Origin of the sequence: Actinospineispora spinosispora DSM 44797, assembly GCF_000429025.1 — a bacterium.
Lineage (GTDB): Bacteria > Actinomycetota > Actinomycetes > Mycobacteriales > Pseudonocardiaceae > Pseudonocardia > Pseudonocardia spinosispora.
On sequence record NZ_AUBB01000035.1, the window covers coordinates 1 to 57,671 of the forward strand.

Annotated in this window: 53 protein-coding genes and 1 pseudogene (1 of these 54 running past the window's edge); 18 read left to right on the plus strand and 36 right to left on the minus strand. The window is 69.8% G+C overall.

Annotated elements, in window-relative coordinates:
* Positions 1–328: 328 nt before the first annotated feature.
* The 4 genes from G406_RS0117055 to G406_RS0117070 are packed head-to-tail and all read right to left on the minus strand — an operon-like array spanning position 329 to position 3,899.
* Positions 329–1,312: an SMP-30/gluconolactonase/LRE family protein gene (locus G406_RS0117055; RefSeq protein WP_028934765.1), complete on the minus strand. Its 984-nt coding sequence runs from the start codon at positions 1,310–1,312 to the stop codon at positions 329–331.
* On the minus strand, positions 1,309–1,995 hold the full coding sequence (locus G406_RS0117060; RefSeq protein WP_028934766.1) for a demethylmenaquinone methyltransferase: 687 nt from the start codon (positions 1,993–1,995) through the stop codon (positions 1,309–1,311). Before G406_RS0117060 ends, G406_RS0117055 begins: the two co-directional genes overlap by 4 nt.
* Before the next feature lie 17 nt (positions 1,996–2,012).
* A complete protein-coding gene (locus tag G406_RS0117065) occupies positions 2,013–2,927 on the minus strand; it encodes an SDR family oxidoreductase (protein ID WP_028934767.1) in 915 nt (304 codons plus the stop codon).
* Between the two features lie 12 nt (positions 2,928–2,939).
* Complete coding sequence (locus G406_RS0117070) at positions 2,940–3,899, minus strand: amidohydrolase family protein (RefSeq protein ID WP_028934768.1); 960 nt, start codon at positions 3,897–3,899, stop codon at positions 2,940–2,942.
* A gap of 75 nt (positions 3,900–3,974) precedes the next feature.
* Here G406_RS0117070 and G406_RS0117075 point away from each other — a divergent pair, with 75 nt between their 5' ends.
* Together G406_RS0117075 and G406_RS0117080 are read left to right on the plus strand one after the other, a co-directional pair.
* Positions 3,975–5,093 carry an epoxide hydrolase family protein gene (locus G406_RS0117075; RefSeq protein WP_028934769.1) on the plus strand — a complete coding sequence of 373 codons (1,119 nt, stop codon included), beginning with the start codon at positions 3,975–3,977 and terminating at the stop codon, positions 5,091–5,093.
* A 357-nt stretch (positions 5,094–5,450) separates the two neighbouring features.
* Positions 5,451–6,605: an epoxide hydrolase family protein gene (locus G406_RS0117080; protein WP_245607141.1), complete on the plus strand. Its 1,155-nt coding sequence runs from the start codon at positions 5,451–5,453 to the stop codon at positions 6,603–6,605.
* Here the strand turns inward: G406_RS0117080 and G406_RS0117085 are convergent.
* From G406_RS0117085 to G406_RS0117100, 3 genes are all read right to left on the minus strand, one after another.
* The gene (locus G406_RS0117085) at positions 6,577–6,942 is read right to left on the minus strand and encodes a hypothetical protein (RefSeq protein WP_156934953.1); all 366 of its coding nucleotides are present in this window, start codon (positions 6,940–6,942) and stop codon (positions 6,577–6,579) included. The genes G406_RS0117080 and G406_RS0117085 overlap by 29 nt on opposite strands.
* A gap of 290 nt (positions 6,943–7,232) precedes the next feature.
* Positions 7,233–7,586 carry a hypothetical protein gene (locus G406_RS0117090; RefSeq protein ID WP_211241179.1) on the minus strand — a complete coding sequence of 118 codons (354 nt, stop codon included), beginning with the start codon at positions 7,584–7,586 and terminating at the stop codon, positions 7,233–7,235.
* A gap of 627 nt (positions 7,587–8,213) precedes the next feature.
* Positions 8,214–9,821 carry a hypothetical protein gene (locus tag G406_RS0117100; protein WP_028934774.1) on the minus strand — a complete coding sequence of 536 codons (1,608 nt, stop codon included), beginning with the start codon at positions 9,819–9,821 and terminating at the stop codon, positions 8,214–8,216.
* Positions 9,822–10,113: 292 nt separating this feature from the next.
* On the opposite strand from G406_RS0117100, the gene G406_RS0117105 reads away from it, so the two are divergent.
* The gene (locus G406_RS0117105) at positions 10,114–10,371 is read left to right on the plus strand and encodes a hypothetical protein (protein ID WP_028934775.1); all 258 of its coding nucleotides are present in this window, start codon (positions 10,114–10,116) and stop codon (positions 10,369–10,371) included.
* Between the two features lie 285 nt (positions 10,372–10,656).
* Here the strand turns inward: G406_RS0117105 and G406_RS0117110 are convergent, their stop codons facing one another.
* Positions 10,657–11,781: a glycosyltransferase gene (locus G406_RS0117110; protein WP_028934776.1), complete on the minus strand. Its 1,125-nt coding sequence runs from the start codon at positions 11,779–11,781 to the stop codon at positions 10,657–10,659.
* A complete protein-coding gene (locus tag G406_RS0117115) occupies positions 11,781–12,893 on the minus strand; it encodes a glycosyltransferase family 4 protein (RefSeq protein ID WP_281172458.1) in 1,113 nt (370 codons plus the stop codon). Before G406_RS0117115 ends, G406_RS0117110 begins: the two co-directional genes overlap by 1 nt.
* A gap of 215 nt (positions 12,894–13,108) precedes the next feature.
* Here G406_RS0117115 and G406_RS0117120 point away from each other — a divergent pair, with 215 nt between their 5' ends.
* On the plus strand, positions 13,109–13,915 hold the full coding sequence (locus tag G406_RS0117120) for an inositol monophosphatase family protein (protein WP_028934778.1): 807 nt from the start codon (positions 13,109–13,111) through the stop codon (positions 13,913–13,915).
* Between the two features lie 316 nt (positions 13,916–14,231).
* Here G406_RS0117120 and G406_RS0117125 read toward each other — a convergent pair whose 3' ends face one another.
* On the minus strand, positions 14,232–14,762 hold the full coding sequence (locus G406_RS0117125; RefSeq protein WP_051342234.1) for a DUF3592 domain-containing protein: 531 nt from the start codon (positions 14,760–14,762) through the stop codon (positions 14,232–14,234).
* Between the two features lie 149 nt (positions 14,763–14,911).
* On the opposite strand from G406_RS0117125, the gene G406_RS0117130 reads away from it, so the two are divergent.
* On the plus strand, positions 14,912–16,147 hold the full coding sequence (locus G406_RS0117130; RefSeq protein ID WP_028934780.1) for an isochorismate synthase: 1,236 nt from the start codon (positions 14,912–14,914) through the stop codon (positions 16,145–16,147).
* A gap of 685 nt (positions 16,148–16,832) precedes the next feature.
* Here G406_RS0117130 and menD read toward each other — a convergent pair.
* The 3 genes from menD to G406_RS0117145 all read right to left on the minus strand — a co-directional run bounded on the left by menD (position 16,833) and on the right by G406_RS0117145 (position 19,972).
* On the minus strand, positions 16,833–18,527 hold the full coding sequence (menD, locus tag G406_RS0117135) for a 2-succinyl-5-enolpyruvyl-6-hydroxy-3-cyclohexene-1-carboxylic-acid synthase (RefSeq protein ID WP_028934781.1): 1,695 nt from the start codon (positions 18,525–18,527) through the stop codon (positions 16,833–16,835).
* A complete protein-coding gene (locus tag G406_RS0117140) occupies positions 18,524–19,066 on the minus strand; it encodes a YbaK/EbsC family protein (RefSeq protein WP_028934782.1) in 543 nt (180 codons plus the stop codon). The genes menD and G406_RS0117140 overlap by 4 nt, the downstream gene beginning before the upstream one ends.
* A gap of 75 nt (positions 19,067–19,141) precedes the next feature.
* Complete coding sequence (locus G406_RS0117145; protein WP_037077120.1) at positions 19,142–19,972, minus strand: aldo/keto reductase; 831 nt, start codon at positions 19,970–19,972, stop codon at positions 19,142–19,144.
* Between the two features lie 179 nt (positions 19,973–20,151).
* Between G406_RS0117145 and G406_RS0117150 the strand changes: the two genes are divergently transcribed.
* Together G406_RS0117150 and G406_RS0117155 are read left to right on the plus strand one after the other, a co-directional pair.
* Positions 20,152–20,868 (plus strand): GAF and ANTAR domain-containing protein, encoded by a 717-nt coding sequence (locus G406_RS0117150; RefSeq protein ID WP_037077123.1) that lies wholly within the window; start codon positions 20,152–20,154, stop codon positions 20,866–20,868.
* A gap of 29 nt (positions 20,869–20,897) precedes the next feature.
* Positions 20,898–21,653: a GAF and ANTAR domain-containing protein gene (locus G406_RS0117155; RefSeq protein WP_028934785.1), complete on the plus strand. Its 756-nt coding sequence runs from the start codon at positions 20,898–20,900 to the stop codon at positions 21,651–21,653.
* Here G406_RS0117155 and G406_RS0117160 read toward each other — a convergent pair.
* On the minus strand, positions 21,644–22,171 hold the full coding sequence (locus G406_RS0117160; RefSeq protein WP_028934786.1) for a DinB family protein: 528 nt from the start codon (positions 22,169–22,171) through the stop codon (positions 21,644–21,646). The two genes, G406_RS0117155 and G406_RS0117160, sit on opposite strands and share 10 nt — an antisense overlap.
* Before the next feature lie 26 nt (positions 22,172–22,197).
* Here G406_RS0117160 and G406_RS0117165 point away from each other — a divergent pair, with 26 nt between their 5' ends.
* Positions 22,198–23,841, plus strand: coding sequence for an ABC-F family ATP-binding cassette domain-containing protein (locus G406_RS0117165; RefSeq protein WP_028934787.1), 1,644 nt, complete (start codon positions 22,198–22,200; stop codon positions 23,839–23,841).
* Positions 23,842–24,064: 223 nt separating this feature from the next.
* On the opposite strand, the gene G406_RS55215 is transcribed toward G406_RS0117165, so the two are convergent.
* Both G406_RS55215 and G406_RS0117175 read right to left on the minus strand, forming a co-directional pair.
* Positions 24,065–25,468: an ABC transporter permease gene (locus tag G406_RS55215; protein ID WP_064742953.1), complete on the minus strand. Its 1,404-nt coding sequence runs from the start codon at positions 25,466–25,468 to the stop codon at positions 24,065–24,067.
* Positions 25,465–26,181 (minus strand): ABC transporter ATP-binding protein, encoded by a 717-nt coding sequence (locus G406_RS0117175; protein WP_028934788.1) that lies wholly within the window; start codon positions 26,179–26,181, stop codon positions 25,465–25,467. Before G406_RS0117175 ends, G406_RS55215 begins: the two co-directional genes overlap by 4 nt.
* A gap of 176 nt (positions 26,182–26,357) precedes the next feature.
* Between G406_RS0117175 and G406_RS0117180 the strand changes: the two genes are divergently transcribed.
* A complete protein-coding gene (locus G406_RS0117180) occupies positions 26,358–26,936 on the plus strand; it encodes a Uma2 family endonuclease (RefSeq protein ID WP_028934789.1) in 579 nt (192 codons plus the stop codon).
* A gap of 87 nt (positions 26,937–27,023) precedes the next feature.
* On the opposite strand, the gene G406_RS0117185 is transcribed toward G406_RS0117180, so the two are convergent.
* The 5 genes from G406_RS0117185 to G406_RS0117205 form a co-directional block, all read right to left on the minus strand.
* Positions 27,024–29,909 (minus strand): FAD-binding and (Fe-S)-binding domain-containing protein, encoded by a 2,886-nt coding sequence (locus G406_RS0117185; RefSeq protein ID WP_028934790.1) that lies wholly within the window; start codon positions 29,907–29,909, stop codon positions 27,024–27,026.
* A gap of 60 nt (positions 29,910–29,969) precedes the next feature.
* Positions 29,970–30,482, minus strand: a complete 513-nt coding sequence (locus G406_RS47530; RefSeq protein WP_051342238.1) for an FmdB family zinc ribbon protein — start codon at positions 30,480–30,482, stop codon at positions 29,970–29,972.
* A 4-nt stretch (positions 30,483–30,486) separates the two neighbouring features.
* Positions 30,487–31,776, minus strand: coding sequence for a hydroxyacid-oxoacid transhydrogenase (locus tag G406_RS0117195; RefSeq protein WP_028934791.1), 1,290 nt, complete (start codon positions 31,774–31,776; stop codon positions 30,487–30,489).
* Positions 31,773–32,585 carry an N-acyl homoserine lactonase family protein gene (locus G406_RS0117200; protein WP_028934792.1) on the minus strand — a complete coding sequence of 271 codons (813 nt, stop codon included), beginning with the start codon at positions 32,583–32,585 and terminating at the stop codon, positions 31,773–31,775. The genes G406_RS0117195 and G406_RS0117200 overlap by 4 nt, the downstream gene beginning before the upstream one ends.
* Positions 32,586–32,666: 81 nt before the next feature.
* The gene (locus G406_RS0117205) at positions 32,667–33,365 is read right to left on the minus strand and encodes a GntR family transcriptional regulator (RefSeq protein ID WP_028934793.1); all 699 of its coding nucleotides are present in this window, start codon (positions 33,363–33,365) and stop codon (positions 32,667–32,669) included.
* Between the two features lie 418 nt (positions 33,366–33,783).
* Here G406_RS0117205 and G406_RS54100 point away from each other — a divergent pair, with 418 nt between their 5' ends.
* From G406_RS54100 to G406_RS0117230, 4 genes are all read left to right on the plus strand, one after another.
* A complete protein-coding gene (locus G406_RS54100; protein WP_051342239.1) occupies positions 33,784–36,090 on the plus strand; it encodes a thermonuclease family protein in 2,307 nt (768 codons plus the stop codon).
* A gap of 249 nt (positions 36,091–36,339) precedes the next feature.
* The gene (locus tag G406_RS59385) at positions 36,340–36,474 is read left to right on the plus strand and encodes a hypothetical protein (RefSeq protein ID WP_281172460.1); all 135 of its coding nucleotides are present in this window, start codon (positions 36,340–36,342) and stop codon (positions 36,472–36,474) included.
* A 35-nt stretch (positions 36,475–36,509) separates the two neighbouring features.
* A complete protein-coding gene (locus tag G406_RS0117225) occupies positions 36,510–37,415 on the plus strand; it encodes a 1,4-dihydroxy-2-naphthoyl-CoA synthase (RefSeq protein ID WP_028934795.1) in 906 nt (301 codons plus the stop codon).
* 282 nt (positions 37,416–37,697) lie between these two features.
* Complete coding sequence (locus G406_RS0117230; RefSeq protein ID WP_028934796.1) at positions 37,698–38,222, plus strand: hypothetical protein; 525 nt, start codon at positions 37,698–37,700, stop codon at positions 38,220–38,222.
* Here the strand turns inward: G406_RS0117230 and G406_RS0117235 are convergent.
* Positions 38,208–39,383 carry an FAD-dependent monooxygenase gene (locus G406_RS0117235; RefSeq protein ID WP_028934797.1) on the minus strand — a complete coding sequence of 392 codons (1,176 nt, stop codon included), beginning with the start codon at positions 39,381–39,383 and terminating at the stop codon, positions 38,208–38,210. The two genes, G406_RS0117230 and G406_RS0117235, sit on opposite strands and share 15 nt — an antisense overlap.
* Positions 39,384–39,487: 104 nt before the next feature.
* On the opposite strand from G406_RS0117235, the gene menE reads away from it, so the two are divergent.
* The 4 genes from menE (at position 39,488) to G406_RS0117260 (ending at position 43,099) form a co-directional block, all read left to right on the plus strand.
* Complete coding sequence (menE, locus tag G406_RS0117240; protein ID WP_037077143.1) at positions 39,488–40,639, plus strand: o-succinylbenzoate--CoA ligase; 1,152 nt, start codon at positions 39,488–39,490, stop codon at positions 40,637–40,639.
* Positions 40,640–40,649: 10 nt separating this feature from the next.
* On the plus strand, positions 40,650–40,787 hold the full coding sequence (locus G406_RS56945; protein WP_156934955.1) for a hypothetical protein: 138 nt from the start codon (positions 40,650–40,652) through the stop codon (positions 40,785–40,787).
* Between the two features lie 112 nt (positions 40,788–40,899).
* Positions 40,900–42,198, plus strand: a complete 1,299-nt coding sequence (locus G406_RS47550) for a hypothetical protein (RefSeq protein ID WP_156934956.1) — start codon at positions 40,900–40,902, stop codon at positions 42,196–42,198.
* 22 nt (positions 42,199–42,220) lie between these two features.
* Positions 42,221–43,099 (plus strand): 1,4-dihydroxy-2-naphthoate polyprenyltransferase, encoded by an 879-nt coding sequence (locus G406_RS0117260; RefSeq protein ID WP_028934799.1) that lies wholly within the window; start codon positions 42,221–42,223, stop codon positions 43,097–43,099.
* 57 nt (positions 43,100–43,156) lie between these two features.
* Here G406_RS0117260 and G406_RS59545 read toward each other — a convergent pair.
* Positions 43,157–43,462: pseudogene (locus G406_RS59545) on the minus strand (DUF4229 domain-containing protein); the annotation flags it as partial.
* A gap of 32 nt (positions 43,463–43,494) precedes the next feature.
* On the opposite strand from G406_RS59545, the gene G406_RS0117270 reads away from it, so the two are divergent.
* Entirely contained in the window at positions 43,495–43,695 is a 201-nt protein-coding gene (locus G406_RS0117270; RefSeq protein ID WP_028934801.1) for a hypothetical protein, read from the plus strand.
* A gap of 700 nt (positions 43,696–44,395) precedes the next feature.
* On the opposite strand, the gene G406_RS58890 is transcribed toward G406_RS0117270, so the two are convergent.
* From G406_RS58890 to G406_RS0117335, 13 genes are all read right to left on the minus strand, one after another.
* Positions 44,396–45,775: a MinD/ParA family ATP-binding protein gene (locus tag G406_RS58890; RefSeq protein WP_245607142.1), complete on the minus strand. Its 1,380-nt coding sequence runs from the start codon at positions 45,773–45,775 to the stop codon at positions 44,396–44,398.
* Between the two features lie 99 nt (positions 45,776–45,874).
* Entirely contained in the window at positions 45,875–46,837 is a 963-nt protein-coding gene (ccsB, locus tag G406_RS0117280) for a c-type cytochrome biogenesis protein CcsB (RefSeq protein ID WP_028934802.1), read from the minus strand.
* Between the two features lie 18 nt (positions 46,838–46,855).
* Complete coding sequence (resB, locus tag G406_RS0117285) at positions 46,856–48,484, minus strand: cytochrome c biogenesis protein ResB (RefSeq protein WP_028934803.1); 1,629 nt, start codon at positions 48,482–48,484, stop codon at positions 46,856–46,858.
* A complete protein-coding gene (locus G406_RS0117290) occupies positions 48,484–49,260 on the minus strand; it encodes a cytochrome c biogenesis CcdA family protein (protein ID WP_028934804.1) in 777 nt (258 codons plus the stop codon). The genes resB and G406_RS0117290 overlap by 1 nt, the downstream gene beginning before the upstream one ends.
* Positions 49,261–49,432: 172 nt before the next feature.
* Positions 49,433–50,017: a TlpA family protein disulfide reductase gene (locus tag G406_RS0117295; protein WP_028934805.1), complete on the minus strand. Its 585-nt coding sequence runs from the start codon at positions 50,015–50,017 to the stop codon at positions 49,433–49,435.
* Complete coding sequence (locus tag G406_RS0117300) at positions 50,014–50,643, minus strand: histidine phosphatase family protein (RefSeq protein WP_028934806.1); 630 nt, start codon at positions 50,641–50,643, stop codon at positions 50,014–50,016. Before G406_RS0117300 ends, G406_RS0117295 begins: the two co-directional genes overlap by 4 nt.
* Positions 50,640–51,956 carry a glutamate-1-semialdehyde 2,1-aminomutase gene (hemL, locus tag G406_RS0117305; protein ID WP_084216141.1) on the minus strand — a complete coding sequence of 439 codons (1,317 nt, stop codon included), beginning with the start codon at positions 51,954–51,956 and terminating at the stop codon, positions 50,640–50,642. The genes G406_RS0117300 and hemL overlap by 4 nt, the downstream gene beginning before the upstream one ends.
* A 55-nt stretch (positions 51,957–52,011) precedes the next feature.
* Positions 52,012–52,563: a hypothetical protein gene (locus G406_RS0117310; protein ID WP_028934808.1), complete on the minus strand. Its 552-nt coding sequence runs from the start codon at positions 52,561–52,563 to the stop codon at positions 52,012–52,014.
* Positions 52,564–52,606: 43 nt separating this feature from the next.
* Positions 52,607–53,011 carry a hypothetical protein gene (locus tag G406_RS0117315; protein ID WP_156934957.1) on the minus strand — a complete coding sequence of 135 codons (405 nt, stop codon included), beginning with the start codon at positions 53,009–53,011 and terminating at the stop codon, positions 52,607–52,609.
* Between the two features lie 117 nt (positions 53,012–53,128).
* Complete coding sequence (hemB, locus tag G406_RS0117320) at positions 53,129–54,103, minus strand: porphobilinogen synthase (protein ID WP_028934810.1); 975 nt, start codon at positions 54,101–54,103, stop codon at positions 53,129–53,131.
* Between the two features lie 147 nt (positions 54,104–54,250).
* Complete coding sequence (locus G406_RS0117325) at positions 54,251–55,789, minus strand: bifunctional uroporphyrinogen-III C-methyltransferase/uroporphyrinogen-III synthase (RefSeq protein WP_028934811.1); 1,539 nt, start codon at positions 55,787–55,789, stop codon at positions 54,251–54,253.
* Positions 55,786–56,691, minus strand: a complete 906-nt coding sequence (gene hemC / locus G406_RS0117330) for a hydroxymethylbilane synthase (protein ID WP_051342251.1) — start codon at positions 56,689–56,691, stop codon at positions 55,786–55,788. The genes G406_RS0117325 and hemC overlap by 4 nt, the downstream gene beginning before the upstream one ends.
* A 76-nt stretch (positions 56,692–56,767) precedes the next feature.
* On the minus strand, positions 56,768–57,671 hold the 3' portion of the coding sequence (locus G406_RS0117335) for a glutamyl-tRNA reductase (RefSeq protein WP_037077127.1). Its footprint extends 458 nt past the window's final position; the window shows 904 of its 1,362 coding nt (coding positions 459–1,362); its start codon lies off the right edge, out of view — the gene reads right to left on this strand; its stop codon occupies positions 56,768–56,770.

The following is a 57,671-nucleotide window of genomic DNA, read 5'->3' on the forward strand; positions in this document are numbered from 1 at the left end:
GGCGTGACAAAAGCGACCACAGAGACTCCTGGGACTACGCGCAGCGCGCGAGGGCGCAGCCCAATGCGCAAAGAAGCGCCATCGGCCCGCCACCACCTACGACATGCACGCACACCACCCCCATCCCCGCGATCCTGGCTAAGCACTTGGCGTGGCCGCCCGCTGTCAACCCTGAAACCTCGCCCCCGAACTACGCGCAACCACGAACCCGCGCGAGGCCGGCGAAGCCGGGGGTTGAGAGCGGGCGGCCACGCCAAGCACACTGAAAGCCAGCGGGGATGCACACTGACGAGCCAGCGGGGACGACGCCGAGAACGCAGAGGACGACCTACCCCGGCCGAGGCACCGAAACCAACGTGTACCGGGTGGTAGCCGTCGGCTCCACATCAAACCGAGCGTTCGGCAGATAAAGCCGAGACCCCACAGCAGCGATCGTGGTCGGCTTGTCGAACCGAGCGTCCTTGACCCGGGTGACCAACGACCCCCGAACCCCCGAAGGATCCAGTCGGAGCACGGTCAGAGTGTTCGGATCGTTTTGCGCAACGTAAAGCGTGGACCCGTCCAGCAACAGCCCGTCCCCATCCTCCAAGGACACAGGCAGCTGAACCTGCGTGGTACGCCCGTCAGGAACAGAGACCCGGAACAGCTTCCCGGTGTTGGACTGCACGATGTACAGCGAAGAGCCGTCGGAAGCGATGCCGTTGGCGTTGATGCCGTCGGAGACGGCGAAGTCACCGCCCAGCTTCACCACCTGAACGTCCCGCGCAGTCGGCACGGACCCGTCGGCGGGCAACGCGATCCGGTACAGGACAGCGTTCCGCGAGTCGGTCAACCACCACGCGTCAGAGGTCAGCACCCCGTCGTTGATCAGGGTGTTGTCCTCCGTCGGCCGAGCGACCAGAGCGAAGTCGGCGAGCTGCTTCCCGGAACGGCTGTCGACGATCCGGGCGTGACCGCTGTCCGCGCCGGCCACGTACAACCGCCCCCGGTCGTCGAGCTTCATCCCTTGCGCGGGCGTTCCGCTCGCCGGAACCAGCGGCGTCGTGGCGCCGGTCGCCAGATCGACGCGGATGATCGCGCCGGTCTCCCGGTTACCGAGGTAGGCGGTGTCACCAGCCGGGGAGACCGCGATGCCCTCGGGCGAGAACCCGGGCGGCAGGGTGATGGTGTCCGGCGCGGAGTCCGGGAGCGGAACGGCGGTGGGTGACGCGGGCGCGGTGCTGGTCGGCGCGGGTGGAGCGGCCGGTGGTTGCGCAGGTGCCGAGCAGCCCGCCAGGAACACCAGAGCCAACGCCAAGCCCGCGCGCCTCATGCCTTACGCGCCCGGTGCAGCGCCACGATCCCGCCGGTCAGGTTCCGCCACGCCACGTCCGACCAGCCGGCCTCGGCCAGCTTCGCCGCGAGTCCTGCCTGGTCGGGCCAGGCTCGGATCGACTCGGCGAGATAGACGTAGGCCTCGGGGTTGCTGCTGACCTTCGTGGCGATCGCGGGCAGCGCCCGCATCAGGTAGTTGTTGTAGACCGTGGCGAACGGCGCCCAGGTCGGGGTGGAGAACTCGCAGATCACCATGCGTCCGCCGGGCTTCGTCACCCGCGCCATCTCGGCCAGGCCCGCGACCGTGTCGACGAGGTTGCGCAACCCGAACGAGATCGTCACCGCGTCGAAGCTCGCGTCGGCGAACGGCAGGTGCAGCGCGTCGGCCGCGGCCATCGGAACGTTGCGGTGCAGCCCGTTGCGCAGCATGCCGAGCGAGAAGTCGGCGGCGAGGCACCACGCCCCGTCCTTCGCCAGCTCGACGGTCGACACGCCGGTGCCGGCCGCGAGGTCGAGCACCCGCTCACCGGCGGTCGGCGCCAGTGCGCGCCGGGTGGCGATGCGCCACAGCTTGTCCTGCCCGCCGGACAGCAGCGTGTTGGTCAGGTCGTAGCGCTGGGCGACCGCATCGAACATGCGCGCGACGTCACGGGGGTCCTTGTCCAAACCGGCTCGAGACACCCACCGAGGCTACGGGGTCACAGGTTGGCCCAGCTGTCGGGCCGGGTTCCGTCGACGTCGGTGAAGCCGTAGGCGCGGGCCAGGTCGGCGCTGGTCACCGACGCCTGGTTCCAGCGGGCGCGGTCGGGGTCGGCGGCCACCGCGGCAACGGCGCGGCCCACGTAACGGGGCGACTCGGACGCGGCGAAACCCGGGGGCGCAGCCGGGTAGCCGTCGATGGAGCCGGTCAGTGCGTCGCGCCAGTTCTGCTCGGACACGCCGAAGTTGTCCAGCATCATCTCCGAACGCAGCCAGCCGGGCGTCAGCGCGAACGCCGTCGCGCCGCGGGGCGCCAGCTCGTGGCCCTGGGAGTAGCCGAGCCGGTTCACCGCGGTCTTGGCCAGGTCGTAGAACACGGAGATGCGGTAGTTCTCCGCGTTGAACGCGTTCGTGCCGTCGGTGACCTCGACGAGCAGCCCGCCGGGCCGGTCCACGAGCAGCGGCAGCAGGTGGTGCGAGGTGATCAGGTGGGTGTCGATCGCGAGCCGCAGGATGCGCAGGCCGGCGTCGAGGTCGTGATCCCAGATCGGGGTGTTCCAGTCGGCCGGCCCGCCCTTGAGCTTCTCGGCGCCCCAGATGTCGTTGACCAGCACGTCGATGTGCCCGTGGTCGCGCCGGATGCGTTGCGCCAACGCGTACACCTGGCCGGATTCGAGGTGGTCGACCTGCTCGGCGATGCCGGTACCACCGAGGCTGGTGACCAGCTCGGCGGTCTCCTCGATCGTCTCGGCGCGGTCGTAGTCGGAGTTGCCCGCCCCGGTTCGGCTGCTGCGGCCGGTGCAGATGACCGTGGCCCCGGCTTCGCCGAGCGCTGCGGCGATCCCCCGGCCCGCGCCTCGGGTTGCTCCGGCGACCACGGCGACTCGCCCACGCAGGGCCTCAGGATCGACCATCGGCCGAGTCTGTCAGCTCGACGTCCCGCGCAGAAGTCGATTCGCGTTCCGGGTGGTCAGGGTCCTCCAGGTGTCCCCGGGCGGCTGGTCGGCGGCGTCCACGGAGGCGATCTGCGCGAGCGCCCCGGCGGCCGGCGTCCAGCAGTAATCGCTCCCGTACAGGACGCGTTCGTGACCGAACGCCCTGGTCAGTGCGGCAACCTGGTTGGGGAACGGCGTGCCGGCCATGTCGAACCAGAGCCGCGCCAGCTGCTCCGGCACCGTGTCTGAGGCCGGGTCGCCGCCCTGGAAGACCGTGCGGAACAGCTCCATCCGGTCGGCGAGCAACGGAAGCGTGCCACCGCCGTGCGTGAAGACCCACCGGATGGCCGGATACCGGAGCAGGACACCGGAGAACACGAGGTCACTCACGGTGCGGGTGGAGTCGAAAATGAACTCCAGCATCGGCCGGGGCCTGCCGAGCGCGATCGCGTCATGGCAGGTCGGCGACGTGGGATGGACGAACACGACGGCGGCGCGGCGGTCGAGCTCGGTCCACAGCGGCTCGTAGCGGGGGTCGCCGAGGTAGGTGCCCTCGGCGTTGGTCTCCAGCGCGACACCGTCGCTGCCCAGCTCGTCCAGTGCGTGGGCGAGCTCGGCGAGGGAACCGTCCACATCGGGCAGCGGCAGCGAGGCGAAGTGACCGAAGCGCCCCGGGTGGTCACGGACGACGGACGCCGCGTACTCGTTGACCCTGCGAGCGAGCCGCCGACCTGCCTGGTCGTCTCCGAAGTGGGTGCCCGGCGAAGAGATGGACAGCACCGAGGTGCGGATCCCGCCGCGATCCATCAGCTCCAGGTGGTCCTCGACGGACCAGCCCGGGTAGTCCGGCATGCCGTCCGGCCGGAGGTGACCGGCCGCTCTCGCCGCCTCGACGTAGAAGTCGGTGACGAAGTGCGCGTGGACATCGATCAGTTGTTCCTCGGCGGACACGCCCTGAGCCTGGCACAGATCCTCGGCGCCGATTCAGGACGGAAACTGGCACTGATGGGTCATAGCGTCACCGGCATGGCCACGATCGAACCATTCACCCTTCAGGTCGACCAGACCGCTCTCGACGACCTGCACCGCCGCCTCGCCGACACCCGATGGCCGGACCAGCCCGCCGGAGCCGACTGGAGCTTCGGTCCCCCGGTCGACGACCTGCGAGAGCTGGCCGAGTACTGGCGCACTCGCTACGACTGGCGCTCGGCCGAATCGGAGATCAACTCGTTTCCGCAGTTCACCACCGAGATCGACGGCCAGAACGTGCACTTCCTGCACGTCCGCTCCCCCGAGCCGGATGCGCTGCCGCTGATCCTCACGCATGGCTGGCCCGGTTCGATCATGGAGTTCCTTGAGCTGATCGGTCCGCTGACCGACCCCGTTTCGCACGGCGGCAACCGAGCCGACGCGTTTCACCTGGTGGTCCCGACCATCCCCGGGTTCACCCTGTCCGGCGTGACGACCGAGCTGGGCTGGACGACGTCGCGCATGGCCAGGGCGTGGGCCGAGCTGATGCGGCGTCTCGGCTACGACCGGTACGTCGCGCACGGCGGCGACTGGGGCGCGGCGATCACCCGCGAGCTGGGGCTGGTCGATCCTGGGCACGTCATGGCGCTGCACGTGCTGCAGCTGTTCGGCGCGACGGTGGACTCGACGACCGCGACTACGCCCGAGGAACAGCGCGCGGCGGACGCCGGTCTGCGCTTCGAGCACGAGCTCGGCGGTTACGCGTCGATCCAGAGCACCCGTCCACAGCTCATCGCCTACGGCCTGACCGACTCGCCGGTCGCGCAGCTGTCCTGGATCGTCGACATCTTCGAGCACTGGACCGACAGCGGCGTCGACCGCGACGCGCTACTGACCAATGTGGCCCTGTACTGGCTGACCGGCACGGCGGGCTCCTCGGCGCGGATCTACCGGGAGAGCGCCGCCACCTGGGGAGACGAGCCGGCGAGGGGAACCGTGCCGACGGCGGTGGCGCAGTTCCCGCACGACAACTCGGTGTCGGTGCGCCGCATCGCCGAGCAGACCGACACGATCGCACGCTGGACGACGTTCGACCGAGGCGGCCACTTCCCCGGCATGGAGACTCCCGACCTGCTGGTCACCGACCTGCGCGAGTTCTTCACCGCCTACCGCTAGCCTCCGGTCGGACCCCAGGCACGACAGCCGAGACACCTCATCGCAAGCCGGGCACCTAGCGAGTCGCCCGGCACGTGCTGGCACACGTCTCAAAGGTGGCCCCGCAAGGCGCCCGAAGGGGTTCCGCCGAAGGCGGGTAGTGCATGAGTGGCGGCTCCCAGGCCGCGGCAGCAAGCGCGCGCGTCGCCGAAGGCGACATTTTTCCGAGTGGGCCCCCAAGCCCGAAGGGTAGAGGGGCCCGCGAGGAAAAAACCCAGGCAGCGAGCCGTCAGGCGAGCCGCCTGGATCGTTCCCGGTCGGCCCGAAGGGCCCTCCGGGAACGATGGCGCGCGGAACAGGCCAACTAAACTGCCGTGAGTGATCACCCCGTTTCGTCTGGCGATCCCCCAGTCCGCGCTGGACGACCTGCATCGCCGGCTGGCCGACACGCGCTGGCCGGACCAGCCCAGACCGGCCACCCCGGCCGATGGCGGCTGGCGGCTCGGACCGCCGGTCGAGGAGCTGCGCGAGCTTGCCGAGTACTGGCGCACCGGCTACGACTGGCGCGCGGCGGAAGCTCAGATCAACTCGTTCCCGCAGTTCACCACCGAGATCGACGGCCAGAACGTGCACTTCCTGCACGTCCGCTCCGTCGAGCCGGATGCCCGGCCGTTGATCCTCACGCACGGCTGGCCCGGTTCGATCGTCGAATACCTCGATCTGATCGGCCCGCTCGTAAACCCGGTCGCCCACGGCGGCGACGCGACGGATGCGTTCCACGTCGTCCTGCCCTCGCTGCCCGGCTACGGCCTGTCCGGTCCGACGACCGAGACCGGCTGGGACCAGTTCCGGGTGGCGAGGGCATGGGCCGAGCTGATGAGCCGCCTCGGCTATGACCGGTACCTGGCGCACGGCGGCGACTGGGGTTCCGCGATCACCCGCGAGCTGGGTGTCGCCGACCCCGAGCACCTCGTCGCGCTGCACGTCCTGCAGATCTTCTCGGCGTCGATCAGCGGGAAGGACGCGGACCTGTCCGACCCCGAGGAGCGGCACAGCGTCGAGACCGGGCGCCGCTACCGCGCCGAGCTGGGCGGCTACTCCGCGCTGCAGAGCACCCGCCCGCAGCTGATCAGCTACGCCCTGACCGATTCCCCGGTCGGGCAGCTGGCCTGGATCGTCGACGCGTTCCACCACTGGACCGGCAACCCGGTCGGCCGGGACGCGCTGCTCACCAACGTGATGCTCTACTGGCTGACCGGCACGGCCGGTTCGTCAGCGCGCTACTACTACGACGGCTACCAGAACTTCCGCCACGCGCTCGCGGAGAACACGGTGCCGACGGCGGTCGCGGTGTTCGCCCACGACATCGCGGCGCCGGTCCGGCGGGTGGCGGAGAAGTCGAACAACATCGTGCGCTGGAAGACCTACGAGCAAGGCGGCCACTTCGCGTCACTCGAACAACCGGAGTTGGTGTTGACCGATATCCGCGAGTCTTTCCGCCCGTTTACCGGAATGAATCCCACTTCAGCTTGATGCACCAGCCCAGCGCGGCGATCAGCACCAGCCGAATCAGCAGGGCCAGTGACGCCAGCCCGAAGACCGAGTCATAGACGACCGCGACCGCGACGACAACGGCCAGCAGGTACACGGCCTTCCGCCACCACAACCACACCCCGGCCAGCGCGATCAGCGCCACGACGAGCAGCACCATCGCGCCGGCCGGCACTTCCGGATTCTGCTGGCCATGCGTGACGATCTGCCGCCACACCAGGAAATTGATCACCAGCGCGAAGATCTCGAACAGGGTGAACACGACCAGCGACACGGTCAGCGGAACACCCCGCCCCGTCTGCCTTGCCCGAACAGTCACCGAACGCCCTCCCCGTGATCGTTGAACGAACGAAACCTAACCCATGGTGAAGCCGTTGCAGCCTCGGACCGATCTTCGAGCGGCTCGTCAGGAAACAGCAGTTGATCCTCAATTCGAATGCTCGGCAAGACTCGAACGGCGAGCTGCCCCGGAGATCCTCTGCGTCGAAATCAACCCTCGAGTGGGCTTCCCCAGCACCAGAGCTTACATACAGCCGACGAGCCACCTCGCGAAAGATGTCCGCGGATACCTCACTTCCTCGGCCCCAGCGAAATCGAACAGAACCTCGTTCACGAAGGCCCGAACTCGATCAAGTCCTCGAATGCCTGGCGTAGCCACGCAGTGAAGTCGACGAACCGTTGTCGCTGCTCCCAGCCAGGACTCGCCATGTCATGAATGATCGCCACACCTCCATCGTCCAGGTCCCAGCATGCAACATCATCGTTGTCCTGACGACGCGCAAACGGTACTAGACAGCGATCGGGGTAGCGCTCCCGAATGCCGACCGTTCGGCGCCGCAACAAATCACCTTCGAGGATCCACCACGGTTCGAGATCGGTCAGGCCGAGTTCAACAACACGGACGAACTCCGCAGGGTACTCGAAGCCATTGGGCAAATCATCGATGGACAGCAGGTCAGCCACCTCAGTCATTTCAGTCGTTACCTAGCAACGGCTTTATTATGGTTCCGCCAGCATTTAGCTAAGACCGTCCCCGCACCAAGGAATGTCCAGCAAGTTTCCGGGAACAGCCTGGGTCAGTCAACGTCAGCCAGGCCTGCGGCATACGCACGCAGCGCCAACAGCTCGTCAGCACTAGCCGGAGACAAGGGGCGGTCTGGATCGAGGTTACCTCCCACCCAGCCGTCCGCTGTGCGCCACGCAAAGACTCCACCCAGCATGTACTGCGGGTCAAAGAGCGAAGGCGGATCCGCGTACGGCGCAGTCTCGTACCCTATCCAGGCTACTTGCGCCCCAGCCTCGATCATGGAGCATAGGAATGCCGACAGCCTTTTTTGCCAGGCCTCGCCGGCCGGCCATTGCCACATTAGGAATTCCCACATCACCACCTCCCACTTTTCTCCAACTAGCCGAAAGCTGTTGGAACACTCGCCAAGCTGAGGGGCCGGCTCGCCGGCCACCCCATCCAGTGCACCTAGCCCATACACGATAATACCTGGGACAAACTCCTTCCCCGTTTCTCCCGGGTATCCAACAAGGATCGTAAGACACTCCTTAGCAGGAACCTCACTCATAGAATTCCCCACTTTTTCAGCTGGCTCGGATACGGAACGATAGCTGTAGCGAGCTGCCCTTTGTACGGCCCCTCTTTGAAAACCAAGACGGCTCGTGCTTCCCATCAATAGTCCCGAGGAATCCTTTCACCGGATCAGGCCCAGACTTCGCGTCGAAAACAGCTTCAGGAGTCTCCAAAATCGGCGTGAGCTTCTGTTCGATGATTGCCGGACTGTCCTTCTTGGAGAAGTTCCCCAAGATTTGGTGCTCGGTCAGATGTCTCGTGCCGTGCTGTAGGCGGTTCGGCGTGAAGACCGAATTCGCAGTGCCAGGGCTATATCCCGGGACCGGTTTGCCAGGCGCAGCAATCTGAGTTGGCCCAGACGCTAGGGGGTTCCACGTGCCTGCGCCACCCCTACCTGCGCCCGAATCCGCTTTCATATTGCTGTCGGGCGGGCGACCAACCGTGACCAGGTCGGGACCTTCAGGGGTGCGGCGAACAAAACCCTTGCCCTGATATTCCCAGTACGTGTATCCGGGATTGTCTTTGAGCAGGTCCGGGAGAGCTTGCCTTTGCGCTGGGGGCAGGCCTAGCTCATCGACGCCGACCCCCGCACCCTGTGAAAGGCGACTGTCGAGTTGCTCGAGCACCGGGCTGCGCGCGCCGAGGGCCCCCTTGGGGAGCAGTTTGCTGCCGGCAAGAGGGGCTGCGAGCAAGCCGACGGAAGCGCCGAGTCCAGCGCTTTCACCTATCCGTTGCGACGGTGTGAGCTTGTCCCAGTTATTGGACAGCTTTACGCCTTGGTCAGTGACTCCTGGCACGGCTAAGCCGGTCGCGGTTGCTCCCAGAACTCGAGTGAGTCCCGCTTTGCCCGCAGCTACGGCTCCGCCAGTGAATATCGCCGCAACGTTGGAGGCGCCGTTGGCGACATCGATGTAATCGGCGCGAGCTCGGGGGTCGTCGAGGCCCATGCCTTGGCCGTGTTGGTAGCGGCTGATCAGGTCCTGGCCCGTGTACACGCCGGTGACGAGACTGCCGACAAACGTCAGCCCGACACCGCCGATTGTTTTGAGGACCTTGAGATCGCCCTGGTCCGAAGGCCCGGTCAGTCCCTCGTGAAGCAATCGTGCTCCCGCGCCGGTCAACCATTTACCGGTGTCTCTGGTCGTCTCCCAGAAACCGGTCGGGTGAGCGAGGCTGGTCAGTAGCATGTCGCCGCTGCCGGTGGGGTCGCCCAGGTCTGCAGGACGGGTGACCGATACACCGTCGGGGAGCGGGTTGTTCCTCAGATAGTCGTCGAAGCTCGTGTAGTGGGCTCCGTCGCTGTCCATCAGGTAGTTCGTCCCGTCGACGCCCTTGACCTGGTAGAGGTTGGCCTGTCCGTAGGCGTTGTCGCCGGCGGACAGCAGCAGAGGTGACGAGGTCACGTTCGGGTTCGGGCCGGCTAGCTCGTGCAGCGCGTTGGCGAACTTGCGGGGGTCGCCGGCTTCCTGGCTGACCAATCCGGACAGCTGCTCAGGCGTAACCGGTGTGGTGGCGAAGTCGGGCGCTTGGCCACGAAGGTCGCCGGGACGCGACTGCTGGAAGCCACGCAGGATGCGGGCGGAATCCGCATCCGGGGTCAGCGGCTTTGTCCCGGCCACCGCGGCGGGCGCGAACGGTGCAAGCGATTCGGGGTGCGGCAGACCGTCCTGAGGTAGCTCTGGACTCGTGGAGTTAGGCTGACCGTTCTGTGGGCGTAGCGCGGACGTCAGGCCCGGCAGGATCGGCCGACCGTCCGCATCGGTCGGGGTCGTCCCCGCCGGTGTGGCTGCCTGCGGCACGCCGGGGACGGGTGGAGTCCGGGGGGCGGGCGTCAGCGGCGACTGTGCGGAGGCCGCGGGTGGCGGCGCTGGGCGGGCGGCAGCGGTCGGCTCGGTGCCTTGAGCGGGGGCGGTGGGCGGCGAGGGTTGCCGCGGCGCCGGCTTCGGGGTGTCGGCGGAGTTGTTGCCGCTGTTCTCCGCGGGGGCGCTCGGGTTGGCGTGTGCCGCCTCGGTGGGGCCCGGCCCGCTGTTGTTCGATGACGAGTTCGACGAGCTGTCCTTGGACGGGCCCGGTTTGGGCACAGGGTCCGCGTCGTTGCCGCCTCCCCCGGGCGGCGGCGCCGGATCGGCTCGCCACGGGCCGGCCCCAGTGGTCGACACCGAGGTCTGAACCGACGAGACCTGAGCGACCGGGACGGCCACCGGCCCCGAGATCGAGTTCGCCAGCAGTGCCAACAACGGCACCACAGTCCACAATGAGCTACGCATCCGCCCCCCAGATGTCACGGCACGCACGGCGCTCATCCGACTCCACCAGCACAGCCGGTATGCACTATAAGACACCGAAGATCGGTCCGGTGCCGTTTTGCCGAAGCCGCCGGGCACCCACCCTGGCCGAAAACACACCGGCACCGCGTCCCCACGACTCAGACCGTGGTGTGCTGATCGTCCCGACTCAGTGTGCTGAGAGGCCCGACTCGCGCAGGGCTGTGAGCATTCCTGTGACCGAGGTGGGCCAGGGGAACTGTTCGGCTCTCGCGCGGGACAGGAACCTGCGTTCTATCTCCTCCGCCGCCAGCAGGCCCTGGACCGCGCCGGCGAACGCCGCCGGGTCGTCGGGGACCGCCGCACCGCAGCCCGGCTGCACGATCTCCACCAGCGCGGACGAGTGCGAGACCACCACGGGGGTGCCGCTGGCCAGCGCTTCCAGCGCCGCCAGGCCGAACGTCTCGTGCGGGCCGGGGGCCAGCGCCACGTCGGCCGAGGCGAGCAGGCGCGCCACCGCCTCGCGCTGCGCGACGAAGCCGAGGAACGTCACCGGCAGCGTGCGCGCCCGGCGTTCCAGCGCGGCTCGGCGGGGGCCGTCACCCGCGACGACCAGCCGGACCCGGTGCCCGGCCGCGTGCAGCGCGGCGACCGTGTCGACGCTGCGTTCCACGTGTTTCTCCGCCGACAGCCTGCCGCAGTGCACCAGCAGGTGCTCGGCGGTGCCCGCGAGATGGTCGCGCAGCTCGACGTCCCTGCGGGTCGGGGAGAACGCGGTGAGGTCGACGCCGAGCGGTACCTGCAGGACGTTGCGGGCGCCGATCCGGTCGAACTCGGCGCGTGCGAAACCGGTCGTGCACACGACGGTGTCGTAGCTGGCGGCCATCCTGCGGTTCGCCAGGTCCGCCCACCGGCGCGCGGCGGAGCCGGGCAGCAGGAACTGCTCCAGCAGCCGGTCCAGCCGCTCGTGCGAGATGACCACGCTGGGCACGCCCTTGCTCGCGGCCCAGGTGCCCAGCCCGCGCAGGGTCAGGCGGTCGGACACCTCGATGGCGTCCGGTCGCAGCTGTTCCAGCAGCGCCCGCACCCGCCACGGGTCGACGGCGCGGTAGCCGCCGGTGCCGGGCAGCTTCAGCGCCGGCAACGTGATCCGGCGCAGCCGAGGGGCCAGCCATTCCTCGGTGCGCTGACCACCTGGGACGACGAGCGTCACCTGGTGGCCGCGCGCCACGTAGCCGGCGCCGAGGTGGTGCAGCGCGGTGCGCAGGCCACCGGAGCGCGGACCGTAGAAGTTGGCCAGTTGGACGATGTGCATCAGGCGGCGCGGTGATCGGTGCGCTCGTCGAGCGGACCGTCGTTCATCACCTGCGCGTAGTGGTCCATCAGCTCGTCACACACCGTGCCCCAGTCCCGCTGCAGCACCGACCGGCGCGCCGCCAGGCCCGCGCGGCGCCGCAGCTCGGGCTCGGTCAGCGCGAGCACCGCGGCGCGCAGCGCTTCGGCCGACTCCGGGTCCGACGGGTCGGTCCCTGGCGGGAACAGGTAGCCGGTGCGGCCGGGCGCAACCAGGTCCCTCGGGCCGCCCGCGTCGGGCGCGACCACCGGCACACCGCTGGCCAGGGCCTCCTGCACGGCCTGGCAGAACGTCTCGGACGGACCGGTGTGCACGAACACGTCGAGCGAGGCGTACAGCTCGGCCAGCTCGTCACCCTCGCGGAAACCGAGGAACGCCGCGCCGGGCAGCAGCTCACGCAGCCGGGCCTCGCTCGGGCCTTCGCCGACGACGACCAGGCGGACGTTCGGCAGCCCGCGCAGTGCGGCAAGGCGTTCGACCTGCTTCTCCGGCGCCAGCCTGCCCACGTAGCCCACCAGCAGCTCGCCGTTCGGGGCCAGCTCGCCGCGCCACCGGGCGAGCCGCCGCGACGGCCGGAACCGGGAGATGTCCACGCCGCGAGCCCAGCGATGCACCCTCGGCACTCCCCTGCCGCGCAGCGCATCGGCCGCCCAGCTGGACGGCGCGAGCGTGCGGTCGGCGAGGGTGTGCAACCGGCAGGTCCACCGCCAGGCCGCGCGGGCGGTCAACCCGAGCCCGTAGGAGGTGGCGAAACCGGCCACATCCGTCTGGTAGATGGCCACGGTGGGCACCGACAGCCTGCGCGCCGCGGCGAGCCCCCGTGCACCCATGATGAACGGGGAGGCCAGGTGCACGACGTCGGGCGCGAACTCGCGCAGCGCGGTCAGCACCTTGCGGGTCGGCAGACCGATCGGCATCGAGTTCACCACCGGCAGGTCCAGCGCGGGCACCCGCACGACCGGGACGCCCAGGTACGTGTCCGGTTCCGCCGAGGACCCGCCCGGCGCCACCACCATCACCTCGTGCCCACCTCGGCGCAGGTGTTCGATCACCCGGAGCACCGAGTTGGTCACGCCGTTGACTGTCGGGAGGAAACACTCGGAAACGATCGCCACTCGCACACCGCGGACCATGCCCCGGGTACCTCCCGACCAGCCGAAGCAGGCATTGCCAACCGAGGAACACAACAACAACATCCACGGACACCACCCGGTGCTCCGACGAACGTCATCCCCCGTCGACACGACAGTCGCGCGCGCGACACCGAGCGCCGACACAGTTGGCTGACATGACGGTGTTGTACTCGCCGCCCGTGGACCCGGGGCTGCTCTCCCGAGCGCTGGAGGTCGGCGGCCGGCTCGCCAATGACGCGGCCGAGGTCATCTCGGCGACCGCGGACCGGGGTTGCCGGGTCGACCCGGCAATCCGCTCGCACCCGTTCGACTGGGTCACCGACACCGGCCGAACGCTGGAGCGGCACACCAGACGGGTGCTGGCCGCCGAGTTCCCCGACATCGCCGTGGCGGGCGCGCAGTACGAGCCGCCGGTGCCGTCGGGGTCCGAGTTCCGGTGGGTGGTCGCGCCGCTGGACGGCACGGCGAACTACCTGGCCGGGCTGCCCTGGTTCAGCTACTCGCTCGCGCTGCTCGACTCGGCCGGCCCGGTGGTCGGGGTGATCTCGAACCCGAGCCAGGCCGAGGTGTACGCGGCGGCGCGGGGCCGAGGTACCCGGGTCAACGGCGTGCCGGTCCGCATCTCGGAGCAGGCGACCGCGCACGGCTATCCGGTGTGTGTCGAACGCGGTTCCGGGCACTGGCCGACGCGGCTCATCGAGCTGGCCGACGCGGCGGGCTGCGGGGTGCGCGTTCTCGGTTCGGCCGCGCTCGCCATCTCCCAGGTCGCGCTCGGCCACGCGGTGGCGGCGGTCCTGGAGGACTACCGCGAATGGGACGTCGCGGCGGGACTTGCGCTGGCGCTGGAAGCGGGCGCGGTGGTACTCGACCGGGACGGCAGGCCCGATCCGCTGCCGGCGAACGGCGCGCTGGTCGCGGCGCCCGCGGCGGCCGATGAGGTGCTCAGCTGGTGGGGCGCGTAGCGGTGCAGGTGCAGCTGATCACCATCGGCGACACCCTCAACAAGCCGGCTCCGCGAGTCTCCCGAAGGGAGTTCAGTGCGAAGCCGACCCGACTCCGCTCCGCGAGTCTCCCCGAAGAGGGTTCAGAGCAAAGCACTGCAAAGAACGCAACAGGCGAAGCAAAACGCGATCAGACAAGCGCGCGTCAAGCGAGGGCAGCGAAGCCGGAGCGAAGCGAACGGCATAGCAGCCCAAGTCTCCGGTCGCGGGCCCCTCGAGGCGAAGCCGATGAGGGGTCCCGACCGGAAACTTCAGACGCGCGGAAGCCCGCCAGTAGCTACTGCGCGACCATGGCGGCGAGGCGTTCGGCCTCCATCTGCCGTAGCTGCCTGCCGCGCAGCGCGAACGCGATGGGCAGCGCGACGACCCACATGCCCAGCACCATCAGCCCGATCGGCAGGTAGCCGACCGATGCGTCCCGCCCGAGGACCCGGACCAGGTCCGGATGGGTGCTGTCGTACTCGACCCGCACGACCTGCCCCGGCTGCAACCCGCGCGGATAGGCGACACCCTTGTCCGGGATCACCGTGTCCCCGCCAGCGGTGGTGAACCTGATCAGCGTGCGGCGCCAGTCCGAACCGGGCAGCACCTCGGCGGTCGCCACGGCGCTGTTCGCCTTGATGGCCGCGTCGTCGCGCGAGGCACCGATCAGCACCAGCGCGCCGATCACCGTGCACAGGCCCGGGAGCACCAGGATGATCGCCGGAAGGCGTCTGACCAGCGGCATGACAACGGGCAGGAGCAGACCGGCCGCCTCGTCGAGCAGGCGCCCGGTCGTACTGGGGTTGCTGCCGTGGGCGGAGGTCACGCCACAGGAGTGTACGGATGGCACCTGAAGATCAGCTGAGTGGTGTCGCGCCGTTATAGCTCTGGTCGGCATATCGCGCTGAGAGTGTGGCGGGCGCCTCGAAGATCCTGTGGAGACGTAAAGGGGCGACCTAAGTTACTCTCGGTAGGGTGAGCATCGAACCGCTGGGGCACTCGCCGAGGGTTCGTACCCGGGCGTTGCCCGACCCTGGCCATCTGATCGAGCGGCTACCCGACGAGCAGGGCCCGCTGTGCTGGGTGCGCGGCACGGATGGCCTGGTCGGCTGGGGTGAGGCCGCCCGTTTCACCACCCGAGGACCTGACCGGTTCGCCGCGGCCGACGCCTGGTGGCGCGCGTTCACCAGCCGCATGGACGTCACCGACGAGGTGGGCCTCCCCGGCTCCGGCGCGGTCGCGTTCGTGAGCTTCGCGTTCTCCGACGACCCCGACGAGTCGGTCCTCGTGGTGCCCCAGGTCGTGGTCGGCTGCCGAGACGGCGTCGGCTGGATCACCGAGATCGACGCCGGCACCCGCTCACCGTCGGTCCGCCGGATGTCCCCGGTCCGCCCGGCGACCGGAGTGCACTACGCCGACGGCCAGCTGCCGGCGGCGCGCTGGCGCGACGCGGTCGCCGAGGCCGTGTCCCGGATGCGTGACGGTGAGCTGTACAAGGCGGTCTTCGCACACGACCTGCTGGCGACGGCCGACGAGCCGCTGGACCCGCGCTACCTGCTGGGCGAACTGTCCCGGCGCTACCCGACCTGCTGGAGCTACTCCGTCGACGGCCTCGTCGGCGCGACGCCGGAACTGCTGCTGCGCCGCTCCGGCCACGAGGTCAACTCACGCGTACTGGCCGGCACGAACTGGGTCGGCTCACTGACCGACTCCGAGCTCGGTTCGGCCCTGTTGGCCTCGTCGAAGGACCGCGAGGAACACCGCTACGCGATGGAGTCGCTGGTCGACTGCCTGCGGCCGCTGTGCAAGGAAGTCCACGCGCCCGCCTCGCCGTCGGTGCTGCGACTGCCCAACGTGACCCACCTGTCCAGCGACATCACCGCCACCCTGGACCCGGCCGATCCCCCGTCGCTGTTGCGGCTGGTCGGTGCGGTACATCCCTCCGCGGCCGTCGGCGGTACGCCTCGTCAACCGGCGCTCGCGTTGATCGCCGAGCTGGAGCGGATGAACCGGGGACGGTACGCCGGTCCCGTCGGCTGGGTCGACAGCCAGGGGGATGGCGAGCTGGGGATCGCGTTGCGCTGTGCTCAGCTGTCCGGGCGTACCGCGCGGTTGTTCGGCGGTGGGGGGATCGTGGCTGATTCCGATCCTGATACCGAGGTGGCCGAGGTGGCCGCGAAGATGTCCGCTTTCCGGTCGGCTTTGGGGTAGGTCGTCCTCGCTGGCTCGTCCAGTGTGCATCCCCGCTGGCTTTCAGTGTGCTTGGCGTGGCCGCCCGCTCTCAACCCCCCGCTTCGCCGGCCTCGCGCGGGTTCCTGGTTGCGCGTAGTTCGGGGGCGAGGTTTCAGGGTTGACAGCGGGCGGCCACGCCAAGTGCTTAGCCAGGATCGCGGGGAAGGGGCAGGTGTGCGTGCATGCCGTGCGGGGTGGCGTGCCGATGGCGCTTCTTTGCGCATTGGGCTGCGCCCTCGCGCGATCGCGTAGTCCCAGGAGTCTCTGTGGTCACTTTTGTCACGCCTCGCAGAGCTACGTGTTGCGTCGCAGATGTTGGAACATGTGCGACGCAACACGTAGCTCTGCGAAGTCGCCCCGGGCGTTACGCGTGTGACAGATAGGGTGATCTTGAGTACCCCGGGCACGTGCACACAACGAGCGCGGTGCACCAGGAGGCCGTGGGGGGGCGCGGCGCAGCCGTGACCAACACAAGCGCCGCACAGCTCTCCCATCCCCGCGATCCTGGCCTGCACTTGGCGTGGCCGCCCGCTGTCAACCCTGAAACCTCGCCCCCGAACTACGCGCAACCAGGAACCCGCGCGAGGCCGGCGCCAGCCGGGGGGTGAGAGCGGGCGGCCACGCCAAGCACACTCGATGGCCAGCGGGGATGCACACCGAAACCTCAGCCGAGCACCGAATCGATCGACTCGCGCAACGACGCGTGCCCGGATCGCAGAGACTCCCGGGTGGTCTGCAGCTCGATGACCCGGACCCCTGGCTCCGGGACCAGAGCATCAGGCAGCTCGGACAGCTCCCGCACCTTCCGATAGCCCACCCCGAGCCCGGCGCACAGCCCTTCCAGCCACACCCCGTGAGGCGTCCCGAAGACCCGCTCGAACGACGCGGCATGCTCGGGCCCGCCCTGCTCCAGCAGGGAGAAGATGCCCCCACCGAAGTCGTTGAGTACCACGATCGCCAGATCGGGGCGGGGTTCGTCGGGTCCCAGCAGCAGACCTGTCATGTCGTGCAGAGCCGTCAGGTCGCCGAGCAACGCGTATCCCGGTCCGCCTCCGTCGGCGGCGTGCGCGAGAGCGGCTCCGGTCACCGTCGACACCGACCCGTCGATACCGGCCACACCTCGGCTGGCGAACACCGTGAGGCCGGTCCGGGGGCGCGCCGCGAGTGACACGTCGCGCACGGGATTCGACGAACCGAGCGTCAGCAGCGCGCCGTCCGGCAAGGCGTCCACGAGCGCGGCGGCCAGGCGGATACCCAGCGGGGTGGACGGCTCGACCAGAGCCTTGTCCAGCGCGGTCGAGGCGTGCAGGTCGGCGCCGGCCCAGCGGCCGGTCCACTCCGGCGGCGGGCGTAGCGGCGGGGGCATGCCCACCGCGCGCACCGAGGGCGGAAGACCGGCTCCGGCCGCGTCGACCGTGCCGGACACCGCGTAGACCGCGACGCGGTCGTCGTTCAGCAGTGCCGAGACTGAACGGTGCAGTGTCGGTCGGCCGTGTAGCAGCACCTGGGTCGGCCGCAGGCGGTCTGCCTGCACCGATCCGAGCAACCAGGGCCCCGTGCGCAGGGCGTAGGGCCACAGCGGTGACCCGGGTTCGGCGATCACCGGGGCTCCGGCGCCGAACCCGGCGCCGGGCGGCAGCCGGGGCGTCGAGCCGGTCGGGACGGAACCGCCGATCACCAGCGTCGGCGCGGCGGGATCCAGCGGCAGCGGGTCGGTGCTGTGGTTGCTCGGCGGGTACACCGTCCACGGCATGCCGCCGCGCCGGCCGGCGAGCGGTTCTGGCCAGTCACCGGCGCCGGGGCCGACCTCGGGGACCAGCGGTTCGGCGAACGGGACGTTCAGGTGAACCGGGCCGGGAGTGTCGCCGGCCCTGCCGAGCGCGACCCCGACGGCTCGGGCCACCGCGGTCCGCCACGCCGCCTGCTGGCCGACGGCACGCCGTGCCACACCGAGCGCGACCGACAGCCTCGGCGCGTCGGCGTACAGGCCGTTCTGCACGATCGTCTGGTTGGCGCCGGTGCCGACCAGCTCCGGCGGACGGTCCGCGGTCAGCGCGATCAGCGGCACACCGGCGTAGGACGCCTCGAGTACGGCGGGGTGCAGGTTCGCCGCCGCGGTTCCCGACGTGCACACCACGGGAACCGGCCAGCCGGACCGCAACGCGAGACCCAGCGCGAGGAAACCGGCCGTGCGCTCGTCGATCCGGACGTGCAGCCGAATCCGCCCCGACGAGTCGGCCCTGCGCAGCGCGAACGACAACGGCGCATTCCGCGAACCTGGACACAGCACCGCCTCGGTGACACCGCACCGAATCAGCTCGTCGACCAGTACTTCGGCCTGCGCCGTCGAGGGGTTCACGCGACCGGTACGGCCAGATCGTCCACGACCGTGGCGGTGGGCAGCGCGGACAGCATCGAACCGGCGAGCACCAGTTTGCTGCGGCGCACGCCGGACCCGATCACCACGCTGTCGGCGGCGGCGACGGCCGCGTCGAGGTAGACCGGCCACTCCGGCGGCAGGCCGATCGGGGTGATCCCGCCGTACTCCATGCCGGTGTCACCGGTCGCCTGCTCCCTCGACGCGAAGGACGCCTTGCGTGCGTCCAGCAGCCGCCGCACGGTCCCGTTCACGTCGGCCCTCGTGGTGGCGAGCACCAGTACCGCCGCCATCCGGACCTCACCGCCCCGTTTGCCCGCGATCAGGACACAGTTCGCCGACTCGGCCAGCGGAACGTCGTACCGCTCGCAGAACGCGGCGGTGTCGGCCAGTTCCGGGTCGATCTCGGCGACCTGGATGGCGCTGCCGGGCAGGGCCAGTGCGGCAAGGGCGTCCCGCACCGGATCGGCCAGCAGATCCGGCCGATCCAGTGCGGGTACCAGAGTCAGTGCGTAGCTCACCGAACCATCGTCGCGAACCCGGGCGCACCCGGCCTCATCAGGCAGCCCTCAGAGACCGAGGTCTCAGGGATGTCCTCAGGAACCGAACGTGTCCGGGTCCGGGCCGGTGCGGTAACCGGCGTCCATCGTCTCGATCGCCGCGATGTCGTCGGCGGCCAGCTCGAAGTCGAAGATGTCGATGTTCTCCCGGATCCGCGCCGGGTTGGCCGACTTCGGGAACACGATGTTGCCGACCTGCACCTGCCAGCGCAGCACGACCTGGGCCGGGCTCTTGTCGTACTTCTCGGCCAGCGAGGTCAGCGTCTGCTCGTTCAGCACCTCGCCCTTGGCGATCGGGCTCCACGCCTCGGTGCCGATGCCGTGCGCCTGGTGGTACTCGCGCAGCTCGGTCTGGGTGAGCTTGGGGTGCAGCTCGATCTGGTTGACCGCCGGGACCGTGTCGGTCTCCTTCGCCAGCCGGTCCAGGTGCGCGGTCTGGAAGTTCGACACGCCGATGCTGCGGGCCTTACCGTCGGCGAGCAGCTTCTCGAAGCCCTTCCAGGTGTCGACGTAGCGGTCCTGGTGCGGCAGCGGCCAGTGGATCAGGTACAGGTCGACGTGGTCGAGCTGCAGCTTGCGCAGGCTCTCCTCGAGCTCGGAGATCGCCGAGTCGTAGCCGTGGCCCTGGTTGTTGAGCTTGGTCGTGACGAAGATGTCCTCCCTGGCGAGCCCGGAGTTCTTGATCGCCTCGCCGACACCTTCCTCGTTGCCGTACATCTGTGCGGTGTCGATGTGCCGGTAGCCGGCGGCGAACGCCTCGCGGACCGTGTCAGCGGTCTGGTCCGGTGGCACCTGGAACACCCCGAAACCGAACTGGGGGATCTCGACGCCGTTGTTCAACCGAATATTGGGTACCTGCTTGCTCATATCTTCGAAACTACCCATCTTCGGCGGTCCCGAATCGGTGATAGTTGCGACTTTGACGACTTTCCCCGTGATTCCACCTACCGGCGTACAGGGGCGTACCCTGACCCAACCGCTCTCGGCGCCCGATCTCCGTCGTGCTCGGTGTTCCTCCGACACCTGACGACCGATTGGCTGGGACCGTGCAAGGCGCCGCGACGAAGGCAGTGCTCGCGATCGCCCGCGATGTGCCCGACGACCGCGGGTTGGCCGAGCGGATCTGCCGCGCGTACGTCGAGGGTCTGGACGTCGACGGGGCTGCGTTGTCGCTGCTGACCGCCACCGACTCGCGGCTCACCCTGCACGCCACCGACCCGACGGCGGACGTCCTGGAGGAGCTGCAGTTCACCCTGAACGAGGGCATCTGCATCGAAGCGGCGACGACCGGGCGACCGGTGTTCGTCAGCGACATCCGCACCGCGACCGCCCGATGGCCGATGTTCACCGCCACGCTGCTCGAGACGACGCCGGTTCGGGCGCTGTTCGCGCTGCCGCTGCAGTGGGGCACGACGAACCTGGGTGTGCTGGACCTGTACCGGCTCGAACCGGACGGACTCGGCGACGCCGAGCGCATGGACGCGCTGGCGGCGGCCGAGGCGGCGACCTTGATGATGCTGACGCTGCGCACCGACTCCGGCGAGCTGGTCGACGCGCGCGGTTCCTGGCTCGACCCGATGGTGGCCGGCAGGGCGGAGATCCACCAGGCCACCGGGATGGTTCTGGCACAGTTGGGGGTACCCGCCGACCACGCACTGGCCCGGATGCGCGCCCACGCGTTCGCCGAACAACGACTGTTGATCGATGTCGCCCGCGATGTGGTCGCCCGGCGGCTGTCGTTCACCGATGAAGGTCCCCGCTGATGGATGACGCGACAAATGAGGTGGTACCGGTGAGCCGACCGGGCAGACAAAGCACTCGCGAACAGCAGGTGGCACGCGCATTCGTCACACTCGCCGACAGTCTCGTCGACGACTACGACGTGATCGACCTGCTGACCAGGCTGGTCGGCTACAGCGTCTCGCTGCTCGAAGCCGACGCAGGCGCGATCATGCTCGCCGACCCGGCCGGTCGGCTGCGCCAGGTCGCCGCGTCCAGCGAGGACGCACACCTTCTGGAGCTGATGCAGCTGCAGAACGACGAGGGGCCGTGCCTGGACTGTTTCCGCACGGCGGCACCGGTCACGGTGCCGGATCTGGAGCGTGCCTCCGAACGGTGGCCGTCGTTCGTCGCGGCTGCTATGCGACAGCCGGTCTTCCGGTCGGTGTACGCGGTGCCGCTGCGGTTGCGTGGCGAGGCGCTCGGCGCGCTCAACCTGTTCCACGGACAACCGGGGTCGATGCCCGTCGAGGACCAGGTCCTCGGGCAGGCACTGGCCGACGTCGCCACGATCTCGATCCTGCACGAGCGCGCGGTCCGGCACGGTGAGGTCCTCAACGAGCAGCTGCAGACCGCGCTGAACAGCAGGGTGATCATCGAGCAGGCCAAGGGCGTACTGGCGCAGCACTCCGGGTTGCCGATGGACCAGGCGTTCAACGCGCTGCGCCGCTACGCACGGATCAACAACCTGCGGCTCGTGGATCTGGCCCGCGACGTGGTCGAGCGGCAGCTCGACCCCGGCCTGCTGGTCACGACCGCTCAGCGCTGATACCCGGCCCGGTACAGGTCGCGCAACAACGCCACCTCCGCGCCGTGGTGCATGATCTCGCGGTTGAGGTGCAGGACCAGCGCGGCCATCGGGTGCTCGGCCCAGGGGCCTTCGGCCGGGCCGACCGGGCGCAGCAACGCGTCGTCGTCCAGCGAACCGATGCCGTCGCGCCACGCGCGGTGGTGCGTGCGCAGTGCCGTGAGCGCCTCGGCCGCGGTGGCCGGCCACCGCGCGGTCTCGAGCGTCAGCGAACCGTCGCCGAAGTGTGAGCTGGCGCGGATGCCGAAACACCCGATCGCCATGTGGGCGAGGCGCCAGGCGATCGTGGTGACCGGTGCCGGGTCCGGTGTGGGCCATTCCCAGTCGATCACCGGGTCACCGTCGGGCACGGTCCGGACCGTCCAGCAGCCGTCGACCGGCTCCCACCGGAACTCCTCGTCGGTCAGGCCGTCGAGCCTCGGCGTCAGGCTGTGGTCCCAGTAGAAGTCGAGCTGGGCTACTAGTTGGTCCCGCCACATCGTCCGACGGTAACGTCAGCCACGTCATGAGCGCGACCTTGCTGGCCACCGATCTCGCCGCCGGCCACGGCGAACGCACCCTGTTCAGCGGACTGAACCTGATCGTCGCGCCCGGCGACGTGGTGGGTCTGGTCGGCGCAAACGGCGCGGGTAAGACCACGTTGCTTCGGCTGTTGGCCGGGCTGGACACCTCCGAGCAGGGTGGTGTCACGCTGGCTCCGCCGGAGGCGACCGTCGGGCTGCTGCGCCAGGAGCCGGACCGTCTCGACGGCGAGACCGTCGCGGGTTTCCTGGCCAGGCGCACCGGCGTCACCGCCGCGCAGGAGGTCATGGACACGGCGGCGGCCGAACTGGCCGAGGGCACGGCGGGCGCCGACGACCGGTACGCCATCGCGCTGGAACGGTGGCTCGCGCTCGGCGGAGCGGACCTGGAGGACCGGGTCGACGCCGTGCTCGCCGAGGTCGGGCTCGACACCGGAGCCGATGCACTGATGACCGGCCTCTCCGGTGGTCAGGCCGCGCGCGCCGGATTGGCGACACTGCTCGCCTCCCGCTACGACGTGCTGCTGCTGGACGAACCGACGAACGACCTCGACCTCAACGGCCTCGCGCTGCTGGAACGGTTCGTCACCGGCCTGCGCGCTCCGGCGATCATCGTCAGCCACGACCGGGAGTTCCTGGCCCGCACGGTCAACCGGATCGTCGAGCTGGACCTCGCGCAGCAGAAGGTCGGGGTCTACCAGGGCGGATACCAGGCCTACCTTGACGAGCGGGAAGTCGCGCGACGGCACGCGCGGGAGGCGTACGAGCAGTACGCCGACACCGTCTCCGACCTCACCGAGCGGGCCCGCACGCAGCGCAACTGGATGGCGACCGGCGTCCGCAACGCCCGGCGCAAGGCACCGGACAACGACAAGATCGGCAAGCACATGCGTGCCGAGACGAGTGAGAAGCAGGCTTCGAAGGTGCGCCAGAGCGAGCGGCGGATCGAGCGGCTCGACGTCGTCGAGGAGCCGCGCAAGGAATGGCAGCTGCGGATGACGATCGCGGCGGCGCCCCGGGCCGGCGCGGTGGTCGCCGCGTTGCGCGGCGCGGTCGTGTCGCGTGGCACGTTCCAGCTGGGTCCGATCGACGCACAGGTCGACTGGGCGGACCGGATCGCGATCACCGGGGCGAACGGGTCCGGCAAGTCGACGCTGCTCGGCGCGCTGCTGGGGCGGCTGCCGCTGACCTCGGGGCACGCGTCACTCGGGCCAGGCGTGCGGGTCGGCGAGGTCGACCAGGTGCGCGGGCTGTTCCTCGGCGGGCAGTCGCTCACCGAGGCGTTCCGCGCCGAGGTCCCGGACTGGACCGAGCCGGAGGTGCGGACGCTGCTCGCCAAGTTCGGTCTCACCTCGGCGCACGCGCCGCGGCCCGCCGCGTCACTGTCCCCCGGCGAGCGGACCCGGGCGGCGCTGGCGCTGCTGCAGGCGCGCGAGGTGAACCTGCTGGTGCTCGACGAGCCGACCAACCACCTCGACGTGCCGGCCATCGAACAGCTCGAGTCGGCCCTGGAGTCCTTCCCCGGCACCCTCCTGCTGGTCACCCACGACCGCCGAATGCTCGACGCGGTCCGCGTAACCCGCCGCTGGACGGTCGACGCCGGAACCCTCACCTCCCGTGAGTGCTGAGGGCGTCTACCCCGAAGGGGCGCCACTCACGGGACCCCGTAGAAGTGCACCCATCCCTGCGTGCAGCTCTGACGTACTGACCCCCTTGTACCCCGGCTTTCGTGAGTGGCGAGTGGTCCTATAGCAACCCTGGGCACTCACGACCAAAAAGCGGTCGTGAGTGCCCAGGGTTGCTACGCCTTCGGCGCCCCTTCGGGGTAGAACCACTCGCCACTCACGGGGGTCAGGTGTCCTTGTGGATGTTGACCTCTACGTTCATGCCTGGGACCAGGAGGACGCCGTGGGTGTCGGCCAGGGTGATCGTGACCGGGACGACCTGGTCCACGCGTTGGAAGCTGCCGGTCGACTTGTTCGTCGGGTTGGCCGAGACCAGCTCGGCGGTGCTGCCCTGGATCTCGGTGACGTAGCCGAGCAGGGTCTGGCCGGGGTAGCCGTCCACCGACACGTCGACCTGCTGACCGGGGCGGACCTCGCCGATGTCGGTCTCGTCGACGCGCGCGGTCACCGTCGTCGCGCCCAGGTCGTAGGCGACGGCGAGCTCGGCGCCCTGGGCGACCGTGGTGCCCTCGACGACGTTGGTCATGGAGACGACACCGCTCTCCGGAGCCCGGATGACCCGCTGCGCCTTGCCGAACCCGGTGTTGAGCTCGATCCGGCCGATGATCTGGTCCTTGCGCAGCGTCGCGCCCTTGCTCGCCCGCCAGTCGACCAGGGTCCCGCCGGCCGGAGCGGTGACGGTGATGCGGTCGCCGTCGGTCTCGGCGTTGTCGGTCCACACGTAGCGGTGTGCCGCGACGACCTGGCCCACGCCCAGCACGCTGACCACCAGCAACGCCACGTACGGCACGGCGAGCAGACCGGTGCGTACCCGGGGGTCCATCTCGCCCGCGCGGCGGCGCAGGGTCGTCGCGGCCAGACCGAGGGCCGCCGCGGCCGCGAGGACCATGACCGTGATGTCACCGACGAGGTCCCAGCTGACCAGGGAGCTCTCACTGACCTCCTTCAACGCCTCCAGCGTGTAGGTCATGGGCAGCAGGTTGCTGAGCGACTCCAGCCAACCCGCCATCTGCTCGCGCGGCACGAACAGCCCGCCGAGCAGCACCTGCGGCATCACCACGGCGGGCATGAACTGCACAGCCTGGAACTCGGTGGTGGCGAACGCGCTGCTCAGCAGGCCGAGTGCCATACCGAGGACGGCGCTGGCGATGGTGATCCCGAAGACCAGCCACGGGTTGCCCGGTGTGTACAGGTCCAGCAGCAGGTACGCGGTCAGACAGGTGGCCCCACCCTGGATCGCCGCGGCGACGGCGAACGCGATGCCGTAGCCGAGCAGCAGGTCCAGCTTCGACATCGGTGTGGTGAGCAGGCGTTCCAGGGTCCCGCTGATGCGTTCGCGCAGCATGGCGACGCTGGTGATCAGGAACATCAGGGTGAACGGGAAGATCCCGAGCAGCTGCAGGCCGACCTGGTCGAACCGGGGCTGTGAGTCGAACATGCGGTTGATCAGCACCAGCAGAACGCTGGGCACGACCACCAGCATGCCGACGGTGCGGCGGTCGCTGCGCAGCTGCAGCAGCACCCGGTGCGCGGTGGCGAGGGTGATCCGGGGTGAGACGAGCGCGCTCATGCCGGGGCCTCGGCACTGATCAACCGGAGGAAGGCCTCCTCCAGGTCGTCGGTACCGGTCGCGGCGCGCAGCGCGTCCGGGGTGTCGTCGGCGATGAGCGAACCCTCGCGCATCATCAGCAGCTGGCTGCAACGCCCGGCCTCGTCCATGACGTGACTCGACACGAACAGCGTGGTGCCGGCGTCGGCCAGAGCGTGGAACCGCACCCACAGGTCGCGCCGCAGCACCGGGTCGAGGCCCACGGTCGGCTCGTCGAGGATCAGCAGCTCGGGCGCGGACAGCAAGGCGCAGGCGAGCGACACCCGGGTTCGCTGCCCGCCGGACAGCGTGCCGACCTTCTGCCCGGCGCGCTCGGACAGCCCGACGTCGGCGAGCGCCCTGGTCGCGGCCGAGGGCGAGACTCCGTACACCGAGGCGAAGAAGTCGACGTTGTCGCGCACGGTGAGGTCGAGGTAGACCGACGGTGCCTGCGTCACGTAACCGACCTTGCTGCGTAGCGACGCGGACCCGGCGGGCACGCCGAGCACCTGGGCGCTGCCGACGCTGATCTGCTGCACGCCGACGACGCAGCGCAACAACGTGGTCTTCCCGCATCCACTCGGTCCGAGCAGCCCGGTGACCTGGCCCGCCGGCACGGTGAAGTCCAGCCCCCGCAGGATCTTCCGGCCGCCGAGCTCGACGGTGAGCCCCCGTGCCTCGATCGCGTTACCCATGGCCGGTCCCTCTCGCTACGCTAATTCAACAACTGCAGAATTTAGCGTACCTGCTTCATCCAGCACAGACCCAACGGTGTGACAACCGACTGCCGACCTGCCGGAGAACCCGACAACGTCGTGATCGGAAGCACTACCGTGCGAAACTTGGTTGTTGGCAAGGAAGGAGAACTCGGATGACCGTTCTGCCTACTCCGCCGGGGCGCCTGCTCACGGTCGCGGAGTTTGCCGCCCTCGGCGAGGACGACCAATGCCGCTGGGAGCTGCAGGAAGGCAACCTGACCTTGTCCCCAAGTCCAACCCCTCGACACGTGCGCGCATCGGGCCGACTCCTCATACAACTCGACCCTCAGATGCCCGATGATGTGTGCGTTCTCCAGGACATCGACATTGACCTACAGCTCACAGCACCGAGCCGACCTGGTTGGGTGCGCCGTCCAGATCTGGTTCTGGTCACGAAGCGCGCGATGGACCGGGTGGAACGCGAAGGCGGTTTACTGCGAGCCGATGAGATCCAGCTGGTCATCGAGATCGTCTCGCCCGGCTCGCGGCGGATAGACAGGGTCGTCAAGCGTGGCGAATACGCCGACGCCGGCATCCCCCGCTACTGGATCGTCGACCTCGACGAGCCGGCGTCGCTGCTCCCGCTTCATCAGGCGGGTGAGCTCGGTTACGCAAACGACCACGAGGCGACCGGCACCTTCACGACCACCGCTCCCTACCCGCTGACGATCAACCTCAACGACCTCACCTGACCGTCCCCAGGGACACGAATGTGGCTTTAGGGACGTTGAACGTCCCTAAAGCCACATTCGTGACATCGGCGGTGGTGGCGGCGCTGGTCAGTGCGGGAGGCCCAGGGCTCGGGCTGCCAGTTGGGCCAGGTGGACGGGCTCGCGCTGGTCGGCCTGGCGCAGCTGGGTGCGGCAGCTGTAGCCGTCGGCCAGGACCGCCACCTCGTCGTCCGCTGCCCGGACCGCCGGTAGCAGGACGCGCTCGGCGCAGGCCATCGACACGTCGTAGTGGCCCTTCTCGAAGCCGAAGTTGCCGGCCAGACCGCAGCACCCGGAGTCGAGGACCTCGGCATCCACACCCAACGCGGCCAGTACCGACCGGTCCGCCTCGGCGCCCAGGTCGGCGTGCTGGTGGCAGTGGACCTGGACCAACGCGCGCAGGCCGGGGGTCGTGACCCGCGTGGCCAGCTCGTCGGTGTGCTTCGCGAGCACCTCGGCGAACGTGCGGACCGCGCCGGACAGCGCGGGTGTGCCCGGGTGGTCGGGCAGCAGCTCCGGCAGGTCGGCGCGCAGCGCGGCCGCGCAGCTCGGCTCGAGCGCCACGATCGGCACCCCGGCCATCAGCCACGGCCGCAACGTGGTGAGCGTCCGGCGCAGCACCCGGCGCGCCGCGTCGAGCTGACCGGTGGAATGCCAGGTCAGCCCGCAGCACACGGGTCCGTCCGGCACCTCGACCTGGTAGCCGAGCGACTCCAGCACCGACACCGCCGCGCGGGCGATGTGCGGGTCGAAGTGGTCGGTGAAGGTGTCCGGCCACAGCACGATCCGCCCGTGCGGAGGGACCCGGGGCGACGGCGCGTACGGCGAGGGCACGTACGACGAGGAGAACGTGCGCTCGGCGAGCGGTGGGATGGATCGCTCCGGCGCGATGCCACCGAACCGCTTCGCCATCGACGCCAGCGCCGGACGCTGGGCGAGCGCGTTCAGCCGACGCGCCAGCCCGGGGACCCGCGCCACGAGCCGCAGCCAGCGCGGCAGCGCGCCCATCGAGTAGTGGGTCAGCGGACGGATCCGGTTGCGGAACCGCTGCGCGAGGAACTCGGTCTTGTAGGCGGCCATGTCCACCCCGACCGGGCAGTCGCGCTTGCAGCCCTTGCAGGACAGGCACAGGTCGAGCGCCTCGGCGACCTCGTCGGACTGCCAGCCGCCGGAGATCACCTCACCGTTCGCCATCTCGAACAGCAGCCGCGCCCGCCCTCGGGTCGAGTGCATCTCCTCGCCGGTCGCCCGGAAGCTCGGGCACATGACGCCGCCGGACTCGCTGACGCAGCGCCCCACGCCGAGACACCGGCGGGTGGCCCTGGTGAAGCTGCCCCGGTCGTGCGCGAACGCCAGCTCCGGGGTGTCCCGCAGGGTCGGCATGCCGACGAAGATGCGCAGGTCGTCGTCCATCTTCGCGGGCCGGACGACGCGGCCGGGGTTCATCATGTCGTCCGGGTCCCAGATGCCCTTGAACCGCTCGAACCCTTCGATGATCTCCTTCGGGTACATGCGGGGCAGCAGCTCGGAGCGCGCCTGGCCGTCGCCGTGCTCGCCGGACAGCGAGCCGCCGTGCGCGACGACGAGGTCGGCGCCGTCCTCCATGAACGCGCGGAAGTTGGCGATGCCGGCGCGGGTGAGCAGGTCGAAGTCGATGCGCACGTGCAGGCAGCCGTCGCCGAAGTGCCCGTAGTAGACGCCCTGGCGGCCGTGCTTGGCCAGCACCGCGTCGAACTCCCGCAGGTAGGCGCCGAACCGCTCGGGCGGGACCGCCGCGTCCTCCCAGCCGGGCCACGCCTCGCCGCCGTCCGGTGAGCGGGTGAGGATGCCCGCGCCGTCCTCACGGATGCGCCACAGTGCCTTCATCGCGGCCGGGTCGCTCACCACGACGCTCGTGGCGCCGTACGGCTTCATCGCCTTGACCACGGCCTTCGCCGCCGCCTCCGCCTCGGCGCGGGTCTCACCGCCGGTCTCGACGTACAGCCAGCCGCCGCCATCGGGCAGCGCCTTGCTCGCCGTCTCGCCGGGGTGCTGCGCGCGCAGCGCCGCGATCAGCCCGGCGTCCATGCCCTCGATCGTCAGCGGCTTGTGCTCGCGCACCACCATGACGTGGTCGGCGGCCAGGTAGGCGTCCGGGAAGCCGAGCACCGCGAGCGCCCGCGCGGCCGGTGACTCGACCAGCCGGACGGTCGCGCCGAGCACCGTGACGCAGGTGCCCTCGGTGCCGACGACGGCCTTGGCGAGGTCGAAGTCGCTGCCGGGGACGAGCTGGTCGAGGTTGTAGCCGGACACGCGACGGGTGAGATCGGGGAACGACCTGCGGACGTCGTCGGCCATCTGTTCGCCCAGCTCACGCAGCCGGTCTGGGATGGAACCACTCGCCGGGACCGCACCGTTCGTGCCGGCGGGCCCCAGGGTGAGCCGCTCGCCCCGGTAGGTCAGCACGTCGAGGGCGTGCACGTTGTCGACCGTCTTGCCCCAGGCCACCGAGTGCGACCCGCAGGCGTTGTTGCCGATCATCCCGCCGAGCGTGCAGCGGTTGTGCGTCGACGGGTCCGGGCCGAAGGTGAGACCGTGCGGTCGCGCGGCGTCCCGCAGGTTGTCCAGGATCAGCCCGGGCTGCACACGCGCGGTGTGCGCCTCGGGGTCGATCTCCAGGACCTTGTTCATGTGCTTGGTGAAGTCGAGGACCACCGCGGTGTTGACCGCCTGCCCGGCGATCGAGGTGCCCGCGCCCCGGGGGACCAGCGGAACCCCGTGTTCACGGCAGGTGGCAACGGCGGCCTCGACGTCGGCGGCGTCGCGCGGCGCGACCACGCCGATCGGGACGCGGCGGTAGTTCGAGGCGTCCGCCGACCACATGGCGCGGCTGGCGGCGTCGAAGCGGACCTCACCGGCGACGCTGGCTGACAGGTCCGCGCTCAGGGCACGGTGATCGGAATCAGGCAAGCTCACCTGCTCAGTGTGCGGGTTGCCCCCGTGAGTGATGTGGGCTGCCCCGGCAACCCACATCACTCACGGGGTAGTTGGCTTCTTCGGCGTCGCCGGCGGGGCGGGCGGCTCGGCGGCGGGTGCCGAGTGGCCGTGCCCGTGGCCGTGCCCATGACCGTGGCCGTGCCCATGACCGTGGCCGTGCCCCGTGGTGGGTGCGCCGGGCATCGGGTCGCCCGCCCGCAGCGGGGTGTCGTGGTAGCGGCCCTCGTGCGCCAGGATCGGACGCTGGTCACCCGCGATCTCCGGGTACTTCGCCTCGAGCCGCTGCCGGTTCTCCCACTGCCGCCGCAGCTGGCCGGTGTACTCGCGGTTGCCGTTGTACGTCCCGCGCCAGGTCTGCGGCATGCGGTCCATCGACAGCCCCGCCGAGCCGTTGCGATCCGCCTGCCCGCCCAGGCTGAACCCGGCCGGGATCTTGCGGGTCACGCCGCCGCACCCCGGGCACGCGGGCGCGTCGGCGTCGAACGACGTGAGCTGCTCGAACCGAAGACCACACGTGTCCTCGGTCGAGCAGCGGTACACATAGATCGGCACGGGCCTACCAGTTCTCGATGGACTTGGTCAGGATGTCGGCGATGTCCTCTTCGGTGGGCGTCTTCGGGCAGGTGGCCAACAGCCGCTGCTGTTTCATCGTGCCGGGCACCAGGTCCGGCACGTCCGCCTCGGTGTAGCCGACGCCGCCGATTCCGTTCGGGATGTCGATGTCCCGCATCAGCTGGATCAGCACCGAGGGCAGCTGCTCGCTCGGGTCGTTGTGCTTGTCCGCGTCCGGCGCCATGAGCGCCGCGGCCCGCAGGTGCCGCTCCGGCGCACTGGCGAAGGAGAACCGGAACGCCTCCGGCGCGGTCAGCGACACCGACTGGCCGTGCGGCACCATCGGCTCGTCCGGCGGGTAGCCCGCCGGGATGTAGTCCTTGACCATGCCGGCGATCGGGTAGGCGTTGGCGTGCGGGATGTGCACGCCCGAGTTGCCGAAGCCCATGCCGGCGAACGTCGCGGCCATCATCATGTCCGAGCGGGCCTCGACGTTGTCCGACCCTTCGTGCACCGCCTTGCGGAACGACTGGGCCAGCAGCGCCATGGCCTTCTCGCACCACAGGTCCGACACCGGGTTCGAGCCGCAGTAGGTGACCCGCTCCTCGGGCTTCTTACGGTCGAACGTCGTGTAGTACCGCGCCGTGTAGCTCTCCACCGCATGGCACACGATGTCCATCCCGGACGCGGCGGTGACCTGCGGCGACAGTGTCATGGTCAGCAGCGGGTCGATGACCGCGAGGGTCGGGCGCAACCGCCAGTGGCTGATCCCGGTCTTGACCTTCATCGACAGGATGTCCAGCACGCACATCGCGGTGGACTCCGAACCGGTACCGGCCGTGGTGGGGACCGCGATGAGCGGCTTGAGCTGCCCGTCCGGGATCCGCGCGTTGCCGATCGGCTTGTTGATGTAGTCCATGAGCTCGCCGGAGCTGCTGGTCAGCAGGTTGATCGCCTTCGCGGTGTCGATCGCGGACCCGCCGCCGACCGCGACGAAGCCGTCCCAGTCACCCTGCGCCCTCGCGTACTCGACGGCCTTGTTCATCGAGTCGTCGGTCGGCTCGACGTGCACCCCGTCGAAGATCTCCGACTCGATCTTGTACCGACGCAGGTTGTCCGCGATGCGCTGCGGCGCGCCGAGCGCGTTGACCCCGGAGTCGGTCACGATCAGCACACGCCGGACACCGTGGCCGGCCATCTCGAAACCGATCTCGTCGGAGGCACCGGCACCGAACTTCAGCGGCGGAGCGCCCCAGGTGAAGATCGTCTCCTCGGTGAGCTCGACGCCGGTCATGTGTAGGAGCCCTCCGGAGCGACCCTCAGCTGATGGATCTGGTCGGCGTCGTGACCGAACACCATCGTCGCGTCGGTCTGCTCCTGGATACCACGCAGCTTCTCGACCGAGGCGTAGAACTGCTCCATGTTGTTGACGATCGCGGCGGGCGTCGCGGGCGGGCCGTAGCTCTCCCCCATGTACACCGCGTCGGATGTGAAGATCATCGTGCCGCTGTCCGGCAGGTCGACCTGCATGGACATGCAGCCGACGGTGTGGCCGGGGGTCTCCAGCAGCGTCACGCCGGGCAGGAACTCGGTGTCCCCGGAGACCGTCTCGAACTGCAGACCCTCGTAGTCGGTCTTCAGGTGCGCGCCGGTGAACAGGCCCTCGAAGCCGAACGCGAAGTCCTTCTCCCGCTCGTGGCACACGAGCTTGGCGTTCGTGTTCTTGAACATCTGGGCGTTGCCGGCGTGGTCGAAGTGCAGGTGGGAGAGGACCACGTAGTCGATCTCGTCGAGCCCGACGCCCATCTGGTTGAGCCGGGAGTCGAGGTACTCGTCGTCGGACACGTTGTCGTACGGGAAGAAGTCCTGCAGGCCGGTGGGTTCCCAGCGCTGTTCCCAGTCACGCGGGCAGCTGGTGTCCCACAGCAGCTTGCCCTCGTCGGTCTCGACCAGGACGCAGTGCGTGGGCACGTCCACCCACGGCGCCGGTGCGTCCTTGTGGTTGCGGTCGGTGATGGAGCGGCCGGGCTTGAGGAGGAGCCAGGTCAGGTCGGCAGTCATCGCTCCGCAGGGGATGACGCTCACCTTGTTCGCCGTCGCCATGGTGGGTCCCTTCGACACTGAGGGGTGCGGCACGTCACAAAACAGTGGCATGCCACATGCCACCCGTCAATGCACGTTCAACTATGAGACGGTCCAGCCGAGGTCGACGTCGAAGGTCCCGTTCTCAGCTCCCGCTTCCTGCGTGACCAGCAGCTGCGCGGTGTGCAGGATGTGCGCGCGCATCGCCTGCGCGGCACCCTCGACGTCCCGGTCCTCGACCCGCTCCAGCACCACCCGGTGCTCCGCGACGATGACCTGCAGCGAACGGGACCGGTGCGCGGTCGACACCCCGCGCCGCAGGACCATGTCGCGCAGCCCGTCCACGTACTCGGCCAGCCTGCTGTTGCCGGACGCGGCGATCAGGACCCGGTGGAACCGGCGGTCGTGCTCCCACATGCGGTACTCGTCGTCGGCCGCCGCCGCCTTCTCCATCGCGGCGAAGACCTGCCGCAGCTCGCGCAGGGTCGCGGGCTTCAGCAGCTGCACCGCCCTGCGGGTCGCGGGCACCTCCAGCAGCAGCCGCAGCGCGAACACTTCCTCCAGGTCGTGCAGCGAGGTCTGCAGGATGCGGACACCCCGGTTGCGCTCGAACCGCACCATGCCCTGCTGAGCCAGTTTGATCAGCGCTTCCCGGACCGGGGTGCGGGAGACCCCTAGCTGACCTGCCAGAGTGTGCACCGAGTGCAGTGTCCCCGGAGGCAGCTCGCCGGTGATGACGGCCGCGCGCAACGCATCCAGCACCTGGGCGTTGACGGTGGCGGTCGGTCGAACCTGCCTCACCGGCCGAGAGTGGCACGCCACATGCCAGCGGTCAACGGGCTCGACACCCCCGTCGAGTGACACGCCAGACGCCTCGAACGAGTGACAATCCACACGTCTGGCGGTGTCATGTGGCTAGCGGGACGTGCGTGGCAATTCAGTACACTAGAAACAGTTGTTCACGTTTCGATCACGATGTGATTGCGAGCACACCGCTCTGACCTCGGCAAACAGTTGCTAATGCAAGGTTGAATTTCACACATGTAATTCAAATGGCCTAGCGCCTGAGCATCTGCTTCACTGATCGCGACTTTTTTGTGACGCTCGCAATGGGAATGTCCCAGTATCGGCTTGGTGAATTGGTCGTTAAGGCCTACGAAGAGTCGTACTGCCCATCAAGGGGCGTATGACCCGACCACCGCGATTGGGGGGTGTCGCCATGGACCTGAGGTCTGACATCGTGGCCGCAGCGGCACGCATGAACACCGACCACGACGTGCACCGAGAGGTCCGTCAACTGGGCGCCTACCTGCACGACGGGGAAACGGTACAGCGCCTGGCAGCCGGCATCTACGGAGCCGGCGCCGGACTCATGGCGGTCACCGACCACCGCGTCCTACTCCTTCGGGACGGACGGAGCGGGCACGCGAGCGAGGGCTTCCCGCTGGGGAGGTTGTCCTCGGCCGACTGGGTCGCCGAAGGAGGACGGGCCGCCATCACGGTGTCCGACTCCTCCAGCACCGCGGTCCTGCGGCAGGTCACGCCGGCCGACGCCCAACAGGTGGTCGAACTGATCCACGAGCTGGCGGGGCAGCAGCGTGGCTACGGCGGCTCCGGATACCAGGAGGCCACCGCCTACCAGGCAGCGCCCAGCTACAACCCCCCGGTCAGCGCCGTGTCCAGCTACTCGGAGCCCTCGTTCGCCGCCGAGCGCACGACCGCGCTCCACACGGCCGACGCGACCACCGCGCTGCACACCAACGGCACCAACGGCTACGGATCCCACTCCGCCGCCGCGACCGCCACCGAGACGGGACGCGGCATCGGGGGCCAGTCGTCCTACTCCGGTGAGGCCACCACCGCACTGCGCGCGACCGGAACCGGGCTGCACTCCACCCCGGCGTCCCACGGTTCGCACGGCATCGGCTCGTACGGCACCAACGGCGCCGAGTCCTACGGCACACCCTCGTACGGAACCAACGGAAACCCGTCCTACGGGTCCGAGTCGTACGGCACGAACGGAGCCAACGGCACCGGTCTGTACGACACCAACGGGACCAACGGCACCGGGGCGCACAGCACGGACAGCCCGTCGGGAGGTCTCAACGGGCTCGACCTGACCGCGCCGACGACCGCGCTGCGCTCGCCGCTGTCCTCGCCGGAGACCCGGCCCGAGTGGTCCGGCTCGCACAGCGCGCCGACCACGGGGACCGGCTACTACGGCACCGAGGGCTCCGGCAGCGGCCGCTCGGCGTCCGGCGCGGTACCGATCTCGGTGATCGCCAGCACCACCGGCATCCCGGCGCAGCCGACGGTCGGACGCGTACCGGAGCAGTCGACGGCCAGCGAGCAGTCCGGCCCGATCGGCACCCAGCCCAAGCTGATCGGCGAAGTGCCGATCACCACGCTGGCCGCCGAGGAGCCCACGCCGTCCGACGTCGTGCCGACCAGCGTGTTCCCCGCGCAGGCCTCGGTCGGAATCGACCAGCTCGCGGCCGAGAGCCAGCCCGGCCAGCTCGGCCCCGAGACCGCGACCCTCGCGGTGTCCTCGACCGCGATCACCGAGGCACCGACCTCGATCCGTCGCGACGACAAGGCCGACACCCCCGCCGAGAGCGACGAGAAGCCCGCCATCGACCCGGCCAACCTGACCGCGGAGGGCAACGAACGCCCGAAGCCGATCAGCTGGCGCGCACCGGCGGGCAAGAAGACCAGCCCGCAGCGGGAGACCGAGACGCGCAGCAGCAGGAAGAAGCGCGGCCCGGTCCGGCTCGAAGCGCTCGGCAAGCCGTCGCCAGCCGGCAGCGGCCCCGGCGACCAGCCCCGCACCCTGTCGAAGAAGTACATGTGGCTGGGTGCCGGCGCGGTCGCGCTCGTTGCCCTGGCCGCCATCGGCAGCGCGAAACTGATCACCGGCAACCAGCAGATCCAGGCGGCCGCTCCGGTCAGCCCGGCTCCGGCCGCCGCGATCGACTCGCCCGTCGGCACGGTCGTCAAGATCACCAAGGTGATCGCGCCCGACCGCGTCGAGGTGTCCGAGCCCGCGGGCAGCGAGGTCGTGGTGCTCGGCATCGCGGTCCCCAACTCCAACGGCTGCGGCTACGCCATCTCGAAGGCGTTCGCCAACCGGACGCTGAGCAACCAGATGGTCACGATGGTCCAGGACCCGTCGCAGCCGGTCACCGACAAGCAGGGCCGCCGCCAGGCCTACCTGCGCACCGCGGACGGAACCGACTACTCCACCGAAGCCGTCACCCAGGGCATGGCGAAGTACTACGACGGCAGCCGCCCGGTCGAGAAGGCCGACGAGCTGAAGACCGCGCAGGACGCCGCCAAGGAGAAGAAGTCCGGGCTGTGGGACACGCCGTGCAACGGCAAGTTCGCGGACTCGTCCTCGTCGAGCACCGCCAACGCGACGGCCGCGTCGACCAAGGAGTCGACCAAGCCGAAGTCCAGCAGCACCACCAGCACGACGACCAAGTCGAGCAGCCGCTCCAGCACCACCGGAACCGGTACCGGCAACTGACCGGTACCCGCTGACGTGGGCCGCCGCGTCACGTCGCAGACTCCCCGAGGTCTGCGACGTGGCGCGGTGGCTCGCGTCCTTCTGGGCCTGTTTCGCGCTGCACTCTTGGGCCTGTTCCGCGCGGAGTTTTTCCGTGACCACCCCCTCGGCTTCGCCGTCGGGGGTACTCCCGGAAAAACAAACCTCGTTCCTCGGTTGGGCGCGCGCTTGTTGTTGCCCTGGGAGCCGCCGTTCGGCTGGGGAGCCTGGGTGCGGACATTCAGTACGCCGGCCTTCGCCGGAACTCCTTCGGAGACTTGCGGAGCCGGCTTCGCTGTGGCCGGGTTCGCCGTCGCTGGGTTCACCGTGGTGGGTCTGCTGTGGTGGGTCGGTCTGGGCGGCTGAACAGCGGTGTGGGGCTGGCCTACTAGGTTGTCGGGGTGACCACTGTTTCGGAGACCTTCGACCCGGGCGCATGGCGCGCGGTGGAGGGGTTTGACTTCGTCGACATCACTTACCACCGCCACGTCTCGCACGGCACCGTGCGCATCGCGTTCGACCGGCCGGAGGTACGCAACGCGTTCCGGCCGGGCAGCGTCGACGAGCTGTACCGCGCGCTGGACCACGCCCGGATGACCTCCGACGTCGGCTGCGTGCTGCTGACCGGGAACGGTCCCGCACCGAAGGACGGCGTGTGGGCCTTCTGCTCCGGCGGTGACCAGCGGATCCGTGGCCGCACCGGCTACCAGTACGCGAGCGGCGAGACCGCCGACACGGTCGATCCGGCGCGCGCCGGGCGGCTGCACATCCTGGAGTGCCAGCGGCTGATCCGGTTCATGCCGAAGGTCGTGATCGCCGTGGTGAACGGATGGGCAGCCGGGGGCGGGCACAGCCTGCACGCCGTGTGCGACCTGACGTTGGCCTCGGCCGAGCACGCCCGGTTCAAGCAGACCGACTCGGACGTCGGCTCGTTCGACGGTGGTTTCGGTTCCGCGTACCTCGCCCGGCAGGTCGGGCAGAAGTTCGCCAGAGAGATCTTCTTCCTTGGCCGCACCTACACCGCCGAGCAGATGCACGAGATGGGCGCGGTCAACGAGGTCGTGCCGCACGCCGACCTGGAGGCGACCGCCATCCAGTGGGGCAAGGAGATCAACGGCAAGAGCCCCACCGCGCAGCGCATGCTGAAGTACTCGTTCAACCTGATCGACGACGGCCTGGTCGGCCAGCAGCTCTTCGCCGGCGAGACCACCCGCCTGGCCTACATGCAGGACGAGGCGGTGGAGGGCCGCGACGCCTTCCTGGAGAAACGCCCCCCGGACTGGACCCCTTTCCCCTGGTACTACTAACCCTCACCCCCGGTGAGTGGCAAGTGGTCCTACCCCGAAGGGGCGCCGAAGGCGTAGCAACCCTGGGCACTCACGACACGCTTTCCGTCGTGAGTGCCCAGGGTTGCTATAGGACCACTTGCCACTCACGGGTCGACGGCGAAGCCGAGATGCCTTGGAGCCGGGCACGGGGTTGCACGTAGGGAGAGTGCACAGTCCCGGGTCCCCGTGAGGGTTGGGGTGGGCCGTTTGGGGGAATGTCTGGGTGTGGCAGGGGGCACACGAACAGACGAGGAGCCAACGGTGGCCGGCAAGCCGAACGCACGGATCGAGTCCGCGGTGGACCGCATCAGGGATCTCAACGACCGGATCGTGAACGCCGCGAAGGAAGGTGGCGAGGAGTCGGTCAAGACCTACGAGCGGATGCTGGAGAACCTGGCCGAGGCGCAGGAGGCTGCCGGTGACCGGGGCGCGGACTGGATTCGGGAGTTCTCCCGCGCCCAGGCCAACTTCACCCGCCAGCTGGCGGACGCCTTCCCCGCGCTGCTCGAACGCATCGGCGCGCGCAGCAGGGACGTCGGAGGCGCCGCGACCGAGCGGATCCGTCAGGTTCCCGGCGCCAAGACCGCCGAGGGCGTCGTGCGCGGTGTCGTGTCCCGCGAGGACGACCTCCCGATCGCCGACTACGACGAGCTCAACGTCGCCGAGGTGACCGCGAAGCTCGACACGTTGTCCGATGTCGAGCTGGGCCGGATCGAGTCCTACGAGGCGCGCACCAAGAACCGCAAGACGATCCACGACAAGATCACCAGCCTACGAAGCAGCTGAACCGTCGACGGCGTGCCCGTGGATCCAGCTGAACCGCTCCGCGAAGTGGGCCAGCTCGGCATCCCGGGCACGCGCGGCGGGCCCGTCCGGCAGGTGCAGCAGCCCCGACGCGAGTGACGACACACGCTGGACCTGCCGGGTATGGGCGCGGCGCAGCCGTTGGTAGCGCACGAACGCGTCCCGGTGTCCAGCCGGGCCGGCCTCCGCGAGGCAGCGAGCGAGTACGGCCGCGTCCTCGATGGTCTGGTTGGCGCCCTGCCCGTGGTGCGGCAACATCGCGTGCGCCGCGTCGCCCAGCAGCACCACACGGTCGCGGAACCAGCGCCGGACCGGAGCGAGCCTGTGCAGCGCCCATCGGACGCTCTGCGGGACCGAACGCAGCATCTCCAGCACCGCCGGGTGCCATCCGGCGAAGCCCGCGACCAGCTCACCGGGCGCCGCCTCGGCGGTGCCGTGCGTCGAGTCCCAGGTCGGCGGGCCGTCCAGTACCGCGAGGAAGTTGACCCGGTCACCGACCGGGTAGTGCAGCAGATGAGCTCCCGGGCCCACCCAGAACTGGATGTCTCCGGGCGTGGGCAGTCCGCGCAGTGCCTCGATCGGAGCCAGACCGCGGAACCCGCTGGTACCGGTGTAGTACGGCTCGTCGCCGCTCACCCAGCGTCGCGCGGTGGAGGCGAGGCCGTCGGCCCCGACCACCACCTCGGCCCGCACCGCCGTGCCGTCCTCCAGCTCGAGCGTCGCCGCCCCGGGACCGCCGGTGATCGCGCGCAGCCCTCGGCCGAGATGCAGCCCCGCCGGCCCCCATGCGTCGCGGAGCACCTCCTGCAGCCGTGCCCGGTGCAGTCCCCAGAACTGTCCGCCGAACCGGTTCGCGTAGCTCTGACCGACCGGGAGCGCGACCAGCAGCCTGCCGTCGGACCAGTGCCGGAACGCGAGGCGGTCCGGGACGGTGGCAGCCACCGCGAGCTGCTCGCCGAGGCCGAGCCGGGTCAGGATGCGCGACCCGTTGGCTGCCAGCGCGACCGCCGCTCCCACCTCGGTCAACGCCGGAGCATGTTCGAACACCTCGGCCGTGATCCCCCGCTCGCGCAGCGCGAGCGCGAACGTCAGTCCGCCGATCCCGGCGCCGATCACCGCGACGCCCACATCCGTGCCAGCCATGATCATCAACCTAGCCAGGGCACCAACGACATGAGTGTGGTTCGGGCCAGGCAAGTCCCCGAAAGGGTCGTGTGCGAGCCTGGACCACCGGGAGGCGCTCTGTGATCCGTGTGGTGCGTTGTGATGGTTCGCCGGCCGATGCGGCGACCTTGGTCGAGGCCTTGGCCCAGGCGCTGGATGGCGGGCCCGCCGTGCTGCCCTACGACGGCGAGCGGCCGACGGTTCCCGCCGGGCCCGTCGAACCGGGCGCGGCCGTGCTCATCGAGACCACCGGCTCCACCGGCGCGGCCAAGCGGGTCGTGCTCACCGCCGACGCGCTGCGGGCCGGCGCCGCCGCCACGCACAGCAGGCTCGGCGGTCCCGGACGCTGGTTGCTCGCGCTGCCGACCCACCACGTCGCGGGTGTCCAGGTGATCGTGCGTGCGCTGCTGGCCGGTGCGCCGCCCTCGATGCTGGACAGCCGCGACGGCTTCCGGGTACCTCGCTTCGCCCGTGCCGCGTCGGCCCTGTTCGACGCCGCGCCGCCCGGCGCCCGGCACTACACCTCGCTCGTCCCGACCCAGATGCATCGCGTGCTCGCCGACGGAGGCGCCGCGCTGGATGCGCTACGCCGGTTCGACGCCGTGCTGATCGGTGGCGCCGCGACCTCGACGACCCTGCTGGCCGAGACCCTCGACGCGGGCGTGCGCGCCGTCACCACCTACGGCATGAGCGAGACCGCGGGTGGCTGCGTGTACGACGGGGTGCCGCTCGACGGAGTCGACGTGCGTCTCGAAGGCAACGACGAGGAGGGCCGCATCTCACTGTCCGGCCCGATGCTGGCCAGCGGCTACCTCGACCGCCCGGAGCTGACCACCGAGTCGTTCACCGACGGCTGGTTCCGCACGTCCGACCTCGGTCGCTGGGACGGGTCGAGGCTTCGGGTACTGGGCAGAGCCGACGACGTGATCACCACCGGCGGCGAGTCGGTGAACCCGGCATCGGTCGAACGGCTGCTCACCGCGCAACCGGGAATCCGGGCCGCGTGTGTCGTCGGGCTGGACGACCCCGAGTGGGGCCAGACGGTGGCCGCCGCCCTCGTGCTGTCCGACCCGGCGACCGACGTGGGCGAGCAGCTGAGCAAGACCATCCGCGCGGAACTGGGCTCGCCCTCGGTGCCCCGGCTCGTCCGGGTCATCGAGGAGATTCCGCTACGCGGCATCGGCAAGCCTGACCGAGGGGCCGTGATGCGGCTGCTGCGGTCCGGGACGAGTTGAGGAGCAGGCAATGGGCAAGCACGACCAGCAGGCTGAGAAGGACGACCAGTGGCTCGGTGAGGAGCTGCTCACCGACACCGGCAAGGCCGACGAGGACCACAGCGGCAAGCACCGCAGGACCGACTCGTCAGGCGACCGCAAGGATTAGCCCGAACGTGTCGCTTGGCCGTCGGCCAGTCACGTTGCGTCAGGTGATCATTCCGTCTTTTGTGGTGTCTCCACCCTTCTCAGACGGACCGGTGATCAGCTGACCACGGTTCGTGACCGAACCGGAGGCCTCTCGCTTGTTCACCAAGCTGCGCACGGCCTTGGCGTCGACGGTCACGAGCGTGCTCACCGTCGGCTTCATGGCGGTGCCGGCCACGCCCCCGACGGGCACCGAATGGGTCGCGAACCTGGCCGAGGCACGCCCGGTCAACGTCATGATGACGGACGGTGCGTCGCTGCTGACCGGACCGCTCGGGCTGCTCACCCTGCCGGTACATCAGCTGGCCACCCCGGCGGCGACGATCAGCCCGACCCTCGACGCCGTGACGCCACCCGGAACCGCCGCCACGGTGGACGTCCGCGGTCTGCTCTCCGGCGGACGCTGGAGCGAATGGGTGCCGAGCCGCTCCGGCACCACCACGACCCTGCCGTCGCCGACCACGACGGTGCAGCTGCGCGTCGTCCTGACCGGAACCCCCGGCGCTCCAGGTCCCGTCGTCAGCGGGCTCCGTGCGCGCGCCGAGGACGCCACGTCGATGCGAGCCGACTCGGCCCCCAGCCAGCCGGACAGCTACCAGGTGATCGCCACGAGGGAAGGCCTGGTCAGCGGCCGGACCGCGAACGGCCACCAGATCCGCCACAACGACCTGTTCGTGGCGCTGCCGTCCCGACGCGCGCTCGCGGACGGCTCCGAGTACACCGTCAAAGTGTGCTCGCGCAGCGGCTACTGCGCGTGGGCACCGGTCTGGGACGTCGGACCGTGGAACATCAACGACGACTACTGGTGCGCCGAGCGCGCGGAGTTCGACGACCTGCCCCAGGGCGTACCGCAGGCACAGGCCGCGTTCCGCGACGGCTACAACGGCGGGAAGGACGGCTCCGGCCGCAAGGTCGGCAACCCGGCGGGCATCGACCTGTCCGACGGCATCTACCGCACCGCGCTCGGCCTGACCGGCAACGCCCTGGTGACCGTCAGCTACCTGTGGACCGGCCCGCTGCCGCTCAGCACGGTCGACGCGACCGGTCGCAAGTCGGCGCGCCAGCCCGACCGGTCCGACACCGCGTTCAAGGCGGGCTTCGACATCGGCATCGGGATCGACATCGGCGGCGACTCGGGCGACGACTCCGGTTCCCGGGGCAAGGAACGTCACGACAAGCGGCAACCGAGCGACGCCCGTCTCGTGACGGTCCGGACCGCGCCCGACTCCTCGGCACCCGCGGCCGGGGTCGCCGCGGACTCGGCCGGGGTCCCGGTGCAGTGCGCCACCGAGAACGGCTGGCTGCGCATCGACCCGGACGCCTACGTCCCGGCGAAGAATGTGATCCTGCAAAGTCCGATCGACCACTGCTGATCGTTTGGGCTACCGTGAGTAGGTGGCGACAGTCGCGCAGTGGGTGCAAGGCGCCCGTCCCCGAACCCTCCCCAATGCGATCGCTCCGGTGCTGGTCGGCACCGGCGCTGCTCTCAACGCGGGCCAGTTACGACCGGTACAGGCGGTACTCGCGCTGCTGGTCTCGATCGCCATGATCATCGGCGTCAACTACGCCAACGACTACTCCGACGGCACCCGGGGCACCGACGACAACCGCGTCGGCCCACTGCGTCTCGTCGGCTCGGGTGTGGCACCCGCCGCCTCGGTCCGCGCCGCCGCGTTCGGCTGGCTCGGCCTCGGTCTGGTCGCCGGGCTGGTCCTCGTCCTCACCACCCAGCACTGGTGGCTGCTCGCCGTCGGCGTGGTGTGCGTGCTCGCCGCCTGGTTCTACACCGGAGGCAGCAAGCCCTACGGCTACCTCGGGTTCGGCGAGGTCGCGGTGTTCCTGTTCTTCGGCCCGGTCGCGGTCCTCGGCACCACGTACGTACAGAGCGGAACACCGAACCTGCTCGCGGTGCTCGGCGCGATCGGCGTCGGACTGCTGTCCTGCTCGGTGCTCGTCACCAACAACCTGCGCGACATCGACACCGACGTCGAAGCGGGCAAGCGCACCCTGGCCGTCCGGCTGGGCGACGCGGGCACCCGCAAGCTCTACGCGGCGCTGGTGACCGTGCCGTTCGTGCTCAGCATCATCGGCGGGATCCTCGCGCCGTGGCTGCTGATCGGGCTGCTCGCGGCACCGCTGGCCGTCTCACTGGTGCGAACGGTGCTCGGCGGTGTCAGTGGACGCGACCTCATCGCGATCCTCGGCAAGTCCGGCATGCTGATGCTGCTCTGGTCGCTGCTCACCGCCATCGGCCTCGGCCTCAGCGCCCTCTAGGGACTCACCGCGAAGCTGCGCGCGCAGCCGCTCCTTCTGCTCACGGCGCCGCGCGCCGGAGACGGCCAACGCGTTGTCCAGATCCTTGCGAAGCGAGCTGAACAGCAACAGCGACAACGGCAGCGCGACAACGAGCCCGATCAGGATCGCGACGAGCAGCGGCACACCCACCCAGGTGAGCACGGCGGCGATCACCGCGACCAGCGCGGCCCGCGCCGCGCCGTACCGGACGATCGCCACGCCGGTGCTCGGCCGAGGGGTGGATGTCTGCGGTGGGAGCTCGGGCGTCACGTCAACAAGAGTACGGAAACGTGACTCTGAGGTGTGAACCTGACCGACCACCTCACCACGGACGTACCTCACGTGAGTTAGCCTCGTATCAGGAGGTGGTCGTCATGCTGTTCCTCATCGCCCTGGCCGCCGCTGCGCTCGTCGGTGTCCTGCTCTGGAAACTACTCGCGCGGCAGCCGTCCGATCCGGCGAACCGGTCCACCTCGGCCCGTCCGACGGCAGCGCCGGACGACGACCCGGAGTTCCTGCGCCAGCTCGGCGAGAAGCTGCGCCGCGAAGGCGAAGACCCGCCCCGCCGCCGCTGACCGCCAGAACCGGCTAGCTCAAGCTTTCCTTAACTCCGGGCTCACTTCGGCGAACCCGGCTTACTCTTCCCTTACTGATACGGCGAAGCCCGCCGGCTCTGAAGGGGGGAGCCGGCGGGCTCGTTCTTTGGGCCTGTTCCGCGCGGAGTTTTTCTGTGACCACCCCCTCGGCTTCGCCGTCGGGGGTACTCCCAGAAAAACAAGCCGACTTCGTCGGCCGAGCGCGCGCTTGTCTGGTTGCGTTCTGCTTCGCCTGGTGCGTTTATTGCAGTGCTTCGCACTGAACCCCCTGCGGGGAGACTTGCGGAGCCAGCTGGGTGGGTGGCGTGGTCCCGTCGTGTTTGCATGATCACCACGGTGTGGTGGCTGATTTTCCTCGTGAGATCAGCCATGAGGCCGTGGTGATCATGCAACGGGCGACACCGCGCACCCTGCGGTGATCACCCAAAGCGCCCACTGCACCCCATGGGCGCGGCGCAGCCGTGACCGCACTTGGCGCCGCAGACTTCCCCCGTCCCCGCGATCCTGGCCCGCACTTGGCGTGGTCGGGCGGTGTCAACCCTGAAACCTCGCCCCCGAGCCCGCGCAACCAGGAACCAGCGCGAGGCCGGCGTCAGCCGGGGGTTGATACCGCCCGACCACGCCAAGACACTGGATGGCCAGCGGGGACACCCCAGTACCCCGCAACCGGAAAGAGCGCTCATTCCTCCTTGAACGCGTCCGCCACAGCGGCGGCCAGCTCCAGCAGGGCCACCCGGGTAGCCGGCGACACCCGGTCCAGGTCCAGCTCGGCGCCCTCTTCGAGGTGCGAGTCGTACGGAATCCGGACCACGGCCCGGCACCGGGCGGCGAAGTGCTCGGCGACCCGGTTCAGGTCCACATGCCCTGACCCACGCCGAACCGAGTTGATCACCGCAACGGAGTTGGCGACCAGCTCGCCGTGGCCGTGAGCGTCGAGCCAGTCCATGGTCGCCGACGCGCTGCGGGCCCCGTCGATCGATCCGGACGACACGATGACCAGCGAGTCGGCCAGTCCGAGCACCCCGTACATCGCCGAGTGCATCAGTCCGGTGCCGCAGTCGGTCAGCACGATGTTGTAGAAGTGCTCCAGCAGTGCGACGGTCCGCCGGTACTCCTCCTCGCTGAACGCCTCGGACACCGCCGGGTCCTGCTCGGACGCCAGGACCTCCAGCCGCGACGGCCCCTGCGAGGTGTACGCGCGGACGTCGGTGTAGCGGCGGATGCGCTGCGCGTCGCGCAGCAGGTGCCGCACCGTCGCGGTCGTTTCGAGCGGGATCTTCTGGCTCAGCGTCCCCCGGTCCGGGTTCGCGTCGACGGCGATGACCCGGTCGCCGCGCAGCGACGCGAACGTGGCCCCCAGGGTCGCGGTCACCGTCGTCTTGCCCACGCCGCCCTTGAGGCTCAGCATGGCGATCCGGTGGCAGCCGTAGAGCGGCTGGTTGACCCGCAGCGTCAGCTCCTGTTTCTGCTGGTCGCTCTGGCCCTGGCCGAGGTTGATCAGCCCCCGGGACAGCACGAACAGCAGGTGCCGCCAGCCGCTGCGGGGTGGCATCTTGATGTGCTGCAGCAGCCGCGCCGAGGACAGTTCCTCGGGGTGCCCGTTCAGACCGCCGTCGACCCTGGCGCGCTGCGCCTCCTCCGCGGCGACGGCGCCCGGCTCGACCCAGCGTGCCGGCGGGCGATGCTCCGGCCAGCTCGACGGCGCCGGCCGACGCTCGGCGACCGGTTGGGGTTGCGTCTCCGGTTCGTCGAGCTCCCGGTCGAGCTCGTCCTCCAGATCGGGGCTCGAGGGCTCCGCGCGGCCGCCGGCCTGCTCGGGCACGGTGGCGTGACCGTTCGTCGCGGGGTCGGCGGACGTCGGCAGGCGCTCGGTGTTCGGCTCGGGATGACCGTCGACCGGCTCCGCCGTGTCCTGGTCGAAGGGCTCGTCGGCGTCCGCTAAGCGTTCCGCGTCGTCGTGGTCCGTACCGTTCGAGGTCGATGGGGTGGTTTCCCATCCGCGCCCCTTGGCCAGGTAGCCCACCGTGCCGGGTGGGTACTCCCGCTGCCCCTGGTCCACCGTTCTCCTTCGCACCACATGTCACATGCGCAACCGCACCCCCGGGACCGTAGTACGGAGTGCTCTGTTATGCGAGTGTCATCAAGTGGGTACTGTGCGTTAGCCGAGACCAGCGTAGGAGTGTAGACCGGTCGTCACCAAGTTGACGAAGAAAAGATTGAACAACACGGCCGCGAAGCCCAGCACATTGATCCAGGCGGCCCAGCCGGTCCGCCATCCCGCAGTCGAACGGGCGTGCAGGTAGCAGGCGTAGACGACCCAGACCACGAAGGCGACCGTCTCCTTCGGGTCCCAGCCCCAGTAGCGTCCCCAGGCCGCCTCGGCCCAGATCGCGCCGCACATGATGGCGAACGTGTACAGCGGGAACGAGAAGACGCAGATGCGGTAGGCGATGCGGTCCAGGGCGTCCGCGGTGGGCAGCACGCTGGTGAACCGGCCGTCCGTACCGTAGCGGCGAACCAGGAACAGCATGCTCGCCACACCGGACACGATCAGCAGACCGGACGAGATGCTGATCGCGGTGACGTGGATGACCAGCCAGTACGACTGCAGCGCGGGCATCACCGGAGCTGCGCGCACGTACAGCGAGGTTCCCGCGAGGAACAGCAGGATCTCGACGGGCAGTAGCACCCAGATGCCGACCGGCCGCAGCGACGGCGTCTTGCGCAGCATCACGAGCCAGCCCACGACGGCCATCAGGCAGATCGCCGAGATGAACTCGTACATGTTGCCCCACGGCCAGCGATCGGCCGAGACACCGCGCAGCACGATCGAGACGACGTGCAGCAGCGCACCCAGCACGGTGAGCGCGACACCCATCCGACCGAAGCGCTCCGGCCACGGCCGGCCCTCGGGCCGCTCCGTCTCGGCGGGCGGCTCGGGCGAGGCGGTGTCGTCGGCGCCCGCGGGCACCGAGACCGGCACCCGCGCGGTCCGGACCGCCACCATGACCCTGGTCCTGGCGTACTCGCCGAGGTGCAGGACCATCGCCAGCAGGTAGATCGCGACCGCGGAATGGAATGCGTAGTCGCTGTAGGTCGCCAGTGTCTCGTTGACCGGCATCGGGGGTGAGCCTCCCGGCTATCTGTTCTCGTCCGAAACGGCCGGCAGCAGTTCCGCGCGCAGCCGGTCGAACTCCTCGCCGTAACCGGCCTGGTCGGTGCGTGCCAACCCGCCGATCTCCACCACGGTACGTCCCGGCTGGTCGGCCTGGTCAGCCGGGCTGATGCGGACCCAGAACCGGCGGCGTTTGATGCTCAGCGAGCCCGCCAGACCGATCAGGATCAGTACCGCGAACACCAGCACGAACTCCTGGGCCGGGTCGTGCGAGATCTGCAGGTTCGTCCACTGCCCGACGCCGTCGAACCGGACCGTGGTGCCGTCGTCCAGCGTCGCGCGCTGACCGATCATCAGGTTCATCCTGACGACCTTCTTCAACGCACCCGACTCGACCTGGCGCTGGTCGATCTCGAAGATCGACTGTCCTCGACCGTCGTCGAGCCCCAGGTCGCCCCGGTAGATGTCGACCGCGACCTCGGGGTTCTCCAGCGACGGATAGACCGAGGTGATCAGTGTCCCGCCGGACGAGGTGGGCGCCAGCAGCCCGGTGACCGCGATCTGGTTGCGCCGCCGCGCCGCCTCGTCGGGCAGCCCCGGCCGGTCGAACTTCGTGGCGCCCTCGGACAGCATCGTCGAGGGGTCCATCGGCTTCCACTGGATGGCCTGGGTCCGCGAGGTGCCGTCCGGCCAGGTCACGGTGAACCGCGGCGCGTAGCCGTTACCGAGCTGGTAGACCCGGTCGCCGGCGATCCGCAGCGGCGAGTTCACCTCCAGCGGGTACGGGTGCCACGGCCCGGCAGAACCGGCGTCGAGGTCGGCACCCGCCTGGTAGCCGATGTCGGCGCGGTAGTGCGAGGGCTGGCCGTTCGGCAGGTAGGTGGCGTGGAAGTCATCGACCTTGATGCAGAACGGAGTGAGCTGGGTGCCATCCACCCAGGCGCCGGCGCGGAACGTGTCGTAGTTGAGGATGCCGGTGTTGCAGAACTGGTCACCGTTCGCCATGACGATGACGTTGCCCTCGTAGCCGAACAGCTTCCCGAGCGCCAGCCCGACCAGCAGCCCCAGCAGCGACATGTGGAAGATCAGGTTGCCCGCCTCGCGCAGGTAGCCTTTCTCCGCCGACACCGTGTATCCGCTGTCGGTCGCGGTGACCTCACTGCGCCAGCCGCGCAGCTTCCCGGTGACCGTCGTGAGCGCCTCGTCGGGTGTGGCGTCCAGCGTGCCGATCCCGTGGTGCGGCAGCCGCGCCAGGTTGCGCGGCGTGACGACGGGCCGTGCGCGGCAGGCCTTCGCGTACTCGATGCTGCGTGGGGTCAGGCAGCCGATGAGCGAGACGAACAGCAGCAGGTAGATCGCTGCGAACCAGGGGCTGGCGAAGACGTCGAAGAAACCCAGCTTTTCCAGCGGCGGCCCGATGGTCGGATGCTGCTCGAGGTACTCGGCGACCTTCGCCTCGTTGATCGGGTGCTGCGGCAGCAGGGCGCCCGGCATCGAGGCCAGCGCGAGCAGGAACAACAGGATGAGCGCCGTGCGCATGCTGGTCAGCCCGCGCCAGGTGTTGCGCAGGAACGCCAGCCAGGTCCAGCCGAGCCGTGGCTCGCGGCCGGGTGAGTCCGTGTCGGGCGCCTTCGGCGGGGTCGAGATGCTCATCAGATCGGCGGGGTGAAGCCGGCGAGGGACGTCTGCAGCTGGGCGACGAGTATGCCCCACACGCCGGTCAGCAACAGCACTCCGACCACGACGAGCAGCGCTCCCCCGGTCACCTGGACGGCGCGCACGTGACGGCGCAGCCAGCCCAGCGCCCGCACCGCACGGGAGGCACCCACCGCGATCAGCACGAACGGCAACCCGAGCCCCGCGCAGTAGGCGAGCGTGAGCACCACACCGCGCAGCGACTCCCCACCGGTGCCCGCCGCGACCGCGACCACCCCGGCGAGCGTCGGCCCGATGCACGGCACCCAGCCGAGCCCGAACACCGCACCCAGCAGCGGAGCGCCCCACAGCCCCGCCCTGGGGACCAGATGGACGCGCTTCTCCCGGGACAGCATGGGCACGAGCCCGACGAAGGCCAGCCCCATGACGATCGTGACGACGCCGCCGATCCGCTGGATGAGCTCCTGATTGTTGGTCAGCGCGTCGGCCAGCTGGACGACACCGACCATGATCGCGCCGAACACGACGGTGAACCCCGCGACGAACAACGCCGCGGCACCCGCGACCCGCCACCGCCCGCTGCGCTGCTGGCTGGCCTCGAGCTCGGTGACCGGCGGCGCATCGGCTCCGACGAGTCCGGCGAGGTAGGCGAGATAACCGGGCACCAGCGGCACGACACACGGCGAGGCGAAACTGACCGCCCCCGCCGCGACCGCCACCCCGACCGCGAGTAGCAGCGGTCCCGAGATGGTGAGGGTCGTGGTGGCGTCCATCGACTGCCAGGGTATGCAGCGCCGCCTGAGGCCATTCCCCCGGGTCACCGGCGACCTGTCGAGGGCACTTTGCACGTGTTCGTGCTGCGTCGCATATGTCCGGACATGTGCGACGCAGCACGTAGATGTGCAAAGCCGCCAGGGAGCGCCCCAGCCGACTTCGCGGTGCTGGTCAGTCGGTCGGGGGTTCGGCTGCCAGTTTCTGGACCGCGGGGACCAGTTCGCCGACGCGGACCGCCCTCAGGTAGATGACCGCGACCCGGTGCTGCCGGTCGAGCACGATCGTCGACGGCACGACGTTGCGCGGGAAACCGATCATCCCGCTCAGGCTGCGGCCGGGCGGATCGTAGATCGACGGGAAGGTCAGCTTGTGGTCGTGGATGAAGTCCGTCGCCGCCTGCTGGTTGTCGCGGATGTTGATGCCGAGTATCTGAACGCCCTGGGCTCCGGTGCTCTTCTGCACCTGCTCCAGGTCGTCGACCTCGGCGCGGCACGGGCCGCACCACGAGCCCCAGATGTTCAGCACCACGACCTTGCCGGGGTAGTCCTGGATACCGATCTGCTTGCCCGGCTCGAGGAGGCTGTCGCCGGAGAGCCGACGGAGCGTGCCCCGGCCCTCGGGCGGCTCGTAGTTGATGACGTCCTTGCCGTTCGGCGAGACGAACTGGAAGTCGCCGCCGAGGTCGGCCTTCTCGTTGCCGGTGCTGCAGCCCGCCGCGAGCAGCACCGTCAACAGGACGAGCAGGGCACGTCTCATGCGCCGGTCACCGTGGGGTCGCTGGAGCCGGCCGGTTCCTGGTAGCGGACGCCGACCAGGCGGTCCTGTTCGAACAGGAGTGTGGTCAGCGACGCCAGCCCGCATTGGCGCTGCCGGGGGTCGTGCCACATCTTCTTGCCCTCCAGGCTGCGGCGCACCGTCCAGATCGGCAGCTGGTGCGACACGCACACGGCGGTGTGGCCGGCCGCCAGCTCACGGGCGCGGGTGATCGCCGCACGCATCCTGGTCGCGATCTCGGTGTACGGCTCGCCCCAGGACGGCCTGAACGGGTTGATCAGCTTCGGCCAGGCGGCGGGGTGGCGCAGTGCACCGTCGCCGACCGCGATGCGCTTGCCCTCGAAGACGTTCGCCGCCTCGATCAGGTTCGGCTCGGTCAGGATCTCCAGGCGGTGCGACTCGGCGATCGGCCCGGCGGTCTGCTGGGCACGCTGCAGCGGCGAAGCCAGCAGGACCGTGACGTCCTGGTCGGCCAGCGCCGTCGCCACGGTCTTGGCCTGCCACTCGCCACGCTCGGACAGCCGGTAGCCGGGCAGCCGGCCGTACAGGACCTTCTCCGGGTTGTGCACCTCGCCGTGCCGGAGCAGGTGCACGGTCGTCAGGCTCACTTGACCGCCTCCGCGGCGGCACGGGCGGCCGAGGGCAACGCCGCCTCGATCACCCCGAACGCCTCGTCGTCCATCGCCGCCGACACGAACCACGCCTCGAACGCGCTCGGCGGTCCGTAGACGCCTCCGTTCAGCAGCGTCTGGAAGAACGCCGGGAACCGCCAGGTCTGGGCGGCGGACGCACCGGCGAAGTCGGTGACCGGGGTCTCCGAGAAGAACACCGAGAGCATGTTGCCCGCGTACTGGACCTGATGTGCCACACCGGCCGCGTTCAGCGCGTCGCCCATCAGACCGCCCAGCCGCGTCGCGTTGGCGTCCAGCGCGGCGTACACGGCGTCGTCGGCCGCACGCAGCGTCGCGAGGCCAGCGGCGACCGCGATCGGGTTCCCGGACAGGGTTCCGGCCTGGTAGACCGGGCCGGCGGGCGCGAGGTGGGACATGATCTCGGCGCTGCCGCCGAACGCGGCGGCCGGCAGGCCACCGGACATCACCTTGCCGAACGTGTACAGGTCACCGGGCACGCCTTCGAGGCCGTACCAGCCGGAGCGGGACACGCGGAAGCCGGTCATCACCTCGTCGATCACCAGCAGCGCGCCGTGCGCGTGGGCTAGCGCGCGCAGTCCGGCGTTGAAGTCGGTCAGCGGGGCGACCGCGCCCATGTTGCCCGCCGCCGCCTCGGTGATCACGCAGGCGATCTCCTGGCCGCGCTCGGCGAACACCGCGGCGACCGCGTCCAGGTCGTTGTAGGGCAGCACAACCGTGTCCGCGGCGGACGCGCCCGTCACGCCGGGGCTGGTGGGCAGTCCGAACGTGGCGACGCCGGAGCCCGCCTGGGCGAGCAGCGCATCGACGTGGCCGTGGTAGCAGCCGGCGAACTTGACCACCACCTGTCGGCCGGTGACGCCCCTGGCCAGGCGGATGGCGCTCATCGTCGCCTCGGTGCCGGAGTTGACCAGCCGCACCTGCTCGACCGGCTCGACCCTGGCGATGATCTCCTCGGCCAGCTCGATCTCGCCCTCGGTCGGCGCCCCGAAGGACAGTCCGTGCGGCGCCGCCGCCCGCACCGCGTCGACAACCGCGGGGTGTGCGTGGCCGAGGATCATCGGGCCCCAGGAGCACACCAGGTCGACGTAGCGCGCGCCGTCCGCGTCGGTCAGCCATGGCCCCTGGCCGGACGTCATGAAGCGGGGCGTGCCCCCGACCGCCTGGAACGCCCGAACCGGCGAGTTCACGCCGCCCGGAGTGACCTGTAAGGCCCGCTGGAACAGCTGCGCCGAACGGGTCGGGGTGGCGGGGACCGATGTCGATGTCATCGCGGAACTCACGACGTGCAGTCTCGCATTCCGCGTGGAATCCGGCCGAGGGCCCTCAGCGCGCCGTGTACATGAACTCTTCGGAACGGGGCAGGAAGAGCAGCACGACACCGGCCACGGCCAGCAGCAACACGCCGATGCTCACCGGGTCCAGCGCGGTCACGATCATGACGATGGCGAGCCCCACCACGACGACGGCGGCCAGCACGGTCGCGCCGATGCGCGCGCGACGCTTCGGCTTCACCGCGGTCCAGGCGAGCCAGATCAGCAACAGACCGACCAACAGCAGGACCACGCCGCCGACCCGAAAGACCAGGACCAGGGTGTCCGCGCTGATCGCCGTGCCCGAGGAGTTGAGCTTGTCCCGCAGGTTCGTGCCGAACTCACCGGGCAGCACGGCGAGCCCGCCGCCGAGGATCAGCAGGGGCAGCGCGGCGAGGGTCAGGAACACCGCGCCCGCCCACATCTCCGGGGGCCGCTTGTTCAGGTTGGGCACGTCGCGCGCCACGGTCTGGGTGCGGTTCTCGCCGTAGACGTTCAGCGTCGGGACTTCCTCGGCGGGTGCGTCGGTGGTCTCCGGCTGACGAGGATCGGACGGTGTGGTCACGCCTCGCACCCTAGCGGCTCATCGTTGAAGATCGGCGTCAGCCTCAGCGGAAGTAGCCGTAGCTTTCCGATCGGTACATCAGCACCGTCCCGATGACGATCAGCACGATCTTCGCCAGGTAGCCGATCGCGGCCACCAGCTCCTGCCCACCGATGGGACCGGTGGGCCCGGTGAACAGGCCCACGACGAACAGCACACCGAGCGCGACGAACACCCACGCGAACGCCATCAGCGCCATCCGGGCCCAGAGCTTCCCGATCCGCATTTGGCTGCCGAGCACGAGGAACAACGACGCCTCGATGCCCGCGCCGACCAGAACGAGCGCGCCGCTGAGGCCGTTGCTCAGCTGGTACACGGCGTTCAGCAGCGACAGCACCGCCGCCGCGACGAACACCGCGAACGAGTAGCGCACCGTCTCGGGCACTGAACCAGCCGTGTCACCCTTCACAGCACGCACGGTAACGCCTCCGCTCCCCACAGTCACCTCGCCCGGCCCGCCCTGTGGCACGAATGTGGCTTTAGGGACGTTGAACGTCCCTAAAGCCACATTCGTGCCGATACGGGGTCAGGATTGGAGCCAGGTGGCTGCTTCTGTTGCGTAGTAGGTCAGGATCTGGTCCGCGCCTGCCCTGCGGATACTCGTCAGGGTCTCCATCACCGCTCGGTCCCTGTCGATCCAGCCGTTCGCCGCCGCCGCCTCGATCATCGAGTACTCGCCGGAGATCTGGTACGCCGACACCGGGACGTCCGCGTGGTCGGCGATGGTGCGCAGGATGTCCAGGTACGCCATGGCCGGCTTGACCATGACCATGTCGGCGCCCTCCTCGAGGTCCAGCGCCAGCTCGCGCAGCGCCTCGCGGGAGTTCGCGTGGTCCTGCTGGTAGGTCTTGCGGTCCCCGGTCAGCGAGGACTGCACGGCCTCGCGGAACGGGCCGTAGAACGCCGAGGTGTACTTCGCGGTGTAGGCGAGGATCGCGGTGTCGGTGTACCCCGCCGCGTCCAGCGCCTCGCGGATCACGCCGACCTGGCCGTCCATCATGCCGCTCGGCCCGACGACGTGAGCACCGGCGCGGGCCTGGGCGACGCCCATCTCGGCGTAGATCGCCAGCGTCGCGTCGTTGTCGACGGCGCCGCTGTCGTCGAGGACGCCGCAGTGCCCGTGATCGGTGAACTCGTCGAGACACAGATCGGACATGATCACGATCGAGTCGCCGACCTCGGACCGCACGTCGGCGAGCGCGACGTTGAGGATTCCGTCCGGATCGACTCCACCGGAGCCGGTCGCGTCCTTCTCCGTCGGGACGCCGAACAGCATCAGCCCACCGACACCGGCGGCGACCGCTTCGGCGGCGGCCTTGCGCAGTGATTCACGGCTGTGCTGTACGACACCCGGCATCGCCTGGATCGGCACCGGCTCGCTGACGCCTTCCAGCACGAACATCGGCAGGATCAGGTTGCGCGGCCGGACCTCGGTCTCGGCGACCAGCCGCCGCATCGCGGGGGTCGCCCGCAGCCGGCGGGGACGTTGCGTCGGAAACATGCCACCGAGCCTACGACCCCACTGTGAGTGGGAAGTGGTTCTACCCCGAAGGGGCGCCGAAGGCGTAGCGCCACTCGGCACTCACGACATGCTCTTCGTCGTGAGTGCCGAGTGGCGCTATAGGACCACTTCCCACTCACAGGGGATTCAGCGGCGGCGGGCCTTCGCCTTGCGGGGCGGGGGCAGTGCACCCTCGGCGCGCAGGCGGGCGGCGTGCGAGGCCAGCGCGTCCACCAGGCTGCCGACCTGGGCGGCCTCCGGCTGGACGTCCACCCGCAGACCGAACTCGCGGGCCGTCTCGGCGGTCTTCGGGCCGATGCAGGCGACGAGCGTGCGGGCGTGCGGCTTCCCGGCGATACCGACCAGGTTGCGCACGGTCGACGACGAGGTGAAGCAGACCGCCTCGAAGCCACCGGTCTTGATGGCCTCACGGATCGGCGCGGGCGGCGGGGCCGCACGCACGGTCCGGTACGCGGTGACGTCGTCGATCTCCCAGCCACGGTCACGCAGGCCGGCGGCGAGGGTCTCCGTCGCGATGTCGGCGCGCGGGAGCAGGACGCGGTCCACCGGGTCGAGGATGTCGTCGTGCGGCGGGAAGATCTCCAGCAGTCCCTCCGACGACATCTCGCTCTCGTCGATGTCCGGCACCAGCTCGGGGTTGATGCCGAAGCTGCGCACCTTCTCGGCGGTCGCGGTACCGACACAGGCGATCTTCACACCGGAGAACGCACGGGCGTCGAGGCCGAACTCGGCGAACTTCTCCCAGACCGCGCGCACGGCGTTGACCGAGGTGAACACGACCCACTGGTAGCGGCCGTCGACGAGGCCCTTGACCGCGCGCTCCATCTGCGCGGGCGAACGGGGCGGCTCGACGGCGATCGTCGGCACCTCCTCCGGGATCGCGCCGTGCACGCGCAGCCGGTCGCTCATCGCGCCCGCCTGGTCCTTCGTACGCGGGACGAGCACGCGCCAGCCGTACAGCGCGCGCGACTCCCACCAGGACAGCGCCTCACGCTGGCCGACGGTCTCGCCGATGGTCAGCAGCAGCGACCCGGGCAGGCCACCCGCGTCGGCGACGAGCGTGGCGACCGAGCTGATCACGGTGCGCTGGTTGGAGCCGGTGCCCTCGGTGGTCACCGCGACCGGGGTCTGCCCGGACACGCCCTGCTCGGTGAGACCGGTCGTGACCTCGGACAGGTGCGCGGCGCTCGCGTGCAGCACGAGCGGGTCGGGCCCGCCCGCGAGCCGGGACCAGTCGGCACCGGTGCGGACGTCGGCGACGGTGTGCGCCGAGCCGAGCGGCACACCGGCGTAGGCCGGCACGGCGGTGCTCGCCGGAACGCCGGGCACCACGTCGAACGGCACCGGGCCCTTCGCCACCTCGAGTGCCTCGGCGACGACGGCGTCGGCGGTCAGCGGGTCGCCGGAGACCAGGCGGACGACGGCGCGGCCGGCGGTCGCCTCGGTGATCAGGTCCTTCGCCACCTGACCGGGGTCACCGACGGCCGGACGGACCTCGGCGCCCTCGGCGACCAGGGCGAGCACCTCCTCCGGGACGTCCGGGTCGGTGATGATCAGCGGCGCGGCCGTGATGATCTCCCTGGCCCTGACCGTGAGCAGGCCGGGGTCTCCGGGGCCGCTGCCCACGAAGGCGATCCGGCTGGTGGTGGTGTGTGTTCGGCTCATCTTTCGGAACTCCCGATCCAACGGTGCGCGGGGTCACCGGTCGCGGCTAGCGAACCGGCACCCAGGTCGAGCAATTCGGCAGCCAGGGCGTGCCCCAGCGATTCAGCTTCAGTTGTCTTGCCAGTGATCGAGGCACGCACTAACGCGCCGTCGACGGTCGCCGCGACGGCTCGCAGCGAAATGCTCTCCACGATGCGGCCCTCGTCGTCCAGGTCCTCGACGACATCGGCGAGTGCCCCGACGGGCGCGGAGCAGCCGGCCTCGAGCGCGGCCAGTACGGCGCGCTCAGCGGTGACGGCCATCCGGCTGACCGGGTCGTCCAGGACAGCGAGCAGGTGCTCGGTGTCCAGGTCGTCGGCCAGGCATTCCAGTGCCAGCGCGCCTTGGGCGGGCGCGGGCAACATTTGCAACGGATCGAGCACCTCGGTCGCTTCGGCAAGCATGCCCAAGCGCGCTAAGCCTGCCCTAGCGACCACCACCGCGTCCAATTCACCGCTTCGGACCTTGCCGATGCGGGTGCCGACGTTGCCCCGCAGACCCAGGATTTCGAGCCCCAGACCGAGCGCGTTGAGCTGTGCGGCACGCCGGGGCGAGCCGGTACCGACGGTGGACCCGGGCGGCAGCTCGCCCAGGACGAAGCCGTCCCGGGCGACCAGTGCGTCGCGCGGATCCTGCCGCTGGGGCACGGCGGCGATCGTGAGCCGGGGGTCGGGCGCGGTCGGCAGGTCCTTGTAGGAGTGGACCGCGACGTCGACCTCGCGGCGGATCAGCGCATCACGCAGCGCGCTGACGAAGACACCGACGCCCAGCTCGGCGACCGGCGTCATCGACTCGTCGCCGACGGTGCTGACCTCGACCAGCTCGGCGGCGCACCCGGTGGCCCGTAACGCATCGGCCACCATGCCCGCCTGCGCCAACGCCAGATCGCTCCCCCTGGTGCCGATCCGGATGTGCTTGGAGCTACTCACAAGCGATCCGTCATCTGAGTCCGTCCTGGGGGATCTGGTCGAGCGCGATGCCGTCGACCCGCTCGGTGTCGCTGCGGGTGGCGGTCACCGCGGCCGGCGCCTGCGGGTCGAGCTCGAACAGCTCACGCAGCGCCTCGGCGTACGTGTCGCCGCCCGGCGCCTCGGCGAGCTGCTTGACCCGCACGGTCGGGGTGTGCAGCAGCTTGTCGACCACGCGGCGGACGGTGCGCGCCAGCTCGTCGCGCACCTCGGGCTCGATGTCGGGTAACCGGCCGGACATGCGCAGCAGCTCGGCGTCGACGACCTCGGCCGCGCGGCGACGCAGCGCCGTCACCGTGGGGGTGACCTCGGCGGAGCGTTGCGCGGACAGGTAGTGCGCCACCTCGTCGGTGACGATCTGCCGGGCGGCGCGCACGGTGCCACCCTCGGTCCGGTCGGCCAGCCGCTCGTTGAGGCTGACCAGGTCGATCACCGTGACGCCGGGCAGCTCACCGACGGAGGCCTCGACGTCGCGGGGCAGCCCCAGGTCGCAGATCACCAGCGGTCGGTCCCGGTGCCCTGACGCGTGTGCCACGACAGCGGTGGTGAGCACCGTGCCGACAGCTCCGGTGCAGGTCACGAGCACGTCGGCGAGCGCGAGCTCGCCGCCGATCTCGTCGAGGCCGACCGAGCGGGACGGGAGCCCCTCCTCGGTCTGCGCGGCGGCGAGGCGCGCGGCACGCTCGGGCGTCCGGTTGGCGACCACCAACGAGCCGATCCCGGCGCGGCGCAGATGCGCGGCGGCCAGCGCCCCCATCGAGCCGGCGCCGACGACGAGCGCGCGGCGCCCGGTCAGGCCGCCCAGCACGGTGTCCGCGTCGGCGAGCGCCTCGGACACGACCGACGCACCGGCGGCGTCGATGTCGGTCTCTGAG

Excerpts from the sequence above, each read along its gene's own strand:
- G406_RS0117055 (WP_028934765.1), bottom strand. The coding sequence starts at position 1,312 with ATGAGGCGCGCGGGCTTGGCGTTGGCTCTGGTGTTCCTGGCGGGCTGC.
- G406_RS0117065 (WP_028934767.1), bottom strand. The coding sequence starts at position 2,927 with ATGGTCGATCCTGAGGCCCTGCGTGGGCGAGTCGCCGTGGTCGCCGGA.
- G406_RS0117075 (WP_028934769.1), top strand. The coding sequence starts at position 3,975 with ATGGCCACGATCGAACCATTCACCCTTCAGGTCGACCAGACCGCTCTC.
- G406_RS0117110 (WP_028934776.1), bottom strand. The coding sequence starts at position 11,781 with ATGCACATCGTCCAACTGGCCAACTTCTACGGTCCGCGCTCCGGTGGC.
- G406_RS0117120 (WP_028934778.1), top strand. The coding sequence starts at position 13,109 with ATGACGGTGTTGTACTCGCCGCCCGTGGACCCGGGGCTGCTCTCCCGA.
- G406_RS0117145 (WP_037077120.1), bottom strand. The coding sequence starts at position 19,972 with ATGAGCAAGCAGGTACCCAATATTCGGTTGAACAACGGCGTCGAGATC.
- G406_RS0117160 (WP_028934786.1), bottom strand. The coding sequence starts at position 22,171 with ATGTGGCGGGACCAACTAGTAGCCCAGCTCGACTTCTACTGGGACCAC.
- G406_RS0117165 (WP_028934787.1), top strand. The coding sequence starts at position 22,198 with ATGAGCGCGACCTTGCTGGCCACCGATCTCGCCGCCGGCCACGGCGAA.
- G406_RS55215 (WP_064742953.1), bottom strand. The coding sequence starts at position 25,468 with ATGAGCGCGCTCGTCTCACCCCGGATCACCCTCGCCACCGCGCACCGG.
- G406_RS0117175 (WP_028934788.1), bottom strand. The coding sequence starts at position 26,181 with ATGGGTAACGCGATCGAGGCACGGGGGCTCACCGTCGAGCTCGGCGGC.
- G406_RS0117180 (WP_028934789.1), top strand. The coding sequence starts at position 26,358 with ATGACCGTTCTGCCTACTCCGCCGGGGCGCCTGCTCACGGTCGCGGAG.
- G406_RS0117195 (WP_028934791.1), bottom strand. The coding sequence starts at position 31,776 with ATGACCGGCGTCGAGCTCACCGAGGAGACGATCTTCACCTGGGGCGCT.
- G406_RS0117200 (WP_028934792.1), bottom strand. The coding sequence starts at position 32,585 with ATGGCGACGGCGAACAAGGTGAGCGTCATCCCCTGCGGAGCGATGACT.
- G406_RS54100 (WP_051342239.1), top strand. The coding sequence starts at position 33,784 with ATGGACCTGAGGTCTGACATCGTGGCCGCAGCGGCACGCATGAACACC.
- G406_RS0117235 (WP_028934797.1), bottom strand. The coding sequence starts at position 39,383 with ATGGCTGGCACGGATGTGGGCGTCGCGGTGATCGGCGCCGGGATCGGC.
- G406_RS56945 (WP_156934955.1), top strand. The coding sequence starts at position 40,650 with ATGGGCAAGCACGACCAGCAGGCTGAGAAGGACGACCAGTGGCTCGGT.
- G406_RS0117270 (WP_028934801.1), top strand. The coding sequence starts at position 43,495 with ATGCTGTTCCTCATCGCCCTGGCCGCCGCTGCGCTCGTCGGTGTCCTG.
- ccsB (WP_028934802.1), bottom strand. The coding sequence starts at position 46,837 with ATGCCGGTCAACGAGACACTGGCGACCTACAGCGACTACGCATTCCAT.
- resB (WP_028934803.1), bottom strand. The coding sequence starts at position 48,484 with ATGAGCATCTCGACCCCGCCGAAGGCGCCCGACACGGACTCACCCGGC.
- G406_RS0117290 (WP_028934804.1), bottom strand. The coding sequence starts at position 49,260 with ATGGACGCCACCACGACCCTCACCATCTCGGGACCGCTGCTACTCGCG.
- G406_RS0117295 (WP_028934805.1), bottom strand. The coding sequence starts at position 50,017 with ATGAGACGTGCCCTGCTCGTCCTGTTGACGGTGCTGCTCGCGGCGGGC.
- hemL (WP_084216141.1), bottom strand. The coding sequence starts at position 51,956 with ATGACATCGACATCGGTCCCCGCCACCCCGACCCGTTCGGCGCAGCTG.
- hemB (WP_028934810.1), bottom strand. The coding sequence starts at position 54,103 with ATGTTTCCGACGCAACGTCCCCGCCGGCTGCGGGCGACCCCCGCGATG.
- G406_RS0117325 (WP_028934811.1), bottom strand. The coding sequence starts at position 55,789 with ATGAGCCGAACACACACCACCACCAGCCGGATCGCCTTCGTGGGCAGC.
- hemC (WP_051342251.1), bottom strand. The coding sequence starts at position 56,691 with ATGGTGGCCGATGCGTTACGGGCCACCGGGTGCGCCGCCGAGCTGGTC.